Annotated in this window: 46 protein-coding genes, 3 tRNA genes, 1 pseudogene and 1 riboswitch (2 of these 51 running past the window's edge); of the genes and pseudogenes, 29 read left to right on the plus strand and 21 right to left on the minus strand. The window is 64.6% G+C overall.

Translation table 11 applies throughout. The annotated features are described in order from the left end of the window. On the plus strand, positions 1-6,479 hold the 3' portion of the coding sequence (locus tag M622_RS27820) for a glycoside hydrolase family 94 protein (protein ID WP_031346622.1). Its footprint begins 2,302 nt before the window's first position; only the last 6,479 of its 8,781 coding nucleotides appear in the window; its start codon lies beyond the left edge, outside the window; it ends in the stop codon at positions 6,477-6,479. 113 nt (positions 6,480-6,592) lie between these two features. Here the strand turns inward: M622_RS27820 and M622_RS27825 are convergent, their stop codons facing one another. Then, complete coding sequence (locus M622_RS27825; RefSeq protein WP_040830599.1) at positions 6,593-6,787, minus strand: hypothetical protein; 195 nt, start codon at positions 6,785-6,787, stop codon at positions 6,593-6,595. A 153-nt stretch (positions 6,788-6,940) separates the two neighbouring features. Then, positions 6,941-7,987, minus strand: coding sequence for an extracellular catalytic domain type 1 short-chain-length polyhydroxyalkanoate depolymerase (locus tag M622_RS27830; RefSeq protein ID WP_021248897.1), 1,047 nt, complete (start codon positions 7,985-7,987; stop codon positions 6,941-6,943). 440 nt (positions 7,988-8,427) lie between these two features. Here M622_RS27830 and M622_RS27835 point away from each other — a divergent pair, with 440 nt between their 5' ends. The 8 genes and pseudogenes from M622_RS27835 to M622_RS27860 all read left to right on the plus strand — a co-directional run bounded on the left by M622_RS27835 (position 8,428) and on the right by M622_RS27860 (position 13,904). After that, positions 8,428-9,126 carry a VIT1/CCC1 transporter family protein gene (locus M622_RS27835; protein ID WP_021248898.1) on the plus strand — a complete coding sequence of 233 codons (699 nt, stop codon included), beginning with the start codon at positions 8,428-8,430 and terminating at the stop codon, positions 9,124-9,126. 27 nt (positions 9,127-9,153) lie between these two features. Further along, a complete protein-coding gene (locus M622_RS27840) occupies positions 9,154-10,122 on the plus strand; it encodes a DnaJ C-terminal domain-containing protein (RefSeq protein WP_021248899.1) in 969 nt (322 codons plus the stop codon). Further along, complete coding sequence (locus M622_RS27845; protein ID WP_031346625.1) at positions 10,119-10,436, plus strand: chaperone modulator CbpM; 318 nt, start codon at positions 10,119-10,121, stop codon at positions 10,434-10,436. Before M622_RS27840 ends, M622_RS27845 begins: the two co-directional genes overlap by 4 nt. Positions 10,437-10,453: 17 nt before the next feature. Then, positions 10,454-10,579: pseudogene (locus M622_RS40120) on the plus strand (arsenical-resistance protein); the annotation flags it as partial. Between the two features lie 50 nt (positions 10,580-10,629). Then, positions 10,630-10,782: a hypothetical protein gene (locus M622_RS40125; protein WP_021248902.1), complete on the plus strand. Its 153-nt coding sequence runs from the start codon at positions 10,630-10,632 to the stop codon at positions 10,780-10,782. A 66-nt stretch (positions 10,783-10,848) separates the two neighbouring features. Beyond that, a complete protein-coding gene (locus M622_RS27850; protein ID WP_021248903.1) occupies positions 10,849-12,081 on the plus strand; it encodes an MFS transporter in 1,233 nt (410 codons plus the stop codon). An 84-nt stretch (positions 12,082-12,165) separates the two neighbouring features. Next, on the plus strand, positions 12,166-13,452 hold the full coding sequence (locus M622_RS27855) for an O-acetylhomoserine aminocarboxypropyltransferase/cysteine synthase family protein (protein ID WP_021248904.1): 1,287 nt from the start codon (positions 12,166-12,168) through the stop codon (positions 13,450-13,452). Positions 13,453-13,520: 68 nt separating this feature from the next. Then, the gene (locus M622_RS27860) at positions 13,521-13,904 is read left to right on the plus strand and encodes a DUF423 domain-containing protein (protein ID WP_021248905.1); all 384 of its coding nucleotides are present in this window, start codon (positions 13,521-13,523) and stop codon (positions 13,902-13,904) included. Between the two features lie 35 nt (positions 13,905-13,939). Here M622_RS27860 and M622_RS27865 read toward each other — a convergent pair whose 3' ends face one another. Beyond that, positions 13,940-14,491, minus strand: a complete 552-nt coding sequence (locus tag M622_RS27865; RefSeq protein WP_021248906.1) for a sterol desaturase family protein — start codon at positions 14,489-14,491, stop codon at positions 13,940-13,942. After that, positions 14,484-14,672: a hypothetical protein gene (locus tag M622_RS27870; protein WP_021248907.1), complete on the minus strand. Its 189-nt coding sequence runs from the start codon at positions 14,670-14,672 to the stop codon at positions 14,484-14,486. Before M622_RS27870 ends, M622_RS27865 begins: the two co-directional genes overlap by 8 nt. A 158-nt stretch (positions 14,673-14,830) precedes the next feature. On the opposite strand from M622_RS27870, the gene M622_RS27875 reads away from it, so the two are divergent. The 7 genes from M622_RS27875 to sufT are packed head-to-tail and all read left to right on the plus strand — an operon-like array spanning position 14,831 to position 21,272. Continuing rightward, the gene (locus M622_RS27875; protein WP_021248908.1) at positions 14,831-15,322 is read left to right on the plus strand and encodes an SUF system Fe-S cluster assembly regulator; all 492 of its coding nucleotides are present in this window, start codon (positions 14,831-14,833) and stop codon (positions 15,320-15,322) included. A 20-nt stretch (positions 15,323-15,342) separates the two neighbouring features. Then, on the plus strand, positions 15,343-16,842 hold the full coding sequence (sufB, locus tag M622_RS27880) for a Fe-S cluster assembly protein SufB (protein WP_021248909.1): 1,500 nt from the start codon (positions 15,343-15,345) through the stop codon (positions 16,840-16,842). Between the two features lie 18 nt (positions 16,843-16,860). Continuing rightward, positions 16,861-17,643 (plus strand): Fe-S cluster assembly ATPase SufC, encoded by a 783-nt coding sequence (gene sufC, locus M622_RS27885; protein WP_021248910.1) that lies wholly within the window; start codon positions 16,861-16,863, stop codon positions 17,641-17,643. Then, positions 17,640-18,950: a Fe-S cluster assembly protein SufD gene (gene sufD / locus M622_RS27890; protein WP_021248911.1), complete on the plus strand. Its 1,311-nt coding sequence runs from the start codon at positions 17,640-17,642 to the stop codon at positions 18,948-18,950. Before sufC ends, sufD begins: the two co-directional genes overlap by 4 nt. Then, positions 18,947-20,218, plus strand: a complete 1,272-nt coding sequence (locus M622_RS27895) for a cysteine desulfurase (RefSeq protein WP_021248912.1) — start codon at positions 18,947-18,949, stop codon at positions 20,216-20,218. The genes sufD and M622_RS27895 overlap by 4 nt, the downstream gene beginning before the upstream one ends. A gap of 11 nt (positions 20,219-20,229) precedes the next feature. After that, the gene (gene sufU / locus M622_RS27900; protein ID WP_021248913.1) at positions 20,230-20,682 is read left to right on the plus strand and encodes a Fe-S cluster assembly sulfur transfer protein SufU; all 453 of its coding nucleotides are present in this window, start codon (positions 20,230-20,232) and stop codon (positions 20,680-20,682) included. A gap of 20 nt (positions 20,683-20,702) precedes the next feature. Beyond that, positions 20,703-21,272 (plus strand): putative Fe-S cluster assembly protein SufT, encoded by a 570-nt coding sequence (sufT, locus tag M622_RS27905; protein WP_021248914.1) that lies wholly within the window; start codon positions 20,703-20,705, stop codon positions 21,270-21,272. Positions 21,273-21,288: 16 nt separating this feature from the next. On the opposite strand, the gene M622_RS27910 is transcribed toward sufT, so the two are convergent. Beyond that, the gene (locus M622_RS27910; RefSeq protein ID WP_031346632.1) at positions 21,289-25,089 is read right to left on the minus strand and encodes a DUF748 domain-containing protein; all 3,801 of its coding nucleotides are present in this window, start codon (positions 25,087-25,089) and stop codon (positions 21,289-21,291) included. A 146-nt stretch (positions 25,090-25,235) separates the two neighbouring features. Here M622_RS27910 and M622_RS27915 point away from each other — a divergent pair, with 146 nt between their 5' ends. Further along, entirely contained in the window at positions 25,236-26,483 is a 1,248-nt protein-coding gene (locus M622_RS27915; RefSeq protein ID WP_040830604.1) for a BaiN/RdsA family NAD(P)/FAD-dependent oxidoreductase, read from the plus strand. A 9-nt stretch (positions 26,484-26,492) separates the two neighbouring features. Here M622_RS27915 and M622_RS27920 read toward each other — a convergent pair whose 3' ends face one another. Then, a complete protein-coding gene (locus tag M622_RS27920; protein ID WP_021248917.1) occupies positions 26,493-27,755 on the minus strand; it encodes an MFS transporter in 1,263 nt (420 codons plus the stop codon). A 158-nt stretch (positions 27,756-27,913) separates the two neighbouring features. On the opposite strand from M622_RS27920, the gene M622_RS27925 reads away from it, so the two are divergent. The 8 genes from M622_RS27925 to M622_RS27955 all read left to right on the plus strand — a co-directional run bounded on the left by M622_RS27925 (position 27,914) and on the right by M622_RS27955 (position 31,458). Further along, entirely contained in the window at positions 27,914-28,369 is a 456-nt protein-coding gene (locus tag M622_RS27925; RefSeq protein ID WP_021248918.1) for a hemerythrin domain-containing protein, read from the plus strand. After that, entirely contained in the window at positions 28,366-28,584 is a 219-nt protein-coding gene (locus tag M622_RS27930) for a DUF2249 domain-containing protein (protein ID WP_021248919.1), read from the plus strand. Before M622_RS27925 ends, M622_RS27930 begins: the two co-directional genes overlap by 4 nt. Continuing rightward, the gene (locus tag M622_RS27935; protein ID WP_021248920.1) at positions 28,581-29,885 is read left to right on the plus strand and encodes a hypothetical protein; all 1,305 of its coding nucleotides are present in this window, start codon (positions 28,581-28,583) and stop codon (positions 29,883-29,885) included. The genes M622_RS27930 and M622_RS27935 overlap by 4 nt, the downstream gene beginning before the upstream one ends. Positions 29,886-30,031: 146 nt before the next feature. Then, the gene (locus M622_RS0120110; RefSeq protein WP_217995302.1) at positions 30,032-30,385 is read left to right on the plus strand and encodes a hexameric tyrosine-coordinated heme protein; all 354 of its coding nucleotides are present in this window, start codon (positions 30,032-30,034) and stop codon (positions 30,383-30,385) included. A 201-nt stretch (positions 30,386-30,586) separates the two neighbouring features. Beyond that, positions 30,587-30,663: transfer RNA gene (locus tag M622_RS27940), tRNA-Pro, on the plus strand. Positions 30,664-30,690: 27 nt separating this feature from the next. Beyond that, positions 30,691-30,767: transfer RNA gene (locus M622_RS27945), tRNA-Arg, on the plus strand. Between the two features lie 53 nt (positions 30,768-30,820). Further along, positions 30,821-30,896, plus strand: a tRNA-His gene (locus tag M622_RS27950). A 193-nt stretch (positions 30,897-31,089) separates the two neighbouring features. Beyond that, complete coding sequence (locus tag M622_RS27955) at positions 31,090-31,458, plus strand: YajD family HNH nuclease (RefSeq protein ID WP_021248922.1); 369 nt, start codon at positions 31,090-31,092, stop codon at positions 31,456-31,458. Positions 31,459-31,486: 28 nt separating this feature from the next. On the opposite strand, the gene M622_RS27960 is transcribed toward M622_RS27955, so the two are convergent. From M622_RS27960 to M622_RS27975, 4 genes are all read right to left on the minus strand, one after another. Beyond that, entirely contained in the window at positions 31,487-31,936 is a 450-nt protein-coding gene (locus M622_RS27960; protein WP_021248923.1) for a hypothetical protein, read from the minus strand. An 86-nt stretch (positions 31,937-32,022) separates the two neighbouring features. Beyond that, entirely contained in the window at positions 32,023-33,480 is a 1,458-nt protein-coding gene (locus M622_RS27965; protein WP_021248924.1) for a DegQ family serine endoprotease, read from the minus strand. A gap of 160 nt (positions 33,481-33,640) precedes the next feature. Next, positions 33,641-34,972: an ATP-binding protein gene (locus M622_RS27970; protein WP_021248925.1), complete on the minus strand. Its 1,332-nt coding sequence runs from the start codon at positions 34,970-34,972 to the stop codon at positions 33,641-33,643. Between the two features lie 7 nt (positions 34,973-34,979). After that, on the minus strand, positions 34,980-35,642 hold the full coding sequence (locus M622_RS27975) for a response regulator (RefSeq protein WP_021248926.1): 663 nt from the start codon (positions 35,640-35,642) through the stop codon (positions 34,980-34,982). Between the two features lie 336 nt (positions 35,643-35,978). Between M622_RS27975 and M622_RS27980 the strand changes: the two genes are divergently transcribed. From M622_RS27980 to M622_RS27990, 3 genes are all read left to right on the plus strand, one after another. Next, on the plus strand, positions 35,979-37,592 hold the full coding sequence (locus tag M622_RS27980; protein ID WP_021248927.1) for a phosphoethanolamine transferase: 1,614 nt from the start codon (positions 35,979-35,981) through the stop codon (positions 37,590-37,592). 209 nt (positions 37,593-37,801) lie between these two features. Next, positions 37,802-40,390: a bifunctional lysylphosphatidylglycerol flippase/synthetase MprF gene (gene mprF / locus M622_RS27985; RefSeq protein WP_031346639.1), complete on the plus strand. Its 2,589-nt coding sequence runs from the start codon at positions 37,802-37,804 to the stop codon at positions 40,388-40,390. A gap of 28 nt (positions 40,391-40,418) precedes the next feature. Then, positions 40,419-41,906 carry an AcvB/VirJ family lysyl-phosphatidylglycerol hydrolase gene (locus M622_RS27990; RefSeq protein ID WP_084520698.1) on the plus strand — a complete coding sequence of 496 codons (1,488 nt, stop codon included), beginning with the start codon at positions 40,419-40,421 and terminating at the stop codon, positions 41,904-41,906. Positions 41,907-41,912: 6 nt separating this feature from the next. On the opposite strand, the gene M622_RS27995 is transcribed toward M622_RS27990, so the two are convergent. The 11 genes from M622_RS27995 to M622_RS0120120 form a co-directional block, all read right to left on the minus strand. Further along, positions 41,913-45,062 (minus strand): type I restriction endonuclease subunit R, encoded by a 3,150-nt coding sequence (locus M622_RS27995; RefSeq protein ID WP_021248930.1) that lies wholly within the window; start codon positions 45,060-45,062, stop codon positions 41,913-41,915. Positions 45,063-45,067: 5 nt separating this feature from the next. Continuing rightward, the gene (locus M622_RS28000) at positions 45,068-46,054 is read right to left on the minus strand and encodes a virulence RhuM family protein/type II toxin-antitoxin system death-on-curing family toxin (RefSeq protein WP_021248931.1); all 987 of its coding nucleotides are present in this window, start codon (positions 46,052-46,054) and stop codon (positions 45,068-45,070) included. Then, on the minus strand, positions 46,051-47,469 hold the full coding sequence (locus M622_RS28005) for a restriction endonuclease subunit S (protein ID WP_021248932.1): 1,419 nt from the start codon (positions 47,467-47,469) through the stop codon (positions 46,051-46,053). The genes M622_RS28000 and M622_RS28005 overlap by 4 nt, the downstream gene beginning before the upstream one ends. Beyond that, positions 47,459-49,177, minus strand: a complete 1,719-nt coding sequence (locus tag M622_RS28010; protein WP_021248933.1) for a class I SAM-dependent DNA methyltransferase — start codon at positions 49,175-49,177, stop codon at positions 47,459-47,461. Before M622_RS28010 ends, M622_RS28005 begins: the two co-directional genes overlap by 11 nt. Positions 49,178-49,277: 100 nt before the next feature. Next, positions 49,278-49,808, minus strand: a complete 531-nt coding sequence (locus M622_RS28015) for a GNAT family N-acetyltransferase (RefSeq protein ID WP_021248934.1) — start codon at positions 49,806-49,808, stop codon at positions 49,278-49,280. A 157-nt stretch (positions 49,809-49,965) separates the two neighbouring features. Further along, a riboswitch (cobalamin riboswitch) is annotated at positions 49,966-50,173 on the minus strand. 70 nt (positions 50,174-50,243) lie between these two features. Next, entirely contained in the window at positions 50,244-51,068 is an 825-nt protein-coding gene (locus M622_RS28020; protein ID WP_021248935.1) for an SDR family NAD(P)-dependent oxidoreductase, read from the minus strand. A gap of 18 nt (positions 51,069-51,086) precedes the next feature. After that, positions 51,087-52,181 (minus strand): alkene reductase, encoded by a 1,095-nt coding sequence (locus M622_RS28025; protein ID WP_021248936.1) that lies wholly within the window; start codon positions 52,179-52,181, stop codon positions 51,087-51,089. Between the two features lie 25 nt (positions 52,182-52,206). Beyond that, the gene (locus M622_RS28030; protein ID WP_021248937.1) at positions 52,207-54,210 is read right to left on the minus strand and encodes a (Fe-S)-binding protein; all 2,004 of its coding nucleotides are present in this window, start codon (positions 54,208-54,210) and stop codon (positions 52,207-52,209) included. A 50-nt stretch (positions 54,211-54,260) separates the two neighbouring features. After that, positions 54,261-55,454: a thiolase C-terminal domain-containing protein gene (locus M622_RS28035; protein ID WP_021248938.1), complete on the minus strand. Its 1,194-nt coding sequence runs from the start codon at positions 55,452-55,454 to the stop codon at positions 54,261-54,263. 13 nt (positions 55,455-55,467) lie between these two features. After that, positions 55,468-55,881: a Zn-ribbon domain-containing OB-fold protein gene (locus M622_RS0120115; protein ID WP_169375123.1), complete on the minus strand. Its 414-nt coding sequence runs from the start codon at positions 55,879-55,881 to the stop codon at positions 55,468-55,470. A 10-nt stretch (positions 55,882-55,891) separates the two neighbouring features. Beyond that, complete coding sequence (locus M622_RS0120120; RefSeq protein ID WP_021248940.1) at positions 55,892-56,839, minus strand: electron transfer flavoprotein subunit alpha/FixB family protein; 948 nt, start codon at positions 56,837-56,839, stop codon at positions 55,892-55,894. Between the two features lie 521 nt (positions 56,840-57,360). Here M622_RS0120120 and M622_RS28040 point away from each other — a divergent pair. Further along, positions 57,361-57,671 carry the 5' end (the start) of an acyl-CoA dehydrogenase family protein gene (locus tag M622_RS28040; protein WP_021248941.1) on the plus strand. The gene runs 871 nt beyond the window's last position, so the window shows 311 of its 1,182 coding nt (coding positions 1-311); the start codon lies at positions 57,361-57,363; its stop codon lies off the right edge, out of view.

Raw genomic sequence — 57,671 nt, forward strand, 5'->3', positions numbered from 1 at the left:
TGCTCAGCGACGTACAACTGTACGAGGATTGTCCCGCCAGCTACCGCGCTGACGTGATCCGTCGCCAGCGCTGGATGCGCGGCGACTGGCAGCTCGCCGATTGGCTGTTCCGCCGCGTGCCCGGCGAAGGCAAGTGCAAACACCGCAATCCGCTATCGGTGCTGTCGCAATGGAAGCTGCTCGATAACCTGCGACGCAGCCTGGTTCCGGCTGCGCTGACCGCCCTGCTGATCCTGGGCTGGACCGTGCTGGCCAGTGTGGACGGTTGGACGGCGGCGATGCTCGGCATCCTCATCCTTTCGCCCGTGTTCGCCATTTGGCTTGACGCCTGCCGCAAACCCGATGAACTCCTGTGGCGCCAGCATCTGGCCGCAGTAGCCGATTCGGCCTGGCGTCACACGCGCCAGTTGGGCTTCGAGCTGGCCTGCCTGCCCTATGAGGCCTACTTCAGCCTCAATGCCATCGTGCGTACGACCTGGCGTGTGCTGGTTTCTCGTCGCTATCTACTCGAATGGAATCCGTCGAGCGAAGTCGAGCGACAACTGGCCATGGCGCGACGTAGTGAATTGGCCGCCTGCCTGCTCACGATGTGGATCGGACCGCTGCTGGCGCTCGCGCTGGGCGGCTGGCTGGCCGTAGCCAGCCCGGAAATGCTGCTGCGCGCCGGGCCGCTTCTGCTGCTCTGGCTGGCGTCGCCGTTTGCCGCCTGGTGGCTCAGTCGAGCGCTGCCCGCCATCAAGGCCAGCATCACGGTCGAGCAGGTCCTCTTCCTGCGCCGGATCGCCCGCCGGACCTGGGCTTTTTTCGAACATTTCGTCGGCCCGGCCGATCACTGGCTGGCGCCGGACAATTATCAGGAATACCGCGGCGCCGCGATCGCCCACCGCACATCGCCGACCAATATCGGTGTGGCCCTGCTGGCCAACCTGAGTGCCTGGGATTTTGCCTATATCCCAAGCGGTAAACTGCTTGAACGAACCGCGAACACCTTGCAAACCATGGCGAGCCTGGAGCGCTACCGCGGTCATTTCTACAACTGGTACGACACCCGGACTCTGCAAATCCTGCCGCCCGCGTACGTATCCACGGTCGATAGCGGCAATCTGGCCGGGCATCTTCTCACCCTGCGCGTCGGCTTGCTCGAGCTGGCCGACGCACCGATCTATCAAGCGAACTTGCTGTCCGGCATCAATGACACGCTCGGACTCGTTGCCGAGACTTCGGCACAAGAACACGCCGGTACGCTGGCGGTCTTTCGCAAGGCGTTTGATGCAGCGACGCTCGAGCCACCAGTGGGCAGCCAAGCCCTATACCGACTATTGCAACAACTGGGCGAAGCTGCCGACGCCTTGCTGGCCGAGGTGCAAGTCACCCAGCCCTTGGTTGATGAGACCAGCCCCAAGAGCGAGGGTCTGAAATGGACGCGGGCGCTCGCCCGCCAGGTAGCACAGGCGCGCGACGAACTGCTTTACCTCAGCCCCTGGCTGACGCTGCCACCGCCGCCCGCAGGGCTGGGGGTCATTGCCGAGATCAGTCACAAAGCCGCCATCCCAAGTCTGCGCAGCCTGAGCAGATTGGCCAGTGAGCCTTGTCCGGAGATTGAAGCGCTGCTGTCAAAACCATTGAATGCGGAGCAACACGATTGGCTGACTGAACTGTCCAGCCACCTCGTGACCGCGGGTGAACGTGCCGCCCAGCGGCTGGGCCTGATCGATGCGCTTGCCCACCAATCCGGCGAATTTGCGCAGATGGATTACGACTTCCTGTTCGACGAGGATCGGCACCTGTTGAGCATCGGCTACAACGTCGGCGCGCACCGTGTCGATACCAGCTACTACGACCTGCTGGCCTCGGAAGCGCGCTTGTGCAATTTCGTTGCCATCGCCCAGAGGGCCTTGCCACAGGACAGTTGGTTCTCGCTCGGCAGGCTGCTCACCGGCACCGGGGGCGAGCCAGCCCTGCTGTCGTGGAGCGGGTCGATGTTCGAGTATCTGATGCCAATGCTGGTCATGCCCAACTACGAAAACACCTTGCTCGATCAGACCTGCAAGGCCGCGGTGGCACGTCAGATCGAATACGGCAGGCAGCGCGGCGTGCCGTGGGGGATTTCCGAATCCGCTTACAACACCGTTGACGTCCACTTCAACTACCAGTACCGCGCTTTCGGCGTGCCCGGACTCGGCCTCAAGCGCGGCCTGGCCGACGACCTGGTGATTGCACCCTATGCCTCGGCGTTGGCTCTGATGGTGGCGCCTGAAGCCGCTTGCGCAAACCTGCAGCGCATGTCTGCCGCAGGCTTTGTCGGCCGCTACGGCTTCTATGAAGCGATCGACTTTACACCCGCGCGCCAGCGCCGCGGCCAGCCGCACGCCATCGTGCGTTCCTTCATGGCTCACCATCAGGGCATGAGCCTGCTGGCGCTGACCCACTTGCTGCTCGACCAGCCCATGCAGCGCCGATTCGTCGCCGACCGCCACCTCCAGGCCATCCTGCCCTTGCTCCAGGAGCGCATTCCCAAAGCCACGACCCTGTTTTCACACACGGCAGAACTGGTCGATGCGCGTTTGGCGTCGACGATTGCCGAGACCTCGATCCGTGTCTTCAACAGCCCGCACACCCCGACCCCGGAAGTGCAGCTGCTGTCCAACGGGCGTTACCACGTCATGGTGAGCAATGCGGGCGGCGGCTATAGCCGCTGGAACGATCTCGCGGTCACGCGCTGGCGCGAAGACAGCACCCGCGACAACTGGGGCAGCTTTTGCTACATCCGTGATCTGGCCAGCGCCACCGTATGGTCCACCGCCTACCAGCCGACGCTCAAGCGCCCGGAGCACTACGAGGCGATCTTCTCCGAGGGGCGCGCAGAGTTCCGCCGCCACGACGCGCTGGACGGCGCGGCTGGCACATTCGAGACCCATACCGAGATCGTCGTCTCCCCCGAGGACGACATCGAGCTACGCCGCACCAAGATCACCAACCGCTCGCAACAGCGCCGTGCGATCGAAATCACCAGTTACGCGGAAGTGGCGATTGCGCCCCCAGCCGCTGACGACATCCACCCCGCCTTCAGCAAGCTGTTCGTGCAGACTGAAATCCTTGCGGCGCGCAATGCCGTGCTGTGCACCCGTCGACCGCGCTCTGCTGCCGAGCAGGTGCCGTGGATGCTGCACCTGGTGACGGTACATGGGGCCATGTCGCTTGCCGTTTCTGCGCAAACCGACCGGGCGCGTTTCATCGGCCGTGGCCACAGCAGCCGCGCACCACGGGCGATGGACGAACCCGGTGCGCTGTCGGGCACCGACGGTTCGGTGCTTGATCCGATTGTCGCCATCCGCCACCACATCGTGCTCGAACCCGAGCAGTCGGTGACCATCGACATGGTGACAGGCATGGCCGAAACCCGTGCCCAAGCCCTCGGCCTGGTGGAGAAATACCAGGACAGACACCTGGCCGATCGCGTCTTCGAGCTGAGCTGGACTCACAGCCAGATCGAATTGCACCAGATCAATGCCAGCGAGGCCGACGCTCAACTCTATGCACGCCTGGCCGCTGCGGTCGTGTACGCCAATCCAATTCAGCGCGCTGATTCGAAAGTGCTGCTCAAGAACCTGCGTGGCCAGTCCGGTCTCTGGGGTTATGCCATTTCCGGCGATTTGCCCATCGTGCTGCTGCAGATCGGCAATGCCGCCAATATCGACCTCGTTCGCCAACTGGTGCAAGCCCACGCCTACTGGCGCTTGAAAGGGCTGGCGGTGGATCTGGTGATCTGGAACGAAGATCACGCCGGCTACCGGCAACGCCTGCAGGACGAAATCATGGGCTTGGTTGCCTCGGGAATAGGGGGCAGCATCATCGACCGTCCGGGTGGCGTCTTTGTCCGTCTGGCCGAACAGATCTCCAATGAGGACCGCATCCTGCTGCAATCGGTGGCGCGCGCGGTGATCACCGATTGCCGCGGAACGCTGGCCGAACAGCTTGACGCGCGCCCGCCCGCCGAAGCGCGCATGCCGCCCCTGGTCCCAAGCCGGCAACGCCACCCCCAAACCTCACCGGCGACCCGCGCAAGCAGCCTCGATCTGCAGTTCTACAACGGACTTGGCGGCTTCTCCGCCGACGGTCGGGAATACATCATCGAGCTGGAGTCCGCTCAGTCAACGCCCCTGCCCTGGGCCAACGTACTGGCCAATCCTCAGTTCGGCACGGTGATCTCGGAAAACGGCAGCGCCTATACCTGGAGCGACAACGCGCACGAATTCCGTCTCACACCCTGGTCCAACGATCCGATCGGCGACGACAGTGGCGAAGCCATCTATGTGCGCGACGAGGACAGCGGACATGTCTGGTCGCCCACCCCCTTACCGATGCGCGCCGAGGCTCCCTACCTGGTACGCCATGGTTTCGGTAGCAGCCGCTTCGAAACCTGCGTGGACGGAATACGCTCCGAACTACAGGTTTATGTCGCCATCGACGCCCCGATCAAATTCTCGGTTCTGAAATTGAGCAATGTCTCCGGGCGAGCGCGCAAGATATCGGCCACCGCCTATGTCGAGTGGGTGCTGGGCGATCTGCGCGCCAAAACCGCCATGCACATCCACACCGAAGTCGCCGCCGGCAGCGGCGCACTCCTGGGCCGGAACCCCTACAGCGCCGACTTCTCTGCCCATGTCGCTTTTCTTGACTGTGATGAGCCGACGCGCACGCTGACGGGTGATCGCAACGAGTTCATCGGGCGCAATGGCTCGCTCAACAATCCTGCGGCCATGAAGCGCAGCCGGCTCTCCGGCCGAGTGGGTGCAGGACTGGACCCCTGCGCTGCGATTCAAGTGGTGCACGATCTACCGCCTGGCGAAGAGCGCGAAATCATCTTCCGTCTGGGGCTTGGGCGCGAGGTGGACGAGGCCAGCCAATTGATCCAGCGTTTCCGTGGTTCGCAGGGAGCGCGCATGGCACTGACCGAGGTGGAGAAGTACTGGACGCACACCTTGGGGGCAGTGCAGGTCGAAACGCCGGACCCAGCGCTCGACGTACTGGTCAACGGCTGGCTCATGTACCAGACCCTGGCCAGCCGGCTCTGGGCACGTAGCGGCTACTACCAGTCAGGCGGCGCTTTCGGATTTCGCGATCAGCTGCAGGACGCGATGACCCTGGTTCATGCTGAACCGGGGCTGCTGCGCACCCAATTGCTGCTTTGCGCCAGCCGTCAGTTCGTCGAAGGTGATGTTCAGCACTGGTGGCACCCGCCATCGGGCCGCGGCGTTCGCACCCAGTGCTCGGACGACTACCTGTGGCTGCCCCTTGCGGTCTGCCGTTACGTGCACGCCACCGGCGACACGGCGATGCTGGACGAAGGGGTCGCCTTTCTCGAAGGTCGTCCGCTCAACCTCGAGGAGGACTCCTATTACGATCTGCCGATTCGCTCCACCGAGACCGCAAGCCTTTACCAGCACTGTGTGCGTGCCATCGAGCATGGCTTGCGTTTCGGTGCGCGTGGACTGCCCTTGATGGGTTCGGGCGACTGGAACGACGGCATGAACCGGGTCGGTATCCAGGGCCGCGGCGAAAGCGTGTGGCTGGGCTTCTTTCTTTACGAGATTCTCGGCAAGTTCAGTGATCTGGCGCTGCGCCACGGCGACCCGAACTTTGCCCACAGCTGTCACGATCAAGCCGAGCGGCTGCGCCGGAACGTCGAAGATCACGGCTGGGATGGCGCCTGGTATCGGCGCGCCTACTTCGACGACGGCACCGCACTGGGCTCGAGCGCCAATGAAGAATGCCGCATCGATTCCATCTCGCAGAGCTGGGCTGTGCTCTCCGGACTGGCGGGATCAGAGCGTGCGCAGCAGGCCATGCAAGCGGTAGACGAACAACTCGTACGCCGCCAGGCCGGCCTCATCCAGTTGCTTGATCCACCGTTCGACAAGGCCAGACTCGATCCCGGCTACATCCGCGGCTATGTACCGGGGGTGCGGGAAAACGGCGGGCAATACACGCACGCCGCCATCTGGACCGCCATGGCCTTCACCACCCTCGGCGACACCGCAAAGGCATGGGAGCTGGCGAGCATGATCAACCCGGTCAATCACACCCGCTCCGCCGCCGGCGTCGCGGTGTACAAGGCCGAACCCTATGTGATGGCTGCCGATGTGTATGCGATGGCGCCACATACCGGTCGTGGCGGCTGGTCGTGGTACACCGGATCCGCAGGCTGGATGTACCGACTGCTGCTCGAGTCGCTGCTGGGCTTGCAGCTGCAAGACAATGCACTGCGCTTCTCACCCTGCCTGCCCGCAGACTGGCCGGAAATCCGTATCCGCTATCGTTATCAATCGACCCTGTACCACATCACCATCAAGCACGCTGCGGATGAGCGCGCCTGCATCACGCTTGATGGTATCGAGCTGCACGATGACGCAATCCCATTAGTGGACGACCGCGTGGAGCATCAGCTGGAAATTACCGTTGCAAACTCAGGCAAGTGACTGCAGCAATGTTTGCAGTCGCTCGGTCCTGGGGCGATCAACACTGCGGTAGAAACGGACGGGGGCGCCGCGTGCACTCACACGGCGCCCCCTGTCCGTACGATCAAGGCAGATTACTTGGTAGCGTCCTTTGCAGCGTCCTGGATGTCTTTGCCGGCCTGTTCGATCTTCTCTCCGGCCTGATCCACGGTCTTGTCCACGGCTTTGCCGGCACGCTCTGCCGGACCTTCCTTCTCGCAGCCAGGCAGTGCCACGAACATGGCGGTCGCGAACAAGGCCATACCCAATATCTTTGCGTGTTTCATCATCTTCCCCCCTTGGTAGTGCGCCCAACGCGGACGCCTTGGTAAATTTTGAACACCTGCCTCATGGACGGTCTGTCTGTCAGCGCACGAACATACGGTCAATACCTTACGCACCCTGCAACTCGGCCTTGTGCCATGGCTATACGCCACAGCCTATCAGCCGCTCTTGCGCACCACCGGCACTTTGCTGCGCACGGTCGTCAGGCGTGGCGCAGACTCCTGCAGGCGAAACTGCTTGGTAGCGAAAGACCACGCCATGCGCGACGCATCGGGTCCGTTGGGATTGCTGAAGCGCAGCTGAGCCGCGCCGCCGCTCCACGCATGGCCGAGCGGACCTACCTCGACCAGGGTCGCGACCAGGGCGCGGCCGCGCTTGTAGTCGGTCACGTCCATGGCATAACGTTTGCCGCGCTGTACCCGACGCACCACACCTTTACGGGCACCGGCCGCGTCAGCCCAGGCCCGCGCCGCCGCCTGGCCATTGCTGCTTGCCACCACGCCGTCCAGGCCACCATGAATAACCAGCAAGGGTGGCCAGGAGGCCCCGATATTGGCGAGCGTGGCCAGTGTGCCACGGGCGGGGGCAGCGTCAGCGGTCCGAGCGTTACGGGCGTTACCCCGGCCATTCATCGCACCCATCGCCGAAAGCGAGGAATGGGCAAGGCCGGGGGGAATTCCCGAATGCATGATGACTGCCTTGAAACGTTCGGGGTGCCGCGTCGCCAGCAGCGCCGCCATGCTGGCACCGGCCGAGAGCCCCGCTACCGCAATGCGGGCGCGATCCACCGGATAGAGTCGGCACACCTGCTCGACGGCCTGATCAATCAGCGCCGCTTCTGCATAGGCACGACCGGAGCGCGTGTCGTACCAGTTCCAGCAACCCTGAGCATTGGCCAGATGGCTCTGCTCGGGGTAGAGCACCAGAAAACGCTCACGCGTCGCGACCTGGTTCATGCGTGTGCTCATGGCAAAACTTTTCGCGTCCTGCCCGCAACCGTGCAGCATCACCATCAGTGGCAGATGCTCTCCCGCCTTGAGGCCCAGCGGCCGATAGACGCGGTAGTTGCACGCTCCGGTGGGGCTGACGACAACCCCCTGCAGCCAGTCGCCTGCCCCGGGCGGCGGCTTGCGCTTTTCGGTCGCAGGCTTGAGCGCTGCGACCAGCGCGCGATTGCCCGCACGCAGGGTTCTGTCGGTCATCATGCCGATATTGCGGGAAACAATCCTGCTCAAGGTGGAACCGAGCTTTCGTCTGGCCAATTTGAAAAATCCTTCAGCTTGTGCGTGACACGAGCTTGTTGCGGGCGCTTTCATGGCTGCCGTGATCCGCAATGCGCTGCCCCCGTGCATCAGTGCTTTCGCACCGCGTGCGAAATTTCACCACGCGAGTATGGCCGCACAAAAGGTCCTGGTCTGTAGGCCTTCACGCCGTGTTTCAGTGACGGCAGTCGCGGCCTGCCCAATCGTGCTGGCGTACTTAAGGCACGCAATACTTCGAGCTGCCTTGCCTTGCCAGTGTGCTCCTCCCCACACCTATCACTCACCGCGCCTATACCGTGGCGCCCGCGACGGGAACGGCCTATGCTCAAACCACGGCGCCGCCTGCGGCCGGAGCGCACCCTCCGCATCTTCTTCGAACTCTCATGGCACGCACCCATCATCGCGAATCGCATTACACCGAACGCATCGGCTGGTTGCGCGCGGCCGTGCTGGGTGCCAACGACGGCATCGTGTCCACCGCCAGTCTGATGATAGGCGTCGCAGCGGGCCAGGGTGAGCGCAGCGCACTGTTGGTGGCGGGGGTGGCCGGGCTGGTGGCGGGCGCGATGTCCATGGCCGCGGGCGAATACGTATCGGTCAGCTCTCAGTCCGACACTGAAGAGGCCGATCTGGCGCGCGAGCGTGCCGAGCTGGCGGCGCAACCCGTCCTGGAACAGCAGGAACTGGCCACCATCTACGTCAAGCGTGGCTTGTCCGCCGATCTGGCGACACAGGTGGCACGACAGCTGATGGAGCACGACGCCCTCGGCGCCCATGCCCGCGACGAACTCGGCATCAGTGTCGCCCTGCGTGCCAATCCCATACAGGCAGCGTGGGCCTCGGCAGCGAGCTTCGCCGCGGGTGCAGCGCTGCCTCTTGTGGCGGCGGTCGCAAGTCCGCAGGCGCAGCTCATCCCGGTAGTGGCGGTCAGCTCCCTGCTCGTGCTCACCGCCCTGGGCGCCCTGGCGGCCCACACCGGGGGCGCCCCGGTGCTGCGCGCATCCCTGAGGGTGGGCTTCTGGGGCGCTCTGGCCATGGCCATCACCGCCGGTGTTGGCGCGCTGTTTGGTACCATCGTCTGACGCAACGAAGGGATCCGAGCTCGAACCATGAAATTCCAGGACTATTACGCAATCCTCGGTGTCCCGCGCAGCGCGACCCAGGACGAGATCAAGCGCGCCTACCGCAAGCTGGCGCGCAAGCACCATCCGGACGTAAGCAAGGATGCGGACGCCGAAGCGCGCTTCAAGGAGCTCGGCGAAGCCTACGCGGTGTTGAAAGACCCCGAAAAGCGCGCCGCCTACGATCAGGTGGGGCAGAACTGGAAAGCCGGACAGGACTTCCAGCCGCCGCCGGGCTGGGACGCGGGGTTCGAGTTCCGTGGCGCGGGTGCCGACGACGGCCTGGACGCCAGCGACTTCTTCGAAGCCTTGTTCGGCCGCCGGGCGCGGGCGGAGCAGCACTATCGTGGTCCTGATCGCAGCCATGCACACCGTGGTCAGGACCATCACGCCAAGGTCTTGATCGATCTGGAAGACGCCTACCACGGCGCCCAACGCAGCATCTCCCTGCGCATGCCGGCGCTCGACGCCAGAGGACAGCTCGTGCTGCAGTCACGCACGCTGGACATCACCATTCCCAAAGGCATTCGCGCCGGTCAACACCTGCGCCTCGCGGGCCAGGGCGAACCTGGCCTTGGGGGCGGGCCGGCGGGCGATCTGTTCCTGGAGATCGGCTTCAACCCGCACCCGCATTACCACGTGGAGGGGCGCGATGTGTTCGCGAACCTGCCGCTGGCACCCTGGGAGGCGGCACTCGGCTGCTCCCTGAACCTGCCGACTCCGGAAGGTCCGGTTCAAGTCACCGTTCCGGAACGTTCGGCCGCAGGGCGCCAATTGCGCCTGCGCGGCAAAGGCATCCCGGGTAAACCTGCTGGCGATTTCTATTTTGTGCTGGCGATTGTCCTGCCCCCGGCGCTGACTGACGCCGACAAGGCCGCCTATCGCGCCTTTGCCAATGCCTTCCATTTCGATCCTCGCGCTACCCCCGCACCCTCGCGAAAGGTTGATCCCAGATGAGCACACACAGCACCCGGAACATGTCGACGCTGATCGTCGAAGAGGAAATCCAGCTCACCCTGGTCGAGCTTTGCCAGGCCTGCAATGCACCCGCGGAGTATGTGAGCGCGTGGGTCTACGAGGGCGTGCTGACACCCAGTGGCCAGACCCCCGAGGACTGGCGCTTCAGCGGCGAGTCACTGCGACGCGCGCAGCAGGCGCGCTGGCTTGCCCGCGATATGGAGGTCAACGCCCAGGGTGTGGGCATCGTCCTCGATCTGCTCGATGAAATTGCCGCCCTGCAGTCACGCCTACAGCGTGCCGGGCTGCGCTGACGCGCGAACGGCCCGAGATGGGACTGTTCGAGCGCTTCCTGACGGTACGGGTCGGGCTGGGGATCCTCGCCGGCGTCGGCCTCGGCCTGGCGGCGCCCGGAGCCTTCCAGGCGATCGTGGGGCTGGAGTTCGCCCAGGTCAACTGGTTTCCGCGCCCGGCCAGTAAGCACGCGGCACTTGAATGAAAACGGCCATGAGCGGCAGCACAGCGCTCGATCAGCCACGCCATGACGTCTTGCTCACCCCCGACCTACCCAAGGTAGACGGCGCGCTGTTCGCGCTGCCGGACACCAAACGGCCGCGCCCGACAACGCCGCCCCCAGCGCTGCGCCGCATAGGGAAGTAACATTATTCAAGAAACTCCTGTAGCGTTGACCGATTAAATCCAGCTATCAATGAATCAAGGGAGTTCATGATGTTCTATGGTTGGCGTGTCGTAGGGGGCAGCTTTGTCTCGCAAGCGTTTGTAATCGGCATCTTTACGTTTTCGGTCAGCCTGCTGACGCAGCCGGTGCAGGAGACTTTCGGCGTGCGCGTAGAGGAGGTGATGTACAGCCTGACCCTGGGTACTTTCCTCGGTCTCTTCGCCATGCCACTGGCAGGCACGCTCATCGACAGAGTCTCCTTGCGCAAGGTGATGATCGTCGGCGTCTTGCTGTTCGCTGCAGGCCTGGCCTTGATCGCGAACACGCAGACCATGACGCAGTACATCCTCGCCTTCGGCTTCACCATGGCGATCGCGCACTCCTTTGCCGGTGCCCTCATTTGCTCCACTGTGGTTTCACGCTGGTTTACGGTGAATCGAGGCAAGGCTCTGGGCATTTCCGCAATCGGTACCTCCGCGGGCGGCGCCCTCATTCCCGTGCTGGTTGCATTCTGGCTGCCTGAGTACGGCTGGCGGGGCACCCTGCTCAATCTCTCCCTGCTGCTGGTGTTCGGCGTGTTGCCTGTGGTGCTGTTGACGATCCGCAGCTGGCCGGTCGACGTGGGCCGTAGCGCCGAGCCTTCACCCGCCACCTCCGGCACCATGGCGGACATCGGAAAATTGTTGTCATTGGGCCAGATCCTTCGCAAGCCCGATTTCTGGTGGCTGGGCCTGTCCCTGGGCTTGCTGTTCGGCGCCTACACCGCGATGTTGTCCAATCTGACGCCGTACGCCACCCAGCTCGGCTATGACGAGCTGCAAGCCTCCCGGCTGATCATGGTGGTGGCGATCGGCGGCATGCTCGGCAAACTCCTGTTCGGCATGGCGGCCGATCGGTTCAGCCTCAAAGTCAGCCTTTGGGTTGCTCAGCTATTTGTCTTGATGAGCTTCATCCTGCTCGCCTCCGACCTGCCCTACGCCTTGATGCTCACCTCAGGTCTGCTGTTGGGCCTGGCTTCCGGTGGCATGATGCCGGTGTGGGGGGCGCTCATGGCGAACCTGTTCGGGCTGGCCAGTTACGGGCGCGCCATGGGCTTGATCGGCCCCCTGGTGACGCTTTGTGTCCTTCCCGCCTTCCCCCTCGCCGGCCGACTGTACGACCTGTCCGGAGACTTCAAGCTCACCTTGTTTGTTTTCAGCGGGGTCGTCGTGGCGGCTGGCGTCCTGCTGATCCCGTTGCGTCTCAATCAGCCGGGCAAACCGGAGTCCGCCGCTTCATGAGCGCTCCGCTCCAACGGGCAGGGATGTGAATTGCCTTCGCGCTGGCTATACTTGCCGCCACATTCACCGAGGGAAACCTGCCATATGAAGCTCGAGACCATTGCCGTACACGGCGGCTACTCACCCGACCCCACCACCAAGTCGGCCGCGGTGCCCATCTACCAGACCACGTCCTACGCCTTCGACGACACCCAGCACGGCGCAGACCTGTTCGACCTCAAGGTGGCGGGCAACATCTACACCCGCATCACCAATCCGACCAACGCGGTGCTCGAGCAGCGCGTGGCCGAGCTGGAAGGCGGCATCGCCGCGCTGGCCGTGGCTTCGGGCATGTCGGCGATCACCTACGCCATCCAGACCATCGCCGAGACCGGCGACAACATCATCTCGGCGTCGACCCTGTACGGCGGCACCTACAACCTGTTCGCCCACACCTTCCCCCAGTTCGGGATCGAGGTGCGCTTCGCCGATTACCGCGATCCGGACAGCTTTGCCAAGCTCATCGACGAGCGCACCAAGGCCATCTACTGCGAGTCGATCGGCAACCCCTTGGGCAACGTCACCGACATCGGCCGTCTGGCCGAAATCGCGCACAAGGCCGGTCTGCCGCTCATCGTGGACAACACCGTCGCCTCGCCTTACTTGTGCCGCCCCTTCGAGCACGGTGCCGACATCGTGGTGCACGCGCTGACCAAGTACCTCGGTGGCCATGGCAATTCGCTCGGCGGCGCCATCGTGGATTCGGGCAAATTCCCGTGGGCCGAGCACAAGGCACGCTTCCGTCGCCTGAACGAGCCCGACGTGTCCTATCACGGCGTGGTCTACACCGAGGCACTCGGTGCCGCAGCCTTCATCGGCCGCGCGCGCGTGGTGCCGCTGCGCAACACCGGCGCTGCGCTCTCGCCGCTCAACGCCTTCCTCATCCTGCAAGGCATCGAGACCCTGGCGCTGCGCATGGACCGCATCTGCGCCAACACGCTGACGGTGGCGAAATACCTGCAGCAACATGACAAGGTGGCCTGGGTGAACTACGCCGGCCTGCCCGACCATGCCGACCACGGCCTGGTGCAGAAATACATGGGCGGCCACGCTTCGGGCATTCTGTCCTTCGGCGTCAAGGGCGAGGGCGACACCGGCGGCATCGAAGCCGGCAGCCGCTTCCAGGACGCCCTGCAGCTGATCCTGCGCCTGGTCAACATCGGCGACGCCAAGTCGCTGGCCTGCCATCCGGCGTCGACCACCCACCGTCAGCTCTCGCCCGCGGAAATGGCCAAGGCGGGGGTGACACCCGACATGGTGCGGCTGTCGATCGGCATCGAGCACATTGACGACATCATTGCGGACATCGAGCAAGCGCTGGCTGCAGTCTGATCAAGTTGAAAAAAAGTGGGGGGAACAGGCCTTCGGTCAGTTCCCCCCACTGCGTTTACAAGAATCCCATGCATAAAGACTCCTCACGCTTCGCCCTCCTTGCCGGCGCCTTACTTGCCGCGCTTGGCGTTGCGCTGGGCGCATTTGCGGCGCACGGCTTGCGCGCCGTGCTCGACCAGACCGCCCTGGCCTGGTGGCAGACCGCGGTGCAGTACCAGATGTGGCACGCCATCGGCCTGATCGCGCTGGGCGCCGCGCGCCTGCCGCGCACTCTCTTGCCCGCGCTGCTGCTCGCCACCGGCACGGTCATCTTTGCGAGCACGCTGTATGCGATGGCCCTGGGTGGCCCGCGCTGGCTGGGGGCGATCACGCCGATAGGCGGCAGCCTGATGATTGCGGGTTGGCTGGTGCTGGCATGGCGAGTGCTGCGTAGCCCATCACGCGCGGTCTGAGAGGTACCGGCGCCAACGCCAGCACTCGAATGAATCTAGCGCTCGGACGCAGGCGGACGAGCGGTGCCAAAGCAGCGATCCCACACACCGGTCAGCGTGCCATAGGCGCGCTGCTCGTCCTGGAAATGATGATAGCCATGGAGCGCACGCAGGCTCACCAGCCAGCGACTGCCCGGTTCGCGCCGGTGCAGGCGCTCATGGACCGATTCCTGCAGTACGTTGCCGATCAACAAGCCCATAGCAAACGGCACAGCCCAGCCGTTGAACCCGGACAGCACGGCGGGCAAGCCGATCATGCTCAGCACCAGCGCAATGCTGAAGCTGAGGGGCACACGGATCGGGTCGGCGGCGCGGCGGTGGTGCTCGACGTGCCAGGCGCGAAACGGCTCCACCCGGTGCAGCATGAAGCGATGCAGCAAGTACTCGATCAGGGTCCAGCCCACCAGACCCGCCAGCCCCATGAGCATCGCCCAGCCGACGCCGAAGCCCGCCGGCCATGCCAGCATCAGCACACCCAGGCCGGCGACCGGTACCACGAGCGATGCCGGATACGCCCATGCAACACGGACCAAGCGCGGATCAGCCACCGTCCTCATCCTCTTGCAACAGTTCCCAGGCGTAGAGCAAGCCGGCCTCTGAAAAGCCCATTCCCGTGTCCACGTCGTGCCACCAGGCGAAACCCCGCCCGTCCTGGCCGTCGAAGCGCCAGCGCCGAAGCTCGCCGCTACAAAGACGTACCGTGTAAATCCGCCCGGCAGTCAGTTCCAATCTCCGTCCCCCACCCAACCAGAGCTGATCCGCTGGCTTGTTTCAATCATAGAACGTCCGTGCAAAAAGCCGCCATCGGGCGATCCCGCAATTTGCGCTTGACTATACAGTACCAATTTAGTACTTTTTAGCTGTACACACATTGGGGAGACCCCCACATGCTTCGCATCAGCAAACTCACCGACTACGGCACCCTGATCATGACGCACATGGCGAGCGCGCCTGAGCGCATGATGAGCGCGGCCGAGCTGGCCGACGCGCTCGGGCTCGGGCTGGCCACTGTCAGCAAGGTGCTCAAGGCGCTCGGGCGTGCGGCGCTGGTGGTCAGCCAGCGTGGCACGCGTGGAGGTTATCGCCTATCACGCCCACCTGCACAGATCAGCATCGCCGACATCGTCGACGCGCTTGAGGAGCAGCCCTTCGGCCTCACCGAGTGCAGCGCAAACAGCGGAGTGTGCACTCTCGAGAGCCGCTGCCGCATCCGCGACAGCTGGCTGCGCATCAACGCGGTGGTACGTAACGCCTTGCAGACCGTAAGCATCGCTGAAATGACACCCGCCCCCCTGGCCACACAATTACTTGAACACATCCCGGTAACGGGCGAGCAAGGTGTTCCTGGCCCTGACCGTCTCGCCCGTCAACCCGGCTGAAAGCCACAGGAGGACCCGACATGAACGCACAGACCTCAACCCTCGACCCCAAACTTGATCCAGCGCCGGCCCCTGCGTCCAGCGACGACGCCATCGGCGCATTCCTGCAGCAGGAATACACCGCTGGTTTCGAGACCGTGATGGAAAGCGACAGCCTGCCCAAGGGCTTGTCGGAAGACGTCATCCGCCAGATTTCGGCGCGCAAGGGCGAGCCCGAATTCCTGCTCGAGTGGCGCCTCGAATCCTATCGGCGCTGGCTGACGATGACGCCGCCGAAGTGGGCCGCGGTGCAGTTTCCGCCCATCGACTTCCAGGACATCGTCTATTACTCGGCGCCGAAGTCGAAGAAGGACGGCCCCAAGAGCCTGGACGAGGTCGACCCCGAGCTGCTGCGCACTTTCGAAAAGCTCGGCGTTCCGCTCCACGAGCGCGCGCGCCTGGCCGGTGTGGCGGTGGACGCGGTGTTCGACTCGGTGTCGGTCGCGACCACCTTCAAGAAGGAGCTGGGCGAGCACGGCATCATCTTCTGCTCGTTCTCGGAGGCGGTGAAGACCCACCCGGAGCTGGTGCGCAAGTACCTCGGCACCGTCGTGCCGCCTGCCGACAATTTTTATTCGGCGCTGAACTCGGCGGTGTTCTCCGACGGCTCCTTCGTCTTCATCCCCAAGGGCGTGAAGTGTCCGATGGAGCTGTCCACCTACTTCCGCATCAACGCGCGCGACACCGGCCAGTTCGAACGCACCCTGATCATCGCCGAGGAAGGCGCATCGGTGAGCTATCTCGAAGGCTGTACGGCGCCGATGCGCGACGAAAACCAGCTCCACGCCGCAGTGGTGGAGCTGATCGCGCTCGACGACGCCAAGATCAAGTATTCCACCGTGCAGAACTGGTATCCGGGCGACAAGGACGGCGTGGGCGGCATCTACAACTTCGTCACCAAGCGCGGCGACTGTCGCGGCGCGCGCTCGCACATTTCCTGGACACAGGTGGAGACCGGCTCGGCGATCACGTGGAAGTATCCGAGCGTGATCCTGCGCGGCGACGACTCGGTGGGCGATTTCTATTCGGTCGCGCTCACCAACCACCGCCAGCAGGCCGACACCGGCACCAAGATGATCCACATGGGGCGCAACACGCGCAGCACCATCCTGTCGAAAGGGATCTCGGCCGGGCGTGGCAGCAACACCTTCCGCGGCCTGGTGAAGGTGACCCCCAGGGCCGAAGGCGCGCGTAACTACACCCAGTGTGATTCGCTGCTGGTGGGCGACCGCTGTGCCGCGCACACCTTCCCCACCATCGAAGTACGTCACCCCTCGGCCCATGTCGAACACGAGGCCACCACCTCGCGCATCGGCGAGGACCAGCTCTTCTATGCGATGCAGCGCGGCATCAGTGCCGAAGACGCGGTGTCGATGATCGTCAATGGCTTCTGCCGCGAGGTATTCAAGGAACTGCCGATGGAGTTCGCGGTGGAAGCACAGAAACTATTGGGCGTGAGCCTCGAAGGCAGCGTCGGTTAAGGACCAAGGAGAAAATACATGCTGAACATTCGCAACCTGCACGCCAGCGTCGAAGGCAAGCGCATCCTCAACGGGCTCAACCTCGAAGTCAAAAGTGGTGAGGTGCACGCCATCATGGGCCCCAACGGCTCGGGCAAGAGCACGCTGGCGCAGGTGCTGGCTGGCCGCGAGGCCTTTGAGGTCACCGAGGGCAGCGTGGACTGGGATGGCGTCGATCTGCTCGCCATGCCCACCGAAGAACGCGCACGCGCCGGCCTCTTCCTCGCCTTCCAGTACCCGGTCGAAATCCCCGGGGTGTCGAACGCCTACTTCCTCAAGGCCGCGGTGAACGCCATCCGCCGCCAGCGTGGGCTGGATGAATACGACGCGATGGACTTCCTGGCACGGGTAAAAGCCGAGATGAAGGCGGTCGGCATGAAGGAAGAATTCCTCTACCGCTCGGTGAACGAAGGCTTCTCCGGCGGCGAGAAAAAGCGCAACGAAATACTGCAGATGGCCTTGCTCGAGCCCAGGCTGGCGGTGCTCGATGAGACCGACTCCGGCCTGGACATCGACGCGCTCAAGATCGTCGCCGAGGGCGTCAATCGCCTGCGTTCGCCGGAGCGCTCGATGATCGTCATCACCCACTACCAGCGCCTGCTTGACTACATCGTGCCCGACCAGGTGCATGTGCTGTCCGAAGGTCGCGTCGTGCGCTCCGGCGGACGCGAACTCGCGCTCGAACTCGAGGAGCACGGCTACGGCTGGATCAAGACCGAGCCCGCACCCGCCGCCGCAGGGGCGCAAGGAGCGCGGCCATGAGTACCATCGACACCTGGGTTGGTCGCCATCACGAGCGCGCCGCCAGCCTGCCCGGCGCCGCCCTGCCCTGGCTGCTCAGGCGCCGCGCCGATGCGATCGCACGCTTCGCCGAACTGGGCTGGCCGACGACCCGCCTCGAGCCCTGGCGCCATACCTCGCTCAGCTTTCTCGAACAACATGAACTGCAAGCGCCCGAGTCAGCCCCCCATCCGGCGGCGACCCTGGCCGCCGTGCGCAGCGAATTCGGCGACGGCGGCCACTGGCTGGTATTCGTGGATGGGCGTTTCGAGCGCACCTTGTCCGTGCTCGGTGGCCTGCCGGCAGGCGTCGTGTGCACACCACTGTCCGAGGCCCTGAGCAAACATGCCGAGGCGGTGGAAGCCGCATTCGGCACCGCCGATGAGGCCGCCAGCCCCTACGCGCTCAACCTTGCCCTGTGCACCGACGGCGCCTTCGTGCGCCTGGCGCGCGGCACCGCCCTTGGCGCACCCTTGCACCTTGTCTTCATCGGTGCCACCGGCGCTGCCGACACCCACCTGCGCAACCTGATCGTGGCCGAAGCCAACACCGAAGCCAGCATCATCGAGCACCATCTCGGCGGTGGCAGCACCCTGGGCACCACCGTCACCCTGGTGCACACCGCGCAGGACGCGCGCATCACCCACCTCAAGCTGCAACAACAGGATGCCACGGCCATCCATCTGGCTCAGATCAAGGCCGAACAGGCGCGCGGCTCCTACTTTGCGTCACACTCGCTGTCCTTCGGCGCCCGCCTGGCACGCAACGACATCCACACCCGCTTCGATGGCGAAGGCTGCGAGACCCTGCTCAACGGTCTCTACCACGTCGATGGCCGTCGCCATGTGGACCACCACACCCTGATCGAACACGCGAGCCCGCTGGGCATCAGCCGCGAGTACTACCGTGGCCTGGTCGATGACAATGCGCGCGGCGTGTTCTCCGGGCGCATCATCGTCGCCCAGGATGCGCAGCGCACCGACGCCGTGCAGCGCTGCGACAACCTGCTGCTGTCGCGCATGGCCGAAGCCGATGCGCGCCCCGAACTCGAGATCTACGCCGACGACGTCAAATGCGCGCACGGCGCCACCGTGGGCCAGATGGACGAAGACGCGCTGTTCTACCTGCGCACGCGCGGCATCGATGAGATCCGGGCGCGCCAGCTGCTGACCTACGCCTTTGCCGCCGAGGTGCTCGACCGTATCGCGCTCGCGTCGCTGCGCAGCAGCGCCCGCGCCACCCTGCTCGCCCGCCTGCCGGGCGGTGCCTTGCTGGAGGAACTGCTGTGAGTGAGACCGTCACCACTGCCCCGCGTCGCAAAATAGACGCCGAACTGCCGGCGCTCGATCTGGCGTCCGACTTTCCCATCCTCGCGCGCCCGGTCAACGGCCGCCGGCTGGCCTATCTGGACAACGGCGCGACCACGCAGAAGCCGGACGCGGTGATCGATGCCGAGAGCCGCTTCTACCGCGAATCGAACGCCAACATCCACCGCGGCGTGCATTGGCTGTCGCAACACGCCACCGAGCTCTACGACGACGCGCGCGTGACCGTGCAGCAGTTCATCAATGCCGCACATGCGGAAGAGATCGTGTTCACCCGCGGCACCACCGAATCCATCAATCTCGTGGCGCAAAGCTGGGGGCGGGCCGAGCTGCGCGCCGGCGACGAGATCCTCATCACCGCGATGGAGCACCACTCCAACATCGTGCCCTGGCAGCTGCTGTGCCAGCAGACGGGCGCGATATTGAAGGTGGCACCGGTGAATGACGCCGGCGAGCTTGATCTTGAGGCCTTCGACGCCTTGCTCAACGACAACACCCAGCTGGTGGCGATCAGCCACGTATCAAACGCGCTGGGCAGCATCAACCCAGTCGCGGCGCTGTGTGCGCGTGCGCGCGCCGCCGGTGCGGTGGTGCTGGTGGACGGCGCCCAGGCGGTGGCCCACCAGGCGGTGGACGTGCAGGCCCTGGATTGCGACTTCTACGCCTTTTCCGGCCACAAGCTCTACGGCCCGACCGGCATCGGCGTGCTCTATGGGCGGCGCAGCGTGCTCAAGTCCATGCCGCCGTGGCAGGGCGGCGGCGACATGATCGTCACCGTCGCCTTCGATCGCAGCACCTATGCCGACGTGCCGCAACGCTTCGAGGCCGGCACGCCCAACATCGCCGGCGCCATTGGCCTGGCGGCGGCGATCGACTACCTGAGCGAGATCGGCATGGCGCGCATCGCCGCGCACGAAAACGCCCTCCTCGACTACGCCACCGCAGCGGTGGGCGCCATCGGCGGCGTGAAGCTGATCGGCACCGCGCAGCACAAGGCCAGCATCCTGTCCTTCCTCGTCGACGGCATCCACCCGCATGACCTGGGCACCATCCTCGACACCGAAGGCGTGGCAATCCGCGCCGGCCACCACTGCGCCATGCCGCTCATGACACGGCTGGGCATCCCAGGCACGGCGCGCGCGTCGCTGGCGCTGTACAACACCCGCGCCGACATCGACGCGCTGGTCGCCGCCATCCACAAGGCGCAAGACATCTTCGGCGTGCGCGCATGAGGACGAAGACCATGAACCCCGGCGCCCCCGACCTGCGCGAGCTGTATCAGGAGGTGATTTTCGATCACAACCGCAAGCCGCGTAACTACCGCCCCATGGCCGACGCCAATCGCCACGCCGACGGTCACAACCCGCTGTGTGGCGACCAGCTCACGGTGTACCTGCACATCGAGGACGAAATCGTGCGCGACGTCAGCTTCGTCGGTCAGGGCTGCGCCATCTCCACCGCCTCCGCTTCCTTGATGACCGAGGCCGTCAAGGGCAAGCCGGTGGCCGAGGTCGAAGCGCTGTTCCAGGACTTCCACACGCTGCTCACCAGCACAGCGCCCGAGCGCGACTTCGGCAAGCTCGCGGCGCTGTCGGGGGTACGTGAATTTCCCGCAAGGGTGAAGTGCGCAACGCTGGCCTGGCACACCTTGCACAACGCCATCATCGGTGCGCAAGACCCTGCGCGCACCGAATAACATCAAGCACGGAGAAGATCATGGGTGACCGCTACGGCGAAACCGAATCACGCGTACTGAGTCGCGAATGCGACGTGGTGAGCGTGCCCTGGGGACGCCACGAAACTCTGCCCGAAGGCAGCTATGCCCTCATCACACAACGCCTTGGCAGCTCCATCACGGTGATGTCAGGTGGCAATCTGTACCGCATCGCCGAGCGTGACGCCGACGCGCTGGGGCTGGAGCCTCAGCTCGCCAGCGTGGAGTCAATGCACGCCGAGGGTGAAATCACCGCCGAATCCGTCGAACAGGCGGCGTGGAAGACACTGGGCACCTGCTACGACCCCGAGATTCCGATCGACATCGTCAATCTGGGGCTGGTCTATGCCTGCACCGCCGAGCCCCTGGAAGATGGCAGCTTTCGGTTGATGGTGAACATGACGCTGACCGCACCCGGTTGCGGCATGGGCACCATGATCGCCGACGAAGCGAGCGACAAACTGATGATGCTGCCCGGGGTGTCGGATGCCATCGTCGACCTGGTGTGGGATCCGCCCTGGTGCCGGGAGATGATGAGCGAAGCGGCGCGACTCGAGATGGGTCTGTTGTAAGCCCGCGCCGGAGGACTCAGCGCAGCGCGAACCGCAGCTGCCCTGCCGCAGTCGCGGCCTCGACCTTGGCTTCGAGCACGAAGATACGCTCGCTCGCCACCGCGCCCTCGCCCACCAGCCAGTCGCGCACGGTTTGCGCGCGCTGCTGCGCCAGGGCATGCAACTCGCGCTCGCCAAGTTCGGTATTGGCGAGGATCAGCGCCTCCATGTCGGCAAGCGGGATATCCTTGATCATGCCGATGAAGTTGGTCGGCTTCTCGAAGTCACCCGCGCGATAGGCCTTCTTGAGCAGTTCGGGGTATTCCGCCTCACTCAGCTCGATGTCATCCAGCGAAGGCGCGGCCTCGCCCTTCGCCACCAGGGCCTTGAGTTTTTCCGCCTTCACCCTGCGCTGCAAAGCCGACTTCCTGAGCACCTCGGTGTCGAGCGCGGGGTCGGCGCTGGCGGCGATATCGAGCTTGAGCGCGGGGCGCTCAACGAGCGCCCTGGCCAGGGTGGCGAGCTTGGCCAGCTGCTTGTCACCCAGTTCGGCGCTGCCGGGCGCGAACTCGAGCTGTGACAACTCCTCCTCCCCCCCCAGCACCGAACCGAGCAGCGCAAACGGCGAGGTGATCGCCTTGCCGATGAGGTTGAACAACATCTTGACGACCAGCCCGGAGACACTGAACTCGGGGTCGTCGAGGGTGCCGCTGATCGGCAGGCGCAGATCGATCTCGCCCCGGCTGTTCTTGAGCAGGGACACCGCAAGCTGCACCGGCAGGTCCACCGCATCGGGGCTGTCCACCTTGTCGCCGAAGTCGAGCTGATCAAGAAAGATCTGGTTGGTGGCGGTGAGCTTGCGGTCCTCGATCGTGTAGTGGAGTTCGGCCGAGAGCTTGCCGCGGGCGACGCCGTAGCCCACATACTTGCCCGCATAGCTCGACAGGCCGGTGAGCTCGAAGTCCTTCACCGAGGCGAGGATGTCGAGATGCGCGTCCTGGCGGAAGGGGTTGAGCTCGCCGCTGACCTTGACCGGCGCCGCCTTGTCCACCCGGCCGCTCAGATCGAGCTTGGCAATGGTGTCAGGACTGGTCGACAGGCCGATGAGCGTACCCGCCATGTCGGTCAGATTGACGTTGTAGTTCGGACGCACGAAGCGATCGCTGAAAGCGATGTTGCCGCGCTTGATCTCGATGCGATCGACGCGGATGGGCGGCGGCGGCGCACTGGGCGGCGCCAGCTCGGCCGTGCGCTGACCCTCGCCCTGGCCACGCCGCTCCTCATCACGCTCCCCTGCCAGACGATTATCGAGGCCGGGCTGGGCCAGGGGCGCATCTGCCGTGGCCTTGTCCTCTACGGGCGTGCCGCCCTGAATCTCGCGCAGATTGAGCCGGCCTTGCTCATCGAGGATGAGTCGGGTGTAGAAGTCGTCGAGCATGACGCGCTGCACCGCGAGCGAGAAGGGCTCGAGGCGAGCGTTGATGCCACCCACACGCAGCGTGCGCCAGCGCACGAAATCAGTGGCATTGAGTGTGTCGATGGAGGCGAAGTCGCCCACGCTGAGGTCACCGCGAAAATCCGCCAGCACGCCCCCATCGCGAGCGCTGCCAAGCTTGAGCTGGCCCTGCGTGCTGACATTGCCGCGCGAAATCGCGATCTTGGCCTGTTCCAGCGCGTAGGGCTGGATCGGCAACAGATCGACGTTGCGCACATCGAGCTTGAGATCGGCCTTGAGTGGGTCAAGCCCCAGACTGCCTGAGACGCCGAGCTTGCCGTTCTTGTTGATGCGCGAGTCGAACTTGAGCTGGCTGAGCACATCCTTCGCGGTCGAGAAGCCGTCGACTTCGAGACCGATGTCATCGACCGCCAGCACCACCGGCCGGCCCACGCTGCGATCCTCGACACGCACCGATGCGGCCTGCAGCGCAAGCTTGTCGGCCACCAGCGTCCACGGAGCTGCGTCTGATTTGCTCTTGCTGGACGGCCCGAGCAGGCTGAGCAGATCGAGCTCACCGTTCTTGAGCCTTACCGCGGCGACGCTCGCCCCCTTCATGCTCAATTCGCCAAAGGTGACGCGCTGCGCATCAAAGTCGAGCACGGCGGCGCGCACATCGAGTTCAGGCACTTTCAGCGCTGACTCCTTGGCACCCTTGAGCGCGAGCGCAAAGTCACGCAGCGCCAGGCCGTCGCTGCTGAGGTCGATTTCGGATTCGCCCTTGTCGTCGAGCGTGATGCGATAGCGCAAATTACCGCTCAGCGTGCCGCTGCGCAGCTCGCTGCCTGGCAGCGCCGCCGCCAGATAGGGCGCGTAACGTGGCCCTGCGATCGACTCGAAGCTGAGCAAACCCTCGTACTCGAAGGGCTGCAGAAGCAGCCTATCCTCGTGCACGAACTTCTCACCGGCGTCCGTCACGTAGTCGAGGCGGATTTCTGCGGGCAGATCGGAGACGGTCGCCAGGTCGCGCAGATCGAGATTGATCGCCTCGACACGGGTCTTGAAGGGCTGTGCCATGCGATCCTCGAAGCGCAGCACACCGTCGCGGATGCGCGCATGCGCGAGCAGGAAGTCGGGCTCCATCGCGGCCGGATCCTCCGCCTGCACAGCCGCCGTCGGCGCGCCCTCCGTCAGTGCGCCCTCCGTCAGTGCGCCTTCCGTTTGTGCCCCCTGGCCCTGCACCGCAGCGGAAGCGCTGGCTGCCTTGCTGGCCTTGGCCCCCTTGCGTCCAGCGGCCTTTTTGGCGCTCGGCGGTGCTTTGGCTTTGTGCGCAGGCGCCGGTAACAACTGCGCCAGATTGAGGCCGCCATCCTTCAGGCGCACGAGGTCGAGCTCAGGCTGGGCCAGTCGCAGGCGGGTGAAGTGCCAGCGTCCGATCAGCGGCTGCACATCGGCGAGTTCGAGTTCGAATTCGGGAATGCTCGCCACCGTAACGCCGTCCTTGTCCTGCAACAGCAATTGCTCGAGCTTGATCGGCCCCTGCAGCGACAGCACCGGCGCGCCATCGACCGGCTGCGTGAAGCTCAGCTCGATCTTGCTGGTGAGCAAGGCCGAGGGCAGGCGGAATGCGGGCTCGAAAGGCGCGTAAGCGATCCAGGGCGCGAGATCGAACTTGTCCAGCACGACATCGAGCACGGTTTGCTGCGCTTCAGCAAAGGGCTTGAGACGGGCGTTCATCTTCAGCGCATTGCCATCGAGCGTGGCCGACAAGCTCGGTTCGATGAACACGTCAACCTTCACCGGCAGGTTCGACACGAAGGGCAGGCCCAGTTCGAAATCGACCACTTCGTGCGTCAGCGCGCGCGGCTTGTCATCGACTTGAATGCGACCACCGCTGACGCGAATGTTGCCCACCGAAAACAGCGCACCACGCCCGTCCGTCTCCGTGGCCGTCTCCTGCTGCTCGGCAGCCCGTGCCGCGATGCGCTCGACAACGTCGCTCCAGCTATGGCGTCCGTCCTCGTCGATCACCACGTTCAGGCGCGGCCCGACCAAGCTCACTTCATGCACCACGGCACCGCGCTGCAGCAGGGATTGGACCAGCTCGAAATTGGCGCGCAGCGCATCGAAAGCGAAGGCCTCCGACTGTGCATCGGCAGAAAGCACCTTGAGCCCGCGCACCTGCACCGTGAGCGAGAATGGGTTGAGCTCGATGGCACCGACCTTGACCGGCCTGCCCAGCGTTTCACCCAGAATCTTCACGGTGTAATGCATGGCAACCGGCGGCACGACAAAGAAACCAAGCGCAGCGATCACGATCACAGCACCCGCGGCCCACAACGCCGGACGAACAAGACTCCATTTTCGGGAAGGCGTGTTCGGGCCGGTGGTGGTATCGGTCATAGAGCGCTCCAACGAACTGATATTCTGGGGTTGGTGATTTCATCCCGCGCGGCCGCCATGCAAGGCGGGGCAGGATTATTGATGAAAATTGCCGCTTCGCAGCACGGCGCGTATTCTGCGCCGCTTTCATTATCTCAGGTACTCACGTGGCGCACCCAGCCCCTTCGACTTCGCCAGCCCCCGCGCGGCACTACGATGTGCTGATCATCGGTGCGGGCGCGGCCGGCATGATGTGTGCCGCCACCGCCGGCCAACGCGGGCGGCGCGTGTTGCTGGTCGATCACGCCACAAAGCTCGCCGAAAAGATCCGCATTTCGGGCGGTGGCCGGTGCAACTTCACCAATCGTCGCGTCGGCCCGGAACACTTCCTCAGCCGCAACCCGCACTTTGTCCGCTCCGCCCTGTCGCGCTACACCGCGGCGGACTTCATCGAGCTCGTGCAGCGTCACGGCATCGCCTTCCACGAAAGGGATTGGGGCCAGCTGTTCTGCGACGACTCGGCGCAGCAGATCATCGACATGTTGCGCGCCGAGTGCAATGACGGCGGCGTCGACTGGGCGATGCCGGCGCAAGTGCTGACGGTGTCCGCAGCGGAGGCAGAACACCCGCAGGGCGCGCGCTACCTGGTCGATACCAGCGTCGGTCGCTTCAGCGCACATAGCCTGGTCATTGCCACCGGTGGCCTGTCGATTCCCAAGATCGGCGCCAGCCCGCTGGGCTACCAGTTGGCGGCGCAATTCGGCCTTGCGGTGATCGCACCGCGGCCGGCACTGGTGCCGCTGACCCTGGCGCCCGAAACCCTGTCGCGACTCGCGCCGCTGGCGGGGCTCTCGCTCGAGGTGGAAGCACACTGCCGCGGCCCGGTGTTCCGCGAGGCCGCACTGATCACGCACCGCGGCCTGTCCGGCCCTTCCATCCTGCAGGTGTCGAACTACTGGCAGGCCCAGGCCTACACCGACGACAGCCGGGAGCCGGTGGCGCTCAATCTGCTGCCAGGCGTCGATGCCGAACACTGGCTGCTCGAGCACGCGAGCGCGCGCACCCTGCTGGCCAACCTGTTGTCCGAACGCCTGCCGCGCCGCTTTGCGCACGCCTGGTGCGAGCTCCATGGGTGGACAAAGCCGATGAACGAATTCCGCCATGCCGAGCTGCGCCTCATCGCCAGCACGCTGTCGGGCTGGCAATTGGCCCCTTCGGGCACCCAAGGCTATGCCAAGGCCGAAGTCACGCTCGGCGGGGTCGATACCAGGGACTTGTCCTCGCGCACGATGGAAGCCCGCGCCTGCCCGGGCCTGTACTTCATCGGCGAGGTCATGGACGTCACTGGCCATCTCGGTGGCTACAACTTCCAGTGGGCATGGTCGTCGGGCGTGGCCTGCGGCCAGGCCGCCTGACCGCAGCGCCTACTCCTGGTCGGCGCCCGGCGACTGCGCCCTCACCCGCCTGCGCCACCGGCCCAACCAGTGCCGCGGCAGCAAGGGCAGAAAGCTGATGAACTGCAGCACCAGCAGCACCGCGAAGGCAAAGCGCAGCGCAGCGGGCATCGTCCACTCATTTGCGCGCAACAGGTCGAGCACCAGGCCTATGCCCCATTGCACGACAAAGGCGCCGGCAAAAGCCATCAGATTGATCGAGGTGCTGACGCGGCCGAACATCTCACGCGGGAACTGGCTTGCCGACGCCAGATAGGCCTGCGAATTCACTGCCGACAGTGCACCGAGCAAGAACCACTTCACCACCACCGGCCCCACCCCGAACACGATCGCCGCCTGCACCAGCAACAGCCCGGCGTAACCGAAGTGCAGCATGCGCAGCGGCTCCACCCCACGACGCACCAGACGCACACCAAACACGCCGATCGACAACTGCCCGATCAGCATGCCGAAGTTGAGCAGTAGCAGAATGCGTGCCGTCGCCGCCAGGTCCAGCCCCTCGACCTCCATCAGCCAGGGCACTGCCCACAGACTCTGCAGCGCCATGAATCCACCGACAAAAAACAGCGAGGAGCCGGCAAACCTGAGAAAGGCCGGCGCCACAAAGATCGCGCCCACACTCCTGAGCACCGCCCCGAGGTCGGCCTGTCCGCCCGCGCGCTCCTCGCGCGGCAGGCTGCGCACCAGCGTGTACGCGGCAAGCACGGCCACCACCGCGATTCCCCAGAACACGCCGCGCCAGCCCACCAGGGGCATCATCAGCTCGAGCGGTGCGCTCGCCGTGAGCGCCCCCATGGCGCCACTGGCCATGATGAAACCCGTCATCGAGCTTTGACGCTCGGGCGGATACCACAGCGCCAAACCCTTCAGCGCGCCCATCAGGCAGGCAGAAACGCCCATCCCGATCAGCGCCCGCGCCAGGCCCAGACTGGCCATCGAATCACCGAGCGCAAACAGCACCGACCCGAGCGCGGTCACCAACAACAGCGCGCTCTCGACCCGGCGTGGACCATAGCGGTCGAGCGCGATGCCGACCGGAATCTGGGCCAGACCGAAGGCCAGAAAGTACATGCTGGTCAGCAAGCCCAGCTGCGCCGCAGAGAGCCCGAGCTCATCGGTCAGCGCGGGTGAAATCACCGCATTGACGGTGCGCAGCAGGTAAGACAGGTAGTAGCCAAGCGCAAAGGGTAGAAATATCCGCACCCAGGCGCCGGGTGGAGCATCGCGGGACATGCCGCCTCCAGTCGAAACAAGAGCTGCGATTGTGCACCTGCAGCACCCAAATCGCCAGATCCACCGCTATTTGGCTGCAAGTTCTCAACTTGACTCGTATCAATGCCGTGCGCGCGGGGCTGCGGAGAATGCGTTCAATCCTCACCGGAGCCCCCACCATGAGCACGATTGCCGAATTGATGACCCACGACCATCGCGCCTGCGACCACGACTTCGCGCGTGCCGAGACCCTCGCCGCCAAAGCCGACTGGAGCGGCGCAGCCGAAGCCCTGGACGCCTTCGCGCGCGCGCTGAACGCCCATTTCGATGCAGAGGAGCAGCACCTCTTCCCCGCCTTTGAAGCCGCCACCGGCATGACCCATGGACCCACCCATGTCATGCGTGCTGAACATCGGGACATGCGTGACGCACTCGAACGCCTGCAGGCGGCGCTGCGTGCACAGGATGGCGACGATTTCGCCGGCGAAGCCGAGACCTTGCTGATCATGATGCAGCAGCACAACATGAAGGAAGAGAACATGCTCTACCCGATGTGTGAGGCCCACCTCGCCAGGGTGCAGGATGAGCTCTGCACCCTGCTCTCACAGGCACTCGCTGCGGAGCACACAGCATGAACATGCCGATTGTCGACGCCCGCGGCCTCGAGCCGCCAGAGCCCTTCGAGCACGCCATGGAAGCCCTCGCCAATCTGCAGGCCGGCGAGCAGTTCACCCTCCTGCTCGACCGCATGCCCCACCCCTTGCTACGCCTGCTCGAGCGTGACGGCTACCGTCACGACGTGAGCTTTCGCGACGACGGCTGCGTGGCAATCCTGATCGGTCGCCCATGAGCAAGGCCAAGGCGAATCCCGGGCTCGCCTACGAGGACACGCCGCCGCTGTCCGCACCCCTGCGTTTTTTCCTCACCGCCCCCCTGTTCGGCATCTGCGCCGGCCTGGTGCTGATCTTCGGCGACGATGTCCTGAGCTCGCGATGGACGCCGGGGGCGCTCGCCGTCGTGCATCTGTTCGCCGCCGGCTTCATGCTGCAGGTCATGGTCGGCGCCTTGCAGCAGATCCTGCCGGTGGTCGCCGGCGCCCGCTTCCCGGCGCCAATGAGCATCGCGGCAATCAGCCACGTCTTGCTGCTGCTTGGCGCCTCAGGGCTTGCCGGCGGATTCGCGCTGGGCGTGGTGGACGCCCTCATCGGTGGCGCGGTGCTGCTCGTCACCGGCATCAGCGTGTTTCTGGTCGCCGGACTCATCAGCCTGCTGCGCTCGCCCTCACTGAAGACCAACAGCCATGCCCCGCGCGACCTGCGCCTGGCGCTGGTCGGCCTGGGCGTGACTGCAGTGCTCGGCCTCATCCTTGCCCTCACTCTGGGGGCCGGGCTGAGCCTGCCCCTGCCCTTGCCCACCGTGGTCGACATGCACGCCGCCTGGGGCTGGCTGGGCTGGGGCGGCACGCTGCTCGCCGCCACCAGCTGGGTGGTGGTGCCGATGTTCCAGATCACCCCGGGCTACCCCGCGCGCTTCACGCGCTGGTGGGCACCCGGCGTGCTCGCGGGGCTGGTCCTGTGGTCGCTGGCGCACGCGCTCGAGACCAAGGTCACCGGCATGGTGCTCGGCGTGGCGCTGGTCGCGGTGTTCGCCGCCTTTGCGCTGCTCACCCTGCACTTGCAGTCGCGCACCCGCCGCAGCACGCCCGATGCGCCCTTTCGCGCGTTTCGGGGTGCAATGGGTGCAATGCTTGCCGGCCTGCTCGCGCTCAGCATCAACCTGGTGCACGACGCCGATCACTGGAGCGTGCTGGCGGGCGTGCTGATCCTGCACGGCGGCTTTGGTGGCGCGATCAGCTCCATGCTGTACAAGATCGTCCCCTTCCTTGCCTGGCTGCATCTGACCCAGGCCGGGGTGCGCGCACCCAACATGAAGAAGCTGCTGCCGGATACGCCGGTGCGCCAGCAGCTGAGACTCCACCTCGCGGTGCTCCTCGCCCTCGTGCTTGCGGTGTTCGTCAGCGCCCTGGGGCCGCTGGCGGGCATGCTGATGGTGCTCGAGTTCGGCTGGCTGCTGTTCAACCTGGTGCGCGTGCTGCATGCCTGGAAAAGCGCACGCGAGGCCGACGAGCCATTGCGCGCGCGGCCGTCTTGACTACCGGGAGTCTCCAATTAGTATGAGGATCATGCGCCGTACATCTTATGGCGCATGATCCTGGCACAGCGCGCACCGAGAGCTGCGATTCGGCTGCGCGCGAGACGCCCATCGTCTTGGCCATGCATGCAAAGGAGACTCAAAAAATGAAAACCAGGCAAGTCACGCAACAGAAATCCGTACGCAACCGCTTCCTCATGCTGCCTGCCCTGGCTGCAAGCCTGCTGCTGGGCGGTATCGGCGGCGCCAGCGCTGAAGACAAGCCCGCACCCAAACCCGCCGGCCTCACCTCGCTGATCGTCGAGACCCCGGAGGACGGTTTCGCGCTCGCGATCAAGCTGTCGCAGAAGGCCGTTGGCGCCACGCAGAAGGATGTCGAAGTGCGCAAGTCCCTGCGCCCGATCTACGCCAACGACCCCAACAGCCTGATCGCGGTCTCGCACGTGGTGGCGACCCACTTCCAGACCATCTCCGCGGCGAACAATTACTGGCGCAAGTGAGCACCTGACACAGGCTCCACGGGCACATTTCAGCCCGTCTAACTTTCCCTTCAGGCGGCGTTTGATGCCTCACAGTTCTGCTCTCAAACGCCGCCTTCTGCACCCTTTCGGCATGCACCCTGCATTACGCGCAGTGCAGACAAAAAAATCTTCGAAAGATATTTGACGCGGTGACCTCCCCTCTGTATAGTTCGCGGCTCTCGGGGTGTAGCGCAGTCCGGTAGCGCGCTTGCTTTGGGAGCAAGATGTCGGGGGTTCGAATCCCTCCACCCCGACCAGCTCACACTCCGAATGCCCGCGGGAATCTGCCCGTAGCTCAATTGGATAGAGCACCGGCCTTCTAAGCCGGGGGTTGCAGGTTCGATCCCTGCCGGGCAGGCCAGGATTGAGTTGGTTTTTGTTTCTTGGCTTCGGCTTTGCCGGAGTCTGGTAGTGGCGGCATTAGCTCAGTTGGTAGAGCACTGGATTGTGGCTCCAGTTGTCACCGGTTCGATCCCGGTATGTCGCCCCAAGAATTCAAGCACCTCGAAGCGTTTCCCGCTCGGTGCGAGTTGTTGAAGCTTACACAAGCGGAAACAGCTAAAAAATCAAAAAGCTCGCGTTTATCGCGAGCTTTTTTTCGTCTCATGAAAGCCCTTGAGGCGCAATCAGGCGAGCGCTATCCTGCTCCCCTTCATCCGCACTCGCACCCAAGGGACTTCAGCATGAAGCAGATCGACCACGACAAACTCGACCGTATCGTCGCCCAGGCGCGCAAGGCGGCGGACACCCGCAGCGACGGCTATCGTGAGCGCGCACTGAAGATCTACCCCTGGGTATGCGGGCGCTGCACGCGTGATTTCACCCTCGCCAACCTGCGCGAATTGACCGTTCATCACCGCGACCACAATCACGACAACAACCCGCCCGACGGCAGCAACTGGGAACTGTTGTGCATTTATTGCCACGACAACGAACACCAGCGCCAACTGGAAGCTCAGGCGGGGACGAGCATCGTCACCGATGTGGGCAGCGTCGCCACCCACTCCCCGTTTGCCCAGCTCAAGTCTCTGATGTCGCCCGGCAAGAAGTAGCCGCGGCTTTGATCACCGCGGCCTTGAATCAGGCTTCGGCCGTAAAGCGCAGATAAGGCAGCGTATCAGGGCCGAGGCGCAACTGCTGCACCTCGGTCAAGCCATTGCGACTCAACAACACGGTGTAGCTGCCGTGCGCCAACGGCCCCACGCTCGCCTCACCGTCCAGTGTGAGCTGGGTCACGCTGCGGCCGGCGCCATCCAGAACGCGCAGGCGCACGGACCTGCCCTGCGGCACATACCCCTGGGCGTGCTCGCCGGCATCCTCATACAGCGCAATCGAATGCAGATAAAGGCCGCTGACAGCCTCGCTGCGCGCATGCGCGGACACCCCGTCCTCACTGCGATAAGTCGCAGCACGCCCTTCCTCCATATCGGCAAGTACCGGACTGGTCCCCATGCCGATTGCCAGGCTGGCAGCGGCGAGTTGCAGGAAGTGCTTGATCGTGCGCCGTGCAATACGGTGTCTGGCTTTCATTTCTTTCTCCTCGCAGTGTTTGGCAAACAAATGGGCGCGGATAGATCGCATCCCCAGCGACCCCCATGCGCCTTGGGGGTGAACGCTCAGCCGAGCTCGATGGGCACGAAGATGCGCGCGTCGTTGCGCTGGATCAGCAGTGCCACCCGCTTGCCGGCGGCATCGATCAATTTGTGCAGGGCGTCCACGCTTTGCACCGGCTTGCCATTGACCGACAGGATCACATCACCGGCACGGATGCCAGCGTGGGCGGCAGGTCCGCTCGACTCCAGCACCAGCAGACCCTTGGTTTCGGCCTCCTGCTCCTCTCTGGGGTCGAGCGCGCGCACGGCCACGCCCAGCCGGCCCTTGTCGGCGGCGAGCTTGTTGTCCCCAGCCGGCTGCGCCTGCGGCAGTTCGCCGACGATGACGTCCAGCGTGCGCACCTCGCCCTTGTGCCAGACCTCAAGCCTGGCCTTGGTTCCGGGGGCGATCGCCGCCACCTTCGCCGGCAACTCCGCCGAGGCGCTGACGGGCTGACCGTTGAACTTCAGGATCACGTCGCCGACTTCGAGCCCGGCGGCAGCAGCCGGACTTGCGTCTTCCACCCGGCTCACCAGCGCCCCTTGCGCACGGTCCAGACCAAAGGACTCGGCCAGCGCCTGGTTGACCTCCTGGATGACCACCCCCAGGCGGCCGCGCGTCACCTTGCCGTGCGCCAGCAGTTGGTCCTTGACCTGGGCGGCGACGTTGATCGGGATGGCAAAGGACAGCCCCTGATAACCACCCGAGCGGCTGAAGATCTGCGAGTTGATACCGATCACCTCGCCTCGCATGTTGAGCAGCGGGCCACCCGAGTTGCCCGGGTTGATCGCCACATCGGTCTGCAGGAAGGGCACATAGCCCTCATCGGGCAGGGAGCGCGACTTGGCCGACACGATTCCTGCGGTGACGCTGTTCTCGAAACCAAAGGGCGAGCCGATGGCCAGCACCCAGTCACCCACCTCGGTCTGTGCCGGATCACCCAGCGGCACGATGGGCAAGTTGGTGGCCTCGATCTTCAGCACCGCAATGTCGGTCGGCTTGTCGACGCCGAGCACGGTGGCCTTGAATTCGCGCTTGTCGGTGAGCTTGACGCTGACCTGGTCGGCGCCTTCAACGACGTGCGCGTTGGTCAGGATGATGCCATCCGCGCTGACGATGAAGCCCGAGCCCTGCCCGCGCTTCGTCTGCTCGCCAGGCGGCACCTGGAACTGCGGCCCGAAGCGGCGCAGGAAGTCGGAGAAGGGATCATCGGGGTCGATCTGCGCAAACGGTGACTGCCCTGGCGCCGCCGCTGATTTCACCGTGCCTTCCACGCTGATGTTCACCACCGCAGGGCCATATTTTTCGACGATGCCGCGAAAATTCGGCAGCGCGATCGCCGGCATGCTGGCGACGGCAACCGCGGGTGGCGTCGATTGAGCCTGCGCCGAGCGGGTGAAATAGCTCTCACCCGAGGCGCCGAGGGTGATTCCAGTGATCGCCGCGGCGAGAATGCCGAGTTTTAGGACCTTGGCTTGCATGACTGCCTCCTGTGCAGGTGCGGGCAGGAACACCCGCGATGCCTGCACAGTAAAAGGCGTCGACTTAAAGCAGACTTAAGCCCGAGCGATGCACTTGTAAGTGGATGCGTGTGCGTGCAAACACGCAGCAAGCGCTTGCAGGTGCCCGATCACGCCCTGCTCAGCCCCCTTGCGAGTGCGCCGGAAAGCCCACCGCCACCCGCAGCCCACCCAGCGGAGAGGCATCCAGCACCAGGCTTGCGCCATGGCGCTCGGCGATGCTGCGCACGATGGCCAGACCGAGCCCGGTACCGGATTCGGCCTGGCCCGGCCGGCGGTAGAAGCGGTCGAACACACGCTCGCGCTCCTCTGGCGGTATCCCCGGTCCGCTGTCGCACACCGTCAGCCAGTAGCGCGCCTGCCCGTCCTCAGCCTCGCGGTGCACGCTGACGTCGACCTGCCCGCCCTCGGGGGTGTAATGAATGGCGTTGTCGACCAGATTGCTGGCCAGCGTGTGCAGCGCCGCCGCCTCAGCGTGCACCACCAGTTCATCGTCGAGCTCAGTCGCACCGAGGTCGATGCGGCGTGCATCCGCAAGCTGGGCATGATCAGCGAGGGTCTGACGCGCGACCTCGGCCAGGCGTACCGGCGCCTGCGGCGAGGGCGGCGTGGCGCCGGGCTCCTGGCGCGCCAGGGTCAGCAACTGCTGCACCATGTGGGTGGCGCGCTGCAGCCCGGCACGCAGCTCCATCATTGACGCGGCACGGCTCTGCGCGTCGCTCGCGCGCTCGCACAGTTGGAGCTGGATCTGCAGCGCGGCCAACGGGGTGCGCAGCTCGTGGGCGGCGTCGGCAACGAAGGCGCGCTGCGCGGCGAGCGTGCTGTCGAGTCGGCCCAGCAGCTGGTTGAGGGCATGGACGATGGGCTGCGCCTCCTCGGGCACGTGCTCGGCCAGCAAAGGCTGCAGGGCGTCGGGCCGACGCGATGCCACGTCGCGCGCCAGCCGCTTGAGCGGCTGCAGTCCACGGCCGACGAGATACCAGATCAGCACCGCAAACAAGGGAATCGCCGCCAGCAGCGGCAGCAAGGTGCGCAGCGCGGCATCGGCCGCCATGCGGTTGCGCACCGCCATCGGCTGCGCCACCTGCACCACGCGATCGCGCAGCGGAATGGCAAAGGTGCGCCACTCGCCCTCGGGCGTCTGCATCACGCTGTAGCCCAACTGGGCCAGCGCCGGCAGCACGCTATGGGGTCGCGACAGGTAGAGCTGGACACCGCTGTTATCCCAGACCTGGATGATGAAATCGAGCGACTCCTCCGGTGCCACCGCCGGCGCAACCGGGCGACCGAAGAGCGGGTCGCGCAGCGATAGCGCGAGCTGGCGCAGCTGATAGTCCATCAGATCGTCGATCTCGGCCCTTGCGGTCATGAAGGTGGCAAAGCCGGCACCGACAAAGACCGCGACCAGCGCGCCCAGCAGGGATAACAACAGGGTACGGCGCAGGGAACGCATGAGCGGCTCAGCTTTGCGGCGGGACGTAATAGCCCACGCCACGCAGGTTGCGTATCCACTCAGCGCCGAGCTTGCGGCGCAGGGCGTGGATGTGAACTTCGATGGTATTGCTTTCGACCTCCTGATCCCAGCCGTAGATGCGCTCCTCAAGCTGCGCGCGGGACAGCGGCTTGCCGGGCTGCTCGGCCAGCGCACACAACAGGGCGAACTCACGCGCGGCCAGGCGCACCGGCTTGGCGTCCAGCGTCACCTGGTGGCTTGCGGGGTCGATCTGCAGGCTGCCGATGCTGATCAGCGGCGATGCCGTGCCGCGCTGGCGGCGCTGCAGGGCGCGCACGCGGGCGCTCAGTTCATCGAGATCGAAAGGCTTGACCAGGTAGTCGTCAGCCCCGGCATCCAGGCCGCGAATGCGGTCGGCCACCGCGTCACGCGCAGTCATGATCAGCACCGGGATGGTGTTGCCCGCGCTGCGCAATTGTTCCAGCAAGCTGATGCCGTCACGGCGCGGCAGGCCCAGATCGAGCAGCACCACCGCATAGGGATTGCCCGCAATGGCCAGTTCCGCGGCCACGCCATCGTGCACCCAATCGACCGTGTAGCCCTCGTCGCGCAAGGCACGCTGCACACCGGCACCGATCATCGGGTCATCTTCAACAAGAAGCAGGCGCATTCTGTTCTCCGCAAGAAATCGGCCTCTCCTTGCACCTGAAGCTGCACGCCACAGGTACACACCACTTAGCCAGATCAGACATGGCTGACAAGGCGGCAAGGACCGGCATTGTGCGCTCAAGCCTGCGCGGTTTTCACGTTTTTATCACACCGCCTTGACGCCCACCTCACACGCTGCAGCCTAGATTGCGCACCTTGAACTCCATCTGCGCACGTGAGCATGTCCGAACACAAGCTGTCCCTCAGTTGCGCCCCCTTGACGGGCACCCGGCACACACGCAGTCCCGCACTCCCTGCCCGGCGCACGCTTCGAGCATGGCTCAACTGGCGCCCGCAGGTGTCGACCGAATCCCTGCTGCTGGGCGTGAGCCTGTACCTCACGCTCGTGTTCAACACCCCGTTCTGGCGTGCGCTGCTGGCCGGACGTAGCGCGCAGGACGGAACCTTCACCTACGTCCTCGCCGTCGGCGTCGCGCTCACTGCGCTGCACTTCGTCCTGCTCGCGCCACTGCTCAACCGCTGGACCACCAAAGCCCTGCTCGGCGCGCTGATCCTGATCGCGGCCATCGCCAGCCACTATGCGGGCCAGTACGGCGTCTACTTCGACCCCGACATGTTGCGCAACGTCGTTCGTACCGACTCCGCCGAGGCCCGCGAACTCCTCACCCCAGGCTTTTTCATCCACCTCCTCGTGCTGGCGCTACCCCCCTTGCTCGTCCTGCAGCGCGCACAGCTGCGCCGCCGGCGCGCGAGCCGGGCGTTCATGGTGCGCACAGCCTGCAGCGTGCTTGCCCTCGTCGTCGCCCTGGCGGCACTGGGCAGCGTGTTCAAGGACTTCTCGGGCGAGATGCGCCAGCACAAGGAAATCCGCTACCTGATCACACCCGCCGCAGCGCTGTGGTCGCTAGGGCGCGTGCTGACCCACGATGTGAGTGCCGCCAATACCCCACGCCGCGCTATCGGCACCGACGCCCAACTCGGCGCGAGCTGGCAGACGGCGCACAAGCCCATGCTCTTCGTCATCACCGTGGGCGAGACCGCACGCGCGGCAAACTGGGGCCTGAACCAGTCCGCCGCCGAGCGTGCAGTGCGTGACACCACCCCCGAACTCGCCCGTCATGAGGTGATCAACTTCCCGGACGTCAGCAGTTGCGGCACCAATACCGAAGTCTCGCTGCCCTGCATGTTTTCCGTGCAAGGGCGCCGTCACTATGACGAAGATGCCATCCAGAACAGCGAGTCGCTGCTCAACGTGCTGCAGCACGCCGGCTTGCGCGTGGTGTGGAACGACAACCAGTCGGGCTGCAAGGGCGTCTGCACCGGACTGGAAACCATCCGCCCCGACCCGGCAGCACTCCCCGCGCTGTGTACGGACGGTCATTGCCTGGACGAAGCCCTGGTCGAGCGCAGCCGCAGCCTGTTGCGCGATGCACAGGGCAATCTCGTCCTCGTGCTGCACCAGCTCGGCAACCACGGCCCATCCTATTTCCGCCGCTATCCGCAGGCCTTCCGCCGCTTCACCCCGACCTGTGACGACGACGATCTGTCGAAGTGCAGCCGTGAGCAGATTGCCAACAGCTACGACAACGCCCTGGCCTACACCGATCACGTCGTCGCACGCACCATCGAGCTGCTCAAGGAAGTCGAAGACAGATACGACACCGCCTTGCTCTACGTCTCCGACCATGGCGAATCGCTCGGCGAGAACGGAATCTACCTGCACGGCCTGCCCTACTCGATCGCCCCTGCACAGCAGACCCAGGTGCCGATGGTGATGTGGTTCTCGCCTGGCTTCGCCGCGCGCAACCGGCTCGATCTTGCCTGCCTGCGTCGCCAGGCCGAGCAGCCGACGACTCACGACGCGCTCTTTCACACCGTGCTGGGACTGGTCGATGTCACCACCACTATCCACGAGCCGGCGCTGGACATCGGTGGCGCCTGCCGGCGCTGATGGCATGCCCGAATGCACGTCCCGAGGCATGTCCCGAAGCGCGCCCAAACACAGGGCAATCCGCCGCACCCCTTAAGCCCAGCTTAAGTCTCACGCCCTTATGCTTGACTCATCCGGACCCAGGCTCTGACGCTGGCCCCGGCTCCCAAGCTGATCCAACACCCTGAACACACAAAATGAGTCTCGAACATGGCGTGGAGCCTGGTGACATGACGACACCCGCAAGCGCAGTCGAGACCCCCGATTCAGGCACCGAGCCGGGGCGCATCCTGCGCCGCCTCGTGGTCCCGACCCTCACCGTGCTGCTGCTCGCGCTGGCCTGGTTTGCCGTGCGCCGTCTGGCGGCAGACGTTTCCTATGAAAGCCTGCAGTCCGCCATCGCCAGCATCCCGGTCGCCACCCTGATCGCCGCGCTGGCCCTGACCGCGCTCAGCTTTGCCGCCCTGACCGTCTACGACCTCGGCGCGCTGGCCTTCGTCGGCCGCCAGCTGCCTCTGCCCATCGTCGCGCTGACCTCCTTCTCCGCCTACGCGGTGGGCAACACGGTGGGTTTCGGCGCACTCACCGCGGGCGCCATCCGCTATCGCTTCTACACCTCGCAAGGCATCGAACCCGAGGAGATCGGCGGCATCGTCGCCTTCGTCACGGTGTCCTTCGGCCTCGGGCTCGCGGGCGTGGCCGGCCTGGGCATGCTCGCGGCCGCGGGCGAATTCGCCCATCTGCCACTGCCGGCGAGCAGCATCAAATGGATGGGCGCGGCGCTGGTGGCGAGTCTGGCCGCGCTGGTGCTGGCTGCGGGCGAAGGCCGTGACGTGCGCCTCCTGGGGCGTGCATGGCGCCTGCCCTCGCGCCACCTGATGCTGCGCCAGTTTCTCGCCACCGCCGTCGACGTCAGCGCATCGGCCGCCGTGCTGTGGGTGCTGCTGCCCGCAAACAGCGTGGACCTGCCCGCCGTCATCGCGCTCTATGCGGTGGCTGTCGGCCTGGGTGTGCTCAGCCATGTGCCCGCTGGTCTGGGCGTGTTCGAGACCGTCATCGTTGCCGGACTCGGCGAACAGGTGGGCATAGACGCCGTGCTCGGCGCCCTGGTGCTGTATCGGGTCATCTACCACCTGGTGCCGCTGGTGCTGGCGGTGCTGCTCGTCTCCGTGCTGGAGATGCGCCGCGTCGCCGGCAGCCCGCTGGCCACGCTGGCCCTGCGCGCCGCCACCCGCATGGCGCCACCGCTCATCGGCGCCTTCACCCTGGTGCTGAGTGCGACCCTCATCCTCTCCGGCGTGACCCCGGTTGGCGAAGACTCGCTCGGGCTGCTCGAAGGCGTGCTGCCGCTGCCGGTGGTGGAAGGCGCGCACTTCCTCGGCAGCGTGCTCGGCGTGGTGCTGCTGCTGGTGGCGCGCGGCCTGGTGTTCCGCCTCGACGGCGCATGGTGGATGGCGATGGTGCTGGTGCCGCTGTCGATGCTGCTGTCGATGGCGAAGGGCATTGCCGTGGGCGAGACCGTCCTGCTCGGCACCTTGCTGCTGGCCCTGGTCGCCGCACGCCGCGAGTTTTCCCGCCCCGCCTCCCTCGTGCATCAGGCGCTGTCGCCAGGCTGGCTGCTGGCGGTGGGCACGCTGATCGTGACCGCCGCCGCGGTGTTCTTCTTTGTCTATCAGGAGGTCGCTTACTCGCACGAGCTGTGGTGGCAGTTCGAGCTCTCGGGCGAAGCCCCACGCAGCCTGCGCGCCATGATGGGCATCGTGCTGACCGCGGGTTTTGGCGCCGGCTGGCTGCTGCTGCGGCCCTTCACAGCCAACAGCGCGCTGCCCACACGCGAAGAACTCGATCACGCCCTGCACATCGTCGCCACCCAGCCGCGCACCGAGGCCTGCCTGGTGGGGATGGGTGACAAGCGCCTGCTGTTCTCGGACGACGGCCGCGCCTTCATCATGTATGGCCGTCAGGGGCGCTCCTGGGTGGCGCTGTCCGATCCGGTCGGCCCACGCGAGTGCTGGCCCGAGCTGGTGTGGCGTTTCTGCGAGTTGGCCGGTCAGGCCGGCGGGCGTGCGGTGTTCTATCAGGTGGGCGCGGATTCGCTGGCGCTGTATGCCGATGCCGGGCTGATGGCCTTCAAGATGGGCGAGGAAGCAGGCGTTGCTCTTGCCGACTTCGATGTGAAGGGCGGAAAACGAGCAGGCCTGCGTCAGGCGCTCAACCGCGCCGAGCGCGAACGCATGGTGTTCGCAATCCTCACGCCCGCCGAGGCCGAGGGCGCGATGGCGGAGTTGAGCGCGGTGTCGGCGGCCTGGCTGGCCCATCACAAGGTGCGCGAGAAGCGCTTTTCGCTGGGCGCCTTCGACCCCGACTACCTGCGCGGCCAGCCGGTCGCGGTGCTGCGCCAGGACGATCGCATCATCGCGTTTTCCAATCTGCTGCTGACCGGACTGCAGGACGAGGCCAGCATCGACCTCATGCGCTTCGTGCCGGACGCGCCCAATGGGGTGATGGAAGTCCTGCTCACCCATCTCATGCTGCACTTCCGGGCCGCGGGCTACGCCCGCTTCAACCTTGGCATGGCACCGCTGTCCGGCCTGTCGGCGAGCGGCGCGGCACCGGTGTGGCATCGCGTCGGGCGCGCGGTGTTCGAACACGGCGAGCGTTACTACAACTTCGCCGGTCTGCGCGCATTCAAGGCCAAGTTTCGCCCCGACTGGCAGCCACGCTACCTCGCCGTCAGCGGCGGCATCAATCCCATGCTGGCCCTGACCGACATCACCATCCTGATCAGCGGCGGGCTCAAGGGCGTGATCGGACGATGAACGCACACCTGCTGCAATCGAGCGCACGATGAGCCGGCAAACCATGAATCCGCCAACGATGAACGGGCTGACCGTGATCGGACTGAAGCTGAACCCCTCGCGCGGACCGCTCATGCGCCGCGCCCTACTCACCGCCTGCCTGCTGTGCAGCGCCGCAGCCGGGGCCGCCGGCCCCACACTCGCGGCCCAGCCCATGATAGGTAGCCCCGAAATCGTGCTGCCCCACAGCGCCCCGACCGGCGCAGTCGTGCTGTTCTCAGGCACAGGGGGCTGGGGAGAAACCGAGCGCGGCCTGGCCAGAACACTGGCCGGGCGCGGCCAGATCGTCATCGGGGTCGATCTGCCGTCGACGCTGCAGCACATGGCGGCAAGCGCTAACCCCTGCGCCACCCTCATTGGCGAGGTGGAGGCCGTCAGCCACCAGATCCAGCGCGACGCGAAGGCACAGGCCTACCACTTCCCTGTTCTGGCGGGCATGCAGGCCGGCGCGACCATGGCCCTCGGCGTCGCCGGCCAGGCGTCCACCGCCACCATCGCGCGCGTGCTCGCAGTCGACCCCGAACCCACGCTGCCCGGCCACAAAGCCCTGTGCAGCGAGCTGCCGCAAACGCACAGCAAGAGGATGTCCAGCTATGCGCTGCCCTCAGGCCCCCTGCCCTACGGCGTGGACCTTGTGCTCAGCACCGCGGCCACGGCCGAGGTACGTCAGCGCGCGACCGAATTCGCCCACGGACGCAGCGAAATCCGTCTCAGCACTGAGCCAGAAGCCGCGCCCGCGCAAGCGCTGCTGCACGGTCTGGCCCAGGATGCAGCGCAAATTGGCACGGTGGCCGGGGTCGGAGTGACTGGAGCCGAGCTGACGCCGAGCGCGCAGACGCCGACCGAACCGACGCTCACCGACCTGCCCCTGATCGAGCTCCCCCTTGCCCATCCCAGCGATACGCTCGCCATCCTGTATTCGGGCGATGGTGGCTGGCGCGATCTGGACAAACAGCTCGCCGCCATCCTGCAGCAGGATGGCCTGCCGGTCGTCGGCGTGGACGTCCTGCGCTACTTCTGGAAACAGCGCGATCCGGAGCAGTGCGCGCAGGACCTGGGCCGCATCATCGAGGCCTATCGGCACAAATGGGGCGCGCGCAAGGTGGTGCTGATCGGTTATTCCTTCGGCGCCGACGTCCTGCCCGCGCTCTACAACCGCCTCGCGCCCAGCGCGCGCGCCGCGGTGGTGCAGATCTCCCTGCTCGGCTTTGCCGCCAGCGCGGACTTCGAAGTCACCGTCGCCGGCTGGCTGCAGCAGCACAGCGGCAACGCGCTGCCCACGCTGCCCGAAGTGCGGCGCATAGCCCCGCAGCTGCTGCAGTGCTTTTATGGCGAGGACGACGACGACTCCGCGTGCACCCGGATCGGCACCGACATCGAGCTCATTCGCACCACCGGCAGCCATCACTTCGACGGCGACTATCCCGCCCTGGCGCGGCGGATCATGCAGGGTCTGCAGCAGCGCAAGCTGCCCTGAGCCGGCTCACTGCGACCATTCGTTCGACAATGACTCCGCCTGCTTGAGCACCAGCTCGACCGCATCGGCTTGGCTGTCGGGCGGGTACTTCCACTTCTGCAAGCAGCGCCGTACCAGGATTCGCAGCCGCGCACGCACGCTCTCACGCACCTGCCAGTCCACCGTGGTGCTGGCCCTGAGTTTTTCGGTGATCTCGACCGCGATCTTCTTCAGGATGTCGTCGCCCAGCTCGCGCACTGCGCTTTCGTTGTTGGCCAACGCGTCGTAGAAGGCGATCTCGTCCTGCCCCAGACCCAGCGCCGCTTCGCGCTCCAGCACGGCCTGAAATTCCTTGGCCATCTGAATCAGCTCCTCGATGACCTGGGCCGTCTCGATGGCGCGGTTGTGGTACTTGCGCAGGGTTTCCAGCAAGCGCTCGCCGTACTTCTTCTCCTGCACCACGTTGTTGCGTGCGCGCGCCTTGATCTCGTCGCGCAGCAGCTTTTCCAGCAACTCGACCGCCAGATTGCGGCTCTCCATCTGGCGTACATCTTGCAAAAACTCGTCCGACAGCAAGCCGATATTGGGCTTGTCCAAGCCCGCAAGCGCAAAGATGTCGGCCACGCCGTCGGCGACGATGGCGTTGTCGAGGATCTGTTTCAGCGCGCTGTTCTGCTCTGCCGTGGAGCGCTTCTTGTCCACCGTGGTGTACTTGGCGATGGCCGCCTTGATGGCCGCGAAGAAGGCGATTTCCTTGCGCAGCGCAGCCGCCTCATCCAGCGTGCCGCACAGCGAATAGGCCTTGGCCACCGCCACCATGGTGTCGAGAAAACGTGACTTGCCATCCTTCAGGCCCAGCAGGTGGTTGGCGCAGGGCACCAGCAGGGCCGCGGCTCGGGTCTCGAAACCGCTGTAGTCGCAGCCGTGCATCATGCCGCGCACGACGTCCATCTTCTCCAGCAAGACGGCCAGGGCTTCGGCCGCGTTGTGCGTGGGGTCGCCCTTGCCCTTGGCTTCGGTGTAAGTCTTGAGCGCCGCCTTGAGCTCGCTGGCAATGCCGATGTAGTCCACCACCAGGCCACCGGGCTTGTTCTTGAACACCCGGTTCACACGCGCAATGGCCTGCATGAGGTTGTGGCCCTTCATCGGCTTGTCCACATACATCGTGTGGCAGCACGGGGCATCAAAGCCGGTCAGCCACATGTCGCGCACAATCACCAGCTTGAGCGGGTCGCTGGCGTCCTTGAAGCGCGATTCCAGGCGCTTTTTCACCTGGCGGCTGGTCAGGTGGGGCTGCAGCAGCTCCTTGTCCGCCGCAGAGCCGGTCATCACCACCTTGATCGCGCCCTTTTCCGGGTCGTCGTCATGCCAGTGCGGGCGCAGGGAGACGATGGCGGTGTAGAGCTGGGCGCAGATGTCGCGGCTCATGCCGACGATCATGGCCTTGCCCTCCAGCGCTGCGCTGCGGGTCTCGAAGTGCTCGACCAGGTCCTTCGCCACCTGCGCCAGGCGCGGCGCGGCCCCCACCAGCTTTTCCAGCGCGGCCCAGTCGCTCTTGGTCTTCTCGCGGCTGGCGAGGTCCTCTTCGTCTTCCACCACCTCATCGACCTGTGCGTTGAGCGCGTCGATCTCGCTCTGCTTCACGTCCAGCCTGGCCAGACGGCTTTCGTAAAAGATGGGCACGGTGGCGCCATCGTCCACCGCATCCTGAATGTCGTAGATGCTGACGTAGTCACCAAACACCGCCCGCGTGTCCTTGTCTTCCAAGGCAATCGGCGTGCCGGTAAAGCCGATGAAGGTGGCGTTCTTCAGCGCATCGCGCAGGTGCTTGGCGTAGCCGAACACATACCGGCCCGACTTCTGCACCAAGCGCCCCTTCATGCCGTACTGGCTGCGGTGCGCTTCGTCGGAGATCACCACGATGTTGGCGCGTTCGGACAGCAGCGGGTGTTCGTCTTCCGCGTCCAGCAGGGCGAACTTCTGCACCGTGGTGAAGATGATGCCGCCGGCCTGGCGCGAGGCCAGCATCTCGCGCAACTCGTCGCGGCTTCCGGCCTGCAGCGGCGTGGTCTTGAGCAGATCAGCCGCCGCGCAAAAGGTGGCAAACAACTGCCCGTCCAGATCGTTGCGGTCGGTCACCACCACCAGCGTCGGGTTCTTCATCTGCGCCTGTTGCAGCAACTTGCCCGCGTAGCAAGCCATGGTGATGCTCTTGCCCGAGCCCTGGGTGTGCCACACCACGCCCGCCTTGCGCGAGCCCGGCTTCACTTCCTTGCCATAGGTGGCGCGCTCTTCGCGCACCTCGAGCACGCCCTTGGCGGGCGAACTGGCCGCAATCACCGTCGCGCGCACCGCCTCACGCACGGCGTGAAACTGGTGGTAGCCCGCAATCTTCTTGATGACGGCATCGCCGTCCTGCTCGAACAGCACGAAGTGACGGATGTAATCAAGGAACAGCTCGGGCGCAAAGAAACCGCGCACCACGGTTTCCAGCTCCAGTTGCACACAGGGGCGGTCGTCTTCGTTGGCAAGGGTGCGCCAGGGCAACATGCGCTCGGCGTTGGCGGTCAGCGAGCCCACGCGCGCCGTCCAGCCATCGCTCACCACCAGCGCCACGTTGCTGTTGAACAGCGCGCTGATCTCGTCCTTGTAGGTCTGCAGCTGATTGAAGGCATCCCACACGTCGGTGTGTTCGTTGGCCGGGTTCTTGAGCTCGATCACCGCCAGCGGCAGACCGTTGATGAAGGCCACCAGATCAGGCCGCCGCGGCTGCTTGCTGCCGGCGACGGTGAACTGGTTGATCACCACAAATTCATTGAGTTGCGGATTGGCAAAGTCGATCAGGTGCACCAGATCGGTCTTCTTCGCCTCCCCATCGGCAAACTCAAGCGCCACGCCCGAAAGCAGCAAGCGGTGAAAGCTGCGGTTGCGCACCACCATCTGTGGCGCGCTGAGGGTGTGCACGGCGTGCACGGCTTGTTCCAGTGCCGCCGCGGGCATGTGCGGGTTGATGCGCGCCAGCGCCGCCAGCAGGCGGTCGCGCAAGATCACCTGACGGTAATCGGCACGCTCCGGGTGGATGCCCTCGGGGGCGATCTCCGGCCCGTGCACAAACTGCCAGCCCGCTTCCTGAAACCAGCCTATGCAGTGTTGTTCGAGTTGCTGTTCGTTCAGCATGACTGTCATTCCACCTTCAGCAGCACAAACTGCTCGATCAGCCGCACCATCAAGGCTTTTTGGTCGGGCGCACTTTCCGCCACCAGCAGCGCCAGCGCAACCAGGGTGTTGTCGTTTATCAACTGCGCCACCGGCTTGGCCAGCAAATGCTGGTTCAGCTGCAGATACCACAGAAACAGAAAGGAGCCGGTGCGCTTGTTGCCGTCGCTCAAGGGGTGGTTCTTGATGACGAAATACAGCAGGTGCGCCGCGCGGCTGGCCACATTCGGGTAGAACAATTCGTCGCCAAAGCCCTGCTCGATGGTGGCAATGCTCGATGCCAGCCCATCACCACGCAACTGCCCGAACAGCGCCGTGGCCTCGCCCTTGGCGATCAGCGCGGCCTTGAGCTGCGCCACGGCGCTCAGCACCTCATCAAGATGCAAGGTCCGCATGCCACTTTGCTGGCCGGTCTGCCCGCTCAGGCTCTGCTCGTCGTAGGCTTGCAGCAGGCTCCAGCTGCGGGCGTAATCGGCAATCACCGCCAGCACCGCCGCACCGTCAGCATTCACCAGTTGCTGGTTGGCCAGGGTACGGCTGAGCAAGGCAAGTGCCTGCTCAAACTCGATGCCGCGCTCAGCCAAGCGACGCTGGTTCAGGGTGTAGCCCTGCACCAGATGCTCTTTGAGCGTGCGCGTCGCCCACTGCCGAAACTGCACGCCACGTCGGGATTTGACCCGATAGCCCACCGAGATGATGACGTCGAGGTTGTAGTAGTCCACCTGGTAGGTTTTGCCGTCGGCGGCAGTTGTTGCATTTTTTGCAACAACTGCCTTGCGCTCCAGTTCACCCTCGGCGAACACATTTCGCAGGTGGCGAGAAATCACCGATTTGTCGCGTTCGAACAGCTGAACCATTTGATCCAGACTGAGCCAGACCGTTTCCTTGTCGATGGAAACGGATAACTGCACCTGCCCATCGGCTGCGGTGAAAAGCTGAACGGCGTGACTCATGTCTCGGTCTCGGCAATGGCCTCAGCAACGGAGAGTTCACCGGAGAGGAGTTTGGGGAGAAGGGAGTCGCGGAGGGCCGCGAGATCGACGCTCTCTTTCTCACCAACAACGATTCTGGAGAACAGAAGCTCCACTCGTTTTAGAAATTCACCAAGCAACTCATTCGACGGCTTGAGCGCAACAAGTGGACGAAAAGCTTTTTTGCTAATCTCAAGAAACGTTGATCCATTCGCGTTTCCCTTGATCGACTCGATATTCTCTTTACACCAGAAATAGATATAATGCGGCGGCAATTTTCCGCCCGGCAGCATTGCAATGTAACCCTGATTGATCGCAGCGGGTATATTCAAAATAGCAAGATAACCAATCGGTGCACGCGAAGACATTAATAGCGTCCCTACTGGCAACAGGCCAGAACCGATTTTTTCCAAACCTTTTTTCGATATTTTTCGCTCCGTACTCAACAAAACAGGCGAGTTGGCACCAGAAAGATCTTTAGGTGTGGTCCACGCGTATTCTCCCGGCTCCCAGAATTCAGGATTCTTGGTGTCTGGCGTGGTGCCGCCAAGGCATTCCACAAGACTCCCTATCGGCTCGACGCCCCACCCTCTCGGAATTTCCCCCAGCTCCGACGTTTCCATCTCATCTGGAAACAGCGCCGCAGTAGCAGCAAGTTGCCCGAATTGCTCGCGCAGCAGGGCGTCGAGTTCGGCATCGGACTTGCCACTGATGGCGCTCATGGCGGCGCGCAGCGGGTCTCGGCCCTCCTGAATGGCGGCGATCTTGGCTTTGACCGGATCGAAATCGACAAACCACGACTTGAAGAGAGCTTGCGCCATGGCTTCGAGGGTCTGGTTGATGCGACGGTTGAGATCAATTTTGTCGTCCAAGCTCGCCAAGATCCTCGCAATCGATTTCTGCCTATTTAACGACGGGAGTCTAACGGGCGTTTTTTTCAAAATACCGAGATTAGTATGCGGAACGCCTGTCTGAATGGCATTCGTTCTGATGAATTCCTGTTGTTCTGCACCTGTAAAAACATAGTAAAGAAACAACGCATCAGCTTTCCTTGAGTCGACAGTAAGCTTCATCTGGCTCTGAGAAACCAGATAGCGCTCCGTTGTACCGTTAGGGATCAATGCAACTTGCCCAAGAGTGCCTCGTTGCGTGAAGATAATATCTCCAGCTCTAGCACAATTCGATGAAAGAGAGTCAGCCTTCTCGTTTGTTACGTATACAAATTCACCAGAGACCCATCGTCCGTAGCCCATATTTGCCCCGCGAATCACAGGGACGCCTGAAAGAACGTAGTCTTTGGAAACCAAGTCGGACCCGAACGGTCCTCCCACGATGGCATTACGGGCGTTTGCCGCGATATCCTCGACCAAGCACTCAAGGAATTTATCAGAGGCCATAACCCAGGCCCGCCAGGTTCTTCCTGATCTCGCCTTCCAGCTTCGCACTCTCGGCAAACTGCTCGGCCAGTTGCGCCGTCAGGCGCGCCATCTTGTCGGCGAAGACCTCGCCGTCTTCCTCTTGCGCTTGGGCGCCCACGTAGCGCCCCGGCGTGAGCACGTGCTCATGCTTGCGAATGTCGTCCACCGAAGCCGAATAACAGAAGCCGGGCACGTCCTCATAGCCCTTGCTCCCTTCTTTTTCCATTTGCCAGGCGTGGAAGGTGTCGGCCACGCGGCGGATGTCGTCCGCGGTGAAGTCGCGCAGCACGCGGTCTTTCATGTAGCCGAGCTGGCGCGCGTCGATGAACAGGAACTGGCCGCGGCGGTCGCGCTTGGTTTTATTGAGCGCCAGACCATTACGTTTGTCTTTGGTGAGTAACCAGATGCAGGCCGGGATCTGGGTGTTGGTGAACAGCTGGCCGGGCAGCGCGACCATGCACTCCACATAGTCGTCTTCTATCAGTCTCTTGCGAATCTCGCCTTCGTTATTGGTGTTGGAGCTCATCGAGCCGTTGGCCAGCAGCAGGGCCAGGCTGCCTGCGGGGGCCAGGTGGTAGAGCATGTGCTGCAGCCAGGCGAAGTTGGCGTTGCCCTGCGGCGGGGTGCCGGCGATCCAGCGCGGGTCGCTGGCCAGTTTTTCGTTCCACCACTCCTTCATGTTGAAGGGCGGGTTGGCCATGACGAAGTCGGCGCGCAGGTCGGGATGCAGGTCGTTCAACAAGGTGTCGCCAGGCCCGCCGCCGAAGTTGAAGTCGATGCCGCGGATGGCCATGTTCATCGCGGCCAGGCGCCAGGTGGTGGGGTTGCTCTCCTGGCCGTAGACGCTGATCTGGCCGCTCTTGCCGTTGGCCACCTTGCCGCCGTGCTGTTCGATGAATTCTTCGCTCTGCACGAAGAAGCCGCCCGAGCCCATGGCCGGGTCGTACACACGGCCCTTGAAGGGCTGCAGCATTTCGACGATCAGGGTGACGATGCTTTTGGGCGTGTAGTACTGGCCACCTTTCTTGCCTTCGGCCAGGGCGAACTGGCCGAGAAAGTATTCGTACACGTGGCCGAGGATGTCTTTGCTTTTCAGGTTCAGCGGCTGGCCGTTGTAGTCCTTGCGGTTGAAATCGGTGTCGGAAAAATGTGCGATCAGGTCGGCCAGCTTGTGGCTGCCGATCTGCGTGCGCGCAAAATCCTTGTTGAGCACGTTCTTGAGCTTCTTCTCGTTCTCGCGCTCGATGGCTTCCATGGCGTTGTCGATCAGCCAGCCCACGCTGCGCATCTCTTCGGGCTCAGCCTTGCCGGGTTTGTTCCACGGCAGCGCCGCTTTGGGCGGGAGCTGGGCGCAGTCGCGCAGGGTTTGCCAGCGCGCTTCCAGCGGCACCCAGAACACGTTTTTCTCGGTGTAGTAGTCGCGTACTTCCAGCTCGGCGGCGAGGTGACCCTGGTAATCGTCGGCGTAGTCCGCCGGCGCCATGTAGTAGTCATGGTCCGGGTTCTGGAACTGCTCGCGCAATTCCTTCTGGCGCTCTTCGAAGGCGTCGGAGACGTACTTGAGGAAGATCAGGCCCAGCACCACGTGCTTGTAGACAGAGGCGTCCAGACTGGAGCGCAGCTTGTCCGCGGCGGTCCACAGCTTTTTTTCGAGCTCGTTGAAGAACTGTTGTTCGATGGGGTTCATTGATTTTTCTCTGATGAATGCGCTTGCGCACAGGCAAGGCCACAGACAGCTTGCCCGAAGCCTGATCGTAGCGGCTCCCGGTTCGCACTTCGCACGCATTTTAAGCGCGATGCGACGCACCAAGATCGAGCCTTGGCGCTGAGGCCGGGTCGCCGTTCGGGCGCCGAAAGCCGCGCACCGCCACCATGTGCAGCACGACCGGGCTGATGCTGTGGCACACGATGCGCTGCGCGCCGAGTTGAGGAGCCAGCGCCATGACGTGTTCGAACAGCGCCCGCCCCAGTCCGCGCTGGCGACAGGCTGGGATCACGCTCAGGCCAAAATCGAGCTCGCCCGCGCGCAGCGCAACATGCGCCAGGGCGACGACCTCGCCGTTTGAGGCGCTCAGGCCATGCACATGGTCGCGCTTGAAGTCGATGCCGGCCACGTAGGCGACGATGCCTTCGCGGCGAATGCCGTGGCCAAAGCGCAGCATGCGATCGTCCGCATCGAGCGTCAGCAGATGCGCGAGTACGCGCGGCGCATCGGTGGCCAGAAAGCGAGGCAGCGGGCTCGCAGCAGTGGCCGGAGAGGTGGTGGCCGGAGAGGTGGTGGCGGGATTTGTGGTGGCGGCAATTGCGATGGCAGACATGGTGGAGACCCGGTGCGAACGGGGCGGATCTCCAACGGGCGCGCGCAAAGCCTCAGCGCAAGGCAAATGCCCTGCGCGAGCGCCGAACCATCAGGAAAACGAGCAAGTGAAATGGTGTGAGCCATGCCTCTTGTCAGGGACACCCCGCCCCAAACTGTTGAAGGTGATGTGCATGGCAGGTCTCCTGGCTCACGGGTCATCACCTTGCGCCAGCCTTCCCGGATCAATTCCAGTGGCTAGAGGGGGCGCAGGACTCGCCGATTACAGTTGCGGGGGCAGCTTCGGGATTCGCGCCAAGGCGTGTCACCGAATTCCCTTTTCATGTCTGCCGGTTCGGGCAGACAACCATGAACAGTGCGGCAGCCTAGCGATCGCCTATGAGGCTGTCAAACCAGGCTGTCAAACAGGGCTGTCAAACGCGGCGACCGTCAATGCCTATCGCCCGGCCACCTGCCCGCCGTCGACGCTGTAGAACTGGCCGCTGATCCATTCGCCCTGTTTGCTGCACAGGTAGACGACCATGCTGCCGATCTCTGCAGGTGCGCCGGCACGCTTCAAAGGCACATAGGTGTTGATGATCGCTTCCCACTGCGCGGGCGACAGATCATCCAGGCGGGAGGTGGAGACGATGCCCGGGCAAATCGCATTGACGCGAATGCCATATTGACCCACCTCGCCCGCCATCGCCGCGGTCAAGGCATGCAGCCCGGCCTTGCTCGCGGCATAGGCGGCGGTGCTGGGCGCCATCAGCTTTCCGCCCACCGACGAGATATTGATGATGGCGCCGCCCTCTCCCTGCTCGATGAGCTTGCGACCGAACACCTGGCTCATGTAGAAGCTGCCGTTCAGATTGACATCGATCACATTGCGCCAGGCCACCGGGTCGACATCGACCACCGGCGCCCGGTCGCCCGCGCGCGCGGCGCCGGCATTGTTGATGACGAAATCCACTCGGCCGAATTCCTGCACCACCTTATCGGCCAGCAGCTTCACCGCCTCCAGGTCGGCCACGTTGCTGATCAGCGGCAGCGCACGCCTGCCGAGGGCGCGAATCTCCTCCGCCACCGACTCGATATCGCGCCAGCCGGCTTTCTTTTCGTCATCGGGAAACGCGTCGGGGGAACGGCCACTGCCGGTGATGACGACATCACAACCGGCCTTTGCCAGCTCCAACGCAATCGAGCGCCCAATGCTGCGCATTCTTCCCGCCCCGGTGACGACGGCGATCTTGCCTTCCAGACCGGTCAATTCGTAGCTCATCGCTGATCTTCTCGCTTGTCAGTCTGCCAGCGGGTAATCCGTGTAGCCGGCGGGGCCGGCGGTGTACAAGGTGCGCCGATCGAAGCCGGCCAGGGGCAGGCCTTCGCGCAGGCGGCGGACCAGATCGGGGTTGCCGATGAAGAGGCGGGCAAAGGACACCGCCTGGCCTTCGCCACGCGCCAGCGCCTGTTCGGCGGAAGCGGGGTCGAAGCCGTCGTTGAGGATGAGGCGGCCGGCAAAGTGCTGTGCAGCCATGCCAAAGGCGTCGATGTCGGACACCGGCGCGCGCATCACGTGTACATAGGCAAGGCCCAGCGGTGCCGCCTGGCGCAGCAGCTCGGCATGGGTGGCGGCCGAATCCGCGTCATGGGCGTCGTTGAAGGCGTTACCGGGGTTGACCCGGAAGCCCACGCGCCCGGCGCCGATTGCCTCCGCCATCACACGCAGGCAATCGACCGCGAAACGCACCCGATTTTCGACCGGACCGCCGTATTCGTCGCTGCGCTGGTTGGTGCCGGTGTACATGAACTGCATGGGCAGGTAGCCGCTGGTGCAGTGCAGCTCGACGCCATCAAAGCCCGCTTCACGGGCACGCAGCGCGGCGCGGCGGTGGGCGTCGATGGCCGCGCGCACATCGTCTGCGCTCATTTCGCGGGGCAGGTCAAAAGGCTGCATGCCCGCGGCGTCGGTGAAGATCTGGCCCTGAGCCTGAATCGCCGACGGCGCCAGCGTCTCCACGCCGGCCGGCTTGATGTGGACGCTGCCGATGCGGCCCGCGTGCATGATCTGCAGCACGATGCGCCCGCCCTTTGCGTGCACCGCTTCGACCACCTTGCGCCAGCCCGCGACCTGCGCGTCGGTGACGATGCCCGGCTGGCGGCAGTAGCCCTGGCCTTCCGCGCACGGCCACGCGCCCTCGGCCACGATCAGGCCGGCCTCAGCGCGCGCGGCGTAGTGTTCGACCATGATCTCGCCGGGCACGCCTTCGGCATCGGCCCGGTTACGCGTCATCGGCGCCATCACGATGCGGTTGGCGAGCTCAAGCTCGCCCAGCTGCAGCGCTTGAAACAGGAGGCTGGCGTCCGCCCCGGACGCTGCGCTATCGATAGGCATCTCTTCAGTGCTCCTTAATGAACGCTTAAGCGTCGGCAGGCAGAACCTCGGCCGGCTTCCCGCTACCGTGCTTTTCCCCCAGTGAATCGGCAACCAGCTCGGCGATGTCGAACACCTTGCGCTCGGGTCCGTCGCGGGTCGCGCTCGAGGTCAGCATCAGCAGGCAGAAGGAGCACGAGGTGGCGATCTTGGCCGCGCCGGTATCGATCGCTTCGCGGGTGCGCACGTCACTGATGCGCGGCGTGCCGGGTTTGTTGGTGCTCCAGTAGTTGCAGCCGCCGGCGCCACAGCACATTGCCTCTTTCTTGTTGCGCGGCATCTCGATCAGCTTGCCCACTGCGGACACGACCGTGCGCGGCTCCTCGACGATGTCGTTGTGGCGCGCGAGATAGCACGGGTCGTGGAAGGTGATGAGCTCGGCCTCGTCACGCTCGACCTGCAGCCGGCCCTGGCCGATGAGTTCCTCGATCAGCATGGCGTGCGGGATGGTCACCCAGTCCGCGCCCAGCTCAGGGTAGTAGCGATCGAAGCTGTTGTAGCAGTGCGCACACATGGTGATGACTTTCTGGATCTTGCGCTCGCGGAAGGCCTCGATGTTGTCCTGCGCCATTTCCACGAACTGAATCTCGTTGCCACCCATCTTCGCCGGGTCGCCGGTGCAGCGCGCCTCACCCAGGATGCCGTAGGACACGCCTGCGGCCTCGAGGATGCGCACCATGGCGCGGGCCACTTCCTGCGCGCGCTCCTCGTAGGTCACCGCGCAGCCCAGCCACAGCAGGTATTCGGTTTCGCCGGCCTCGAACAAGGGCACATCCAGGCCCTTCTTCCAGTCGTCCGGGTTGGCCGCGGTGCCGGCGAAGGGATGGCCGCGCGACTCCAGATTGCGGTTCACCATCGCCAGCGAATCGGGCATCTCGGAGCGATCCATGACCAGATGGCGCCGCATCTCGAGGACGATTTCAGCCGGGCTGTTGCTCACCGGGCACTCTTCCACACAGGCCGCACAGGTGGTGCAGTCGAAGATGGCCTCGGCGCCGATGTCGTCGATCATCTGCGCGTCGTCGATCTTGCCCTGGGCGAGGTAATCGGCGCAGGCCAGCATCACCGTCTTGGGCGACAACGCCTTGCCCGTCTGTGCGGCTGGACAGGCCTCCTGGCAGCGCCCGCAACCGACGCAGGCGGACAGGTCGAGCAGGCTCTTTTGCGACAGGTCAACAATGCGGCTGGCGCCCAGCCGCAACTCTTCGTCCTCGGAGTCGAAATCGATCGGCGCGAGCTGGATGCCCGGGCGCTTGCGCACCAGTGCCGAATTGGCCGGGCCAAGCAACATGTGCGATAGCGGCGTGTAGGCGATGAGGCTGATGAAGGCCACGCCCAGCAAGCCATGCCCCCACCACATCAGCATCTCGCCACGTGTCACGGCCTCGGCACCCAGCCCACCGAGGCCGGCCGCCAGCATGTTGCCGATGAACTCGCCCGACGAACTGTCCGGCAGCGTGGCCAGGCGGAAGCCCTCGGCGACAAAGCCGGCGATCACCGTCACCAGCAGCAACACCTCCATCGCCAGAAAGCCCTTGCGCTCGCCGCCCTTGATCAGACGCTCGAGGCCGCTGAGGCGGCGCACGAGGAAAAACACCACCCCCAGCAGCATCGCCAGGCCGGCGAGCTCACGCCCCCAGCGCATCAGCACCGTCCCGATCCAGCCCGAATACACCTCGACGCCGACAAAGCTGAGCGCAAAGAGCGCATGGCCGAGGATGGCCACCACCGCACCGCCCAGCAGCAGCGTGTGCGCCAGGCCGGCAGCCGGTCGCTTCCACAGGCGTTCGGTGAGCAGCGCGCGGTGTACGAAGGTGTTGGCGTTGAACGAACGCCCGAACAGGAGCGCGCTCTCCTCGGCCGCAGGCTGCTCCACCAGGCCTTGCGCGATGCGCAGGCGATGCCGGCGCATGCCCACCACAAGCGCCGCGAAAGCGCCAATGAGCAGCAGCCCGAGAATGAAGTATGCAGTCAGCGACGGAGAGGACATCTGCCTAATCCTTTTTTCGGCTTACGTTCGGGCGCTCGCGCACGGCGATTTCAGCGCTTGAGGATGGCGGCGGTGGCGTTGCCGCCGAGGCCATTGGTCTGCGCCAGACCGACGCGCGCATTGGGCACCTGGCGCGCACCGGCTTCACCACGCAACTGCCAGGTGAGTTCCGCAATCTGGAACACGCCCATGGCGGTGGTGGCCTCACCGAAGGACACGAAGCCGCCCGAGGGGTTGATCGGCATGCGCCCGGTGGGTGCGGTCTCGCCGGCCTCGACCAGACGCTCGGCCTCACCCTCGGCGCACAGCCCCCACTCTTCGGGAAAGGCCAGTTCGTAGTAGCAGGTATTGTCCTGCAATTCGGTGAAGCTTATCTCGCTCGGGCCGATACCGGAACGCTCGAAGGCACGCATCACCGCCGATTTTGCCTCGGTGTGGAAGCTCGGACCGGAAGGTACAGGCCCTGCCAGGCTGCGCGGCAGCGCATCGTCGAAGGAGATCGTGGCCACGGTGCTGGTTGCCACCGTGATCGGCTTGCGCGTGAAGCGCCGTGCCATGGCGGCCGAACAGATGATCGCAGCGGCGGCGCCGTTGGACACCGGGCAGATCTCGAACAGGCGCAGCGGGTCGCTGACATAGGGCGAGGCCAGCACCTCTTCCACCGTCACGGCCTTCTGGAAGCGCGCATACGGATTGCCCACCGCACACTGACGCGCCTTGACCGTCACCTTGGCCATCTGCTCTTCGGTGGTGCCGTAGTCGTACATGCGACGGCGCGCCAGCGTGGACCAGAAGGTCGGCCCCGGCATGCCCACGCAACGCTGACGCAGGTACTCAGGATCATTGACATCGTCCAGGCCGGAGGTCTGGATCATGCCCTTGGGCATCACTTCGCCACCCACCACCAGCACCATGTCGTGAATGCCACCGGCCACCAGCGAGTAGCCGATGTTGAAGGCGTTGCCGCCTGCAGCGCAACCGGCTGACAGGTTGTACACCGGAATACCGGTGCTCCCCATGTCCTCGACGATGTCGTTGCCATTCAGGCCCCAGCCCTTGCCCCCGGAGAAACGGGAACTCGCCGCCGACACCGCCTCGATCTGGCGCCAGGACACACCCGCATCCTTGAGCGCCATATCCACCGCCGCACGGCACAGTTCGGTGACCGACTTGTTGCCCACGATGGCATCACCGGTCTTGCCGAAACGGTGCATGCCCACACCCAGCACTACGACTTCCTGCATGTTGTGTACTCCCTCAAGCCAGCCTGAACTTCCAGGACGTGAAAGCCTTCCCGTCCTCGTGATAGATCGGATCGATCACCAGGTCGACGCGCGCACCCACGCGCATGTCCGCCGCCGCGCCTATCATCTGCCCCACCACGCGCAAGCCCTGATCCAGATCGACGACCCCGATCACATAAGGCTTGAAGGGCGCATCGAACTGGTGCGGCGGCGGCGGCGGGAAATTCGCCACCGAGTAGCTCCACAGCACACCGCCGCCACTGAAGGCCTGGGGCTCGAGGTCAGAGCCGGCGCAATCGGGACTGCGACAGTGCGACGGGGTCGGGAAATAGGGCGTGCCGCAGCACCGGCAACGGGCGCCGAGCAGGCTCGCGCCGTTTTCCTCGCTGAACAGGCCGGGTACGCAGGGTTCGCGCAATGTACTCATCATTGTCTCCTCAGCCCTTGGCCGCACGAATCAGTTCGGGCAGCAGCTCGACGCAATCGCCCACCACGCCGAAGCGCGCGTAGCGAAAGATGGAGGCGTCCGGATCCTTGTTGATGGCGATGATGGTCTTCGCCGCCGAGCAACCCGCCATGTGCTGGCTTGCGCCCGAGATGCCCGCCGCAATGTAGAGACCGGGACGGGTGATCTTGCCGGTAAGGCCGACCTGGCGCGAAGAGTCGATCCAGCCGTCATCGACAATCGCGCGCGAACCGCCCCACATGCCACCCAGCGCCTCGGCCATCTGCTTGACGAGCTCGAAGTTCTCCTGCTTGCCCAGGCCGCGCCCACCGGCGACGATGATCTCTGCATCTTCCAGGCGCTGCGCCTGTACCTTGGGCGCAGACACCACCTCGAAACCGGCCGTGGGCGCGCCAACATCCACGCTCACACGCTTGGTCTCGACCGCAGCAGGCGCGGCAGCCGCACGTGCCACCAGCCCGGTGGTGACGACCGACAGCACATTGCGCGGCGCGCTCAGCACGTATTCGGCGCGCGTGTCACCGCCATAGGCGCTGGCCTCGGCCTTGATGCTGCCACCCGCGTTCGACAGCGCCACCACGTTGGCCAGCACCGGCAGGCCAAGGCGACCCGCCACCCGCGCCGCGATCACGCGGCCTTCGACTGACTGGTTGAACAGGATCAGGTCGGACGCGGTGACGCGGCAATAGCCGGCAAACACTGCAACCCGTGCATCGACGCCATCCGCGGCGGTGTCGATCACGTCGACATGGCGCACGCCATGATGGGCCGCAAGCGCGACCGCTTCTTGCTCAAGCTCGGCCGTCACCGCCCAGCGCATCTCGGCGCCGCGTTCAGTGGCCTGATCGAGGGCAAAGGTCAGGGCCTCGGCGGTGCCGCCCTCGATGCTCTTACCCCAGGAAAACAGAACGACAGTCATCGCATTCGCTCCTTGCTTCGTGTGCATTAAATATGGAATCGGCCGCTGGACCGCTGCCGCGATTCCGCATTACCTGCAGCGAAGTCTAGTGGAGCCCGCTGTATCGGGAGACGCACCCTCGAGTCAGATGGGGCCTTTGCCATTTCATTTGCGGACAGCCGGAAACACCCCCGGAAACGCCCCCTCGCACGCACCGAAAATGACACGACACGGAGCATGCCAGCGCGCACAAGACACCCCGCCACATCCTCCCGAAACACGCGCAGAGCGCGCCTGGCCTGCGCTCAGGCCGCGCCCATCGCGGCGCGCGCCGTGCTGCGCCACGCGCGCAAGAGCCTGACTGGACGAAGCTGCAAGCTCACAGCGCAATTGTCCGCATCTGCCATTACTCCGGCCACTTACGAAACCCGGTGGGCAGATTCACGTTTTTAACGCTGGCTAGAATGAATCACCGCAGCAAGGGGTACGCGACGCAAATATCCCGCGCACCGAATTTTTCAGGAATCACCGAGAGGGCAATCATGGATTTTGAGTTTTCGGAACAGGAGCGTGAATTCCTGCGCGAGGTCGATCAGTTCCTCGTCGAGAATTATGACCCGAACGTAATGGACGTGACGCGCGAGAACATGGCGCAGGTGTGCGATACACCCGAGCGTCGCGCCTTCATGAAGAAACTCGCCGCCCGCGGCTGGCTGGGGATCACCTGGCCCAAGGATTGCGGCGGTCAGGATGGCGCCGGCTTCTACGAATATCTGCTCAACGAGAAGCTGTCGTCCGTGGGCGCGCCGCAGATCGGCAAGGGCGTCGGCATCATCGGCAAGACACTGATCAA

This window comes from Thauera terpenica 58Eu, assembly GCF_000443165.1.
Lineage (GTDB): Bacteria > Pseudomonadota > Gammaproteobacteria > Burkholderiales > Rhodocyclaceae > Thauera > Thauera terpenica.

Bases quoted from the DNA above. Each gene is read 5' to 3' on its own strand.
- M622_RS27825 (WP_040830599.1), bottom strand. From the start codon at position 6,787: ATGATGAAACACGCAAAGATATTGGGTATGGCCTTGTTCGCGACCGCC.
- M622_RS27830 (WP_021248897.1), bottom strand. From the start codon at position 7,987: ATGATGACCGACAGAACCCTGCGTGCGGGCAATCGCGCGCTGGTCGCA.
- M622_RS27835 (WP_021248898.1), top strand. From the start codon at position 8,428: ATGGCACGCACCCATCATCGCGAATCGCATTACACCGAACGCATCGGC.
- M622_RS27840 (WP_021248899.1), top strand. From the start codon at position 9,154: ATGAAATTCCAGGACTATTACGCAATCCTCGGTGTCCCGCGCAGCGCG.
- M622_RS27845 (WP_031346625.1), top strand. From the start codon at position 10,119: ATGAGCACACACAGCACCCGGAACATGTCGACGCTGATCGTCGAAGAG.
- M622_RS40125 (WP_021248902.1), top strand. From the start codon at position 10,630: ATGAGCGGCAGCACAGCGCTCGATCAGCCACGCCATGACGTCTTGCTC.
- M622_RS27850 (WP_021248903.1), top strand. From the start codon at position 10,849: ATGATGTTCTATGGTTGGCGTGTCGTAGGGGGCAGCTTTGTCTCGCAA.
- M622_RS27855 (WP_021248904.1), top strand. From the start codon at position 12,166: ATGAAGCTCGAGACCATTGCCGTACACGGCGGCTACTCACCCGACCCC.
- M622_RS27860 (WP_021248905.1), top strand. From the start codon at position 13,521: ATGCATAAAGACTCCTCACGCTTCGCCCTCCTTGCCGGCGCCTTACTT.
- M622_RS27875 (WP_021248908.1), top strand. From the start codon at position 14,831: ATGCTTCGCATCAGCAAACTCACCGACTACGGCACCCTGATCATGACG.
- sufB (WP_021248909.1), top strand. From the start codon at position 15,343: ATGAACGCACAGACCTCAACCCTCGACCCCAAACTTGATCCAGCGCCG.
- sufC (WP_021248910.1), top strand. From the start codon at position 16,861: ATGCTGAACATTCGCAACCTGCACGCCAGCGTCGAAGGCAAGCGCATC.
- sufD (WP_021248911.1), top strand. From the start codon at position 17,640: ATGAGTACCATCGACACCTGGGTTGGTCGCCATCACGAGCGCGCCGCC.
- sufU (WP_021248913.1), top strand. From the start codon at position 20,230: ATGAACCCCGGCGCCCCCGACCTGCGCGAGCTGTATCAGGAGGTGATT.
- sufT (WP_021248914.1), top strand. From the start codon at position 20,703: ATGGGTGACCGCTACGGCGAAACCGAATCACGCGTACTGAGTCGCGAA.
- M622_RS27910 (WP_031346632.1), bottom strand. From the start codon at position 25,089: ATGACCGATACCACCACCGGCCCGAACACGCCTTCCCGAAAATGGAGT.
- M622_RS27920 (WP_021248917.1), bottom strand. From the start codon at position 27,755: ATGTCCCGCGATGCTCCACCCGGCGCCTGGGTGCGGATATTTCTACCC.
- M622_RS27925 (WP_021248918.1), top strand. From the start codon at position 27,914: ATGAGCACGATTGCCGAATTGATGACCCACGACCATCGCGCCTGCGAC.
- M622_RS27930 (WP_021248919.1), top strand. From the start codon at position 28,366: ATGAACATGCCGATTGTCGACGCCCGCGGCCTCGAGCCGCCAGAGCCC.
- M622_RS27935 (WP_021248920.1), top strand. From the start codon at position 28,581: ATGAGCAAGGCCAAGGCGAATCCCGGGCTCGCCTACGAGGACACGCCG.
- M622_RS0120110 (WP_217995302.1), top strand. From the start codon at position 30,032: ATGAAAACCAGGCAAGTCACGCAACAGAAATCCGTACGCAACCGCTTC.
- M622_RS27955 (WP_021248922.1), top strand. From the start codon at position 31,090: ATGAAGCAGATCGACCACGACAAACTCGACCGTATCGTCGCCCAGGCG.
- M622_RS27960 (WP_021248923.1), bottom strand. From the start codon at position 31,936: ATGAAAGCCAGACACCGTATTGCACGGCGCACGATCAAGCACTTCCTG.
- M622_RS27965 (WP_021248924.1), bottom strand. From the start codon at position 33,480: ATGCAAGCCAAGGTCCTAAAACTCGGCATTCTCGCCGCGGCGATCACT.
- M622_RS27970 (WP_021248925.1), bottom strand. From the start codon at position 34,972: ATGCGTTCCCTGCGCCGTACCCTGTTGTTATCCCTGCTGGGCGCGCTG.
- M622_RS27975 (WP_021248926.1), bottom strand. From the start codon at position 35,642: ATGCGCCTGCTTCTTGTTGAAGATGACCCGATGATCGGTGCCGGTGTG.
- mprF (WP_031346639.1), top strand. From the start codon at position 37,802: ATGACGACACCCGCAAGCGCAGTCGAGACCCCCGATTCAGGCACCGAG.
- M622_RS27990 (WP_084520698.1), top strand. From the start codon at position 40,419: ATGAGCCGGCAAACCATGAATCCGCCAACGATGAACGGGCTGACCGTG.
- M622_RS27995 (WP_021248930.1), bottom strand. From the start codon at position 45,062: ATGCTGAACGAACAGCAACTCGAACAACACTGCATAGGCTGGTTTCAG.
- M622_RS28000 (WP_021248931.1), bottom strand. From the start codon at position 46,054: ATGAGTCACGCCGTTCAGCTTTTCACCGCAGCCGATGGGCAGGTGCAG.
- M622_RS28005 (WP_021248932.1), bottom strand. From the start codon at position 47,469: ATGGCCTCTGATAAATTCCTTGAGTGCTTGGTCGAGGATATCGCGGCA.
- M622_RS28010 (WP_021248933.1), bottom strand. From the start codon at position 49,177: ATGAACCCCATCGAACAACAGTTCTTCAACGAGCTCGAAAAAAAGCTG.
- M622_RS28015 (WP_021248934.1), bottom strand. From the start codon at position 49,808: ATGTCTGCCATCGCAATTGCCGCCACCACAAATCCCGCCACCACCTCT.
- M622_RS28020 (WP_021248935.1), bottom strand. From the start codon at position 51,068: ATGAGCTACGAATTGACCGGTCTGGAAGGCAAGATCGCCGTCGTCACC.
- M622_RS28025 (WP_021248936.1), bottom strand. From the start codon at position 52,181: ATGCCTATCGATAGCGCAGCGTCCGGGGCGGACGCCAGCCTCCTGTTT.
- M622_RS28030 (WP_021248937.1), bottom strand. From the start codon at position 54,210: ATGTCCTCTCCGTCGCTGACTGCATACTTCATTCTCGGGCTGCTGCTC.
- M622_RS28035 (WP_021248938.1), bottom strand. From the start codon at position 55,454: ATGCAGGAAGTCGTAGTGCTGGGTGTGGGCATGCACCGTTTCGGCAAG.
- M622_RS0120115 (WP_169375123.1), bottom strand. From the start codon at position 55,881: ATGAGTACATTGCGCGAACCCTGCGTACCCGGCCTGTTCAGCGAGGAA.
- M622_RS0120120 (WP_021248940.1), bottom strand. From the start codon at position 56,839: ATGACTGTCGTTCTGTTTTCCTGGGGTAAGAGCATCGAGGGCGGCACC.